This is a genomic window from Alteromonas sp. LOR, from assembly GCF_000753865.1.
GTDB lineage: Bacteria > Pseudomonadota > Gammaproteobacteria > Enterobacterales > Alteromonadaceae > Alteromonas.
Window position 1 is genome coordinate 1 of the sequence record NZ_JQFW01000056.1, and the last position, 57,671, is coordinate 57,671.

The 57,671-nt window shown below is 44.4% G+C and carries 48 protein-coding genes, 1 other RNA gene and 1 pseudogene (1 of these 50 running past the window's edge); 18 read left to right on the forward strand and 32 right to left on the reverse strand.

Annotated elements, in window-relative coordinates; all coding sequences use genetic code 11:
* Positions 1-321: pseudogene (locus JV36_RS0115495) on the reverse strand (serine hydrolase); the annotation flags it as partial.
* A 731-nt stretch (positions 322-1,052) separates the two neighbouring features.
* Between JV36_RS0115495 and JV36_RS0115500 the strand changes: the two are divergent.
* The gene (locus JV36_RS0115500) at positions 1,053-1,910 is read left to right on the forward strand and encodes a PA4780 family RIO1-like protein kinase (protein WP_032097545.1); all 858 of its coding nucleotides are present in this window, start codon (positions 1,053-1,055) and stop codon (positions 1,908-1,910) included.
* 115 nt (positions 1,911-2,025) lie between these two features.
* Here the strand turns inward: JV36_RS0115500 and JV36_RS0115505 are convergent, their stop codons facing one another.
* Together JV36_RS0115505 and JV36_RS0115510 are read right to left on the reverse strand one after the other, a co-directional pair.
* On the reverse strand, positions 2,026-2,472 hold the full coding sequence (locus JV36_RS0115505; protein WP_032097544.1) for a DUF3015 family protein: 447 nt from the start codon (positions 2,470-2,472) through the stop codon (positions 2,026-2,028).
* A gap of 43 nt (positions 2,473-2,515) precedes the next feature.
* Positions 2,516-4,345, reverse strand: a complete 1,830-nt coding sequence (locus JV36_RS0115510; protein ID WP_052010345.1) for an Lnb N-terminal periplasmic domain-containing protein — start codon at positions 4,343-4,345, stop codon at positions 2,516-2,518.
* Between the two features lie 417 nt (positions 4,346-4,762).
* Between JV36_RS0115510 and JV36_RS0115515 the strand changes: the two genes are divergently transcribed.
* Together JV36_RS0115515 and JV36_RS0115520 are read left to right on the forward strand one after the other, a co-directional pair.
* Positions 4,763-6,052: a hypothetical protein gene (locus JV36_RS0115515; protein WP_032097543.1), complete on the forward strand. Its 1,290-nt coding sequence runs from the start codon at positions 4,763-4,765 to the stop codon at positions 6,050-6,052.
* Positions 6,053-6,125: 73 nt separating this feature from the next.
* Complete coding sequence (locus JV36_RS0115520) at positions 6,126-6,671, forward strand: invasion associated locus B family protein (protein ID WP_052010344.1); 546 nt, start codon at positions 6,126-6,128, stop codon at positions 6,669-6,671.
* A 101-nt stretch (positions 6,672-6,772) separates the two neighbouring features.
* On the opposite strand, the gene JV36_RS0115525 is transcribed toward JV36_RS0115520, so the two are convergent.
* The 4 genes from JV36_RS0115525 to JV36_RS0115540 form a co-directional block, all read right to left on the reverse strand.
* Entirely contained in the window at positions 6,773-7,015 is a 243-nt protein-coding gene (locus tag JV36_RS0115525; RefSeq protein WP_052010343.1) for a hypothetical protein, read from the reverse strand.
* 211 nt (positions 7,016-7,226) lie between these two features.
* Positions 7,227-7,709, reverse strand: coding sequence for a GNAT family N-acetyltransferase (locus tag JV36_RS0115530; protein WP_032097542.1), 483 nt, complete (start codon positions 7,707-7,709; stop codon positions 7,227-7,229).
* A 193-nt stretch (positions 7,710-7,902) separates the two neighbouring features.
* Positions 7,903-9,108, reverse strand: coding sequence for a PQQ-dependent sugar dehydrogenase (locus JV36_RS0115535; protein ID WP_032097596.1), 1,206 nt, complete (start codon positions 9,106-9,108; stop codon positions 7,903-7,905).
* Between the two features lie 367 nt (positions 9,109-9,475).
* On the reverse strand, positions 9,476-9,865 hold the full coding sequence (locus tag JV36_RS0115540; RefSeq protein ID WP_032097541.1) for a PilZ domain-containing protein: 390 nt from the start codon (positions 9,863-9,865) through the stop codon (positions 9,476-9,478).
* 213 nt (positions 9,866-10,078) lie between these two features.
* Between JV36_RS0115540 and JV36_RS0115545 the strand changes: the two genes are divergently transcribed.
* Positions 10,079-11,326 carry a DEAD/DEAH box helicase gene (locus tag JV36_RS0115545; RefSeq protein ID WP_032097595.1) on the forward strand — a complete coding sequence of 416 codons (1,248 nt, stop codon included), beginning with the start codon at positions 10,079-10,081 and terminating at the stop codon, positions 11,324-11,326.
* Positions 11,327-11,563: 237 nt separating this feature from the next.
* Complete coding sequence (locus JV36_RS19295) at positions 11,564-12,328, forward strand: DUF6174 domain-containing protein (RefSeq protein ID WP_052010342.1); 765 nt, start codon at positions 11,564-11,566, stop codon at positions 12,326-12,328.
* 35 nt (positions 12,329-12,363) lie between these two features.
* Here JV36_RS19295 and JV36_RS0115555 read toward each other — a convergent pair whose 3' ends face one another.
* The 3 genes from JV36_RS0115555 to JV36_RS20025 all read right to left on the reverse strand — a co-directional run bounded on the left by JV36_RS0115555 (position 12,364) and on the right by JV36_RS20025 (position 15,518).
* Positions 12,364-12,696: a hypothetical protein gene (locus tag JV36_RS0115555; RefSeq protein WP_032097540.1), complete on the reverse strand. Its 333-nt coding sequence runs from the start codon at positions 12,694-12,696 to the stop codon at positions 12,364-12,366.
* Between the two features lie 64 nt (positions 12,697-12,760).
* The gene (locus JV36_RS19300) at positions 12,761-14,986 is read right to left on the reverse strand and encodes a putative bifunctional diguanylate cyclase/phosphodiesterase (protein WP_052010341.1); all 2,226 of its coding nucleotides are present in this window, start codon (positions 14,984-14,986) and stop codon (positions 12,761-12,763) included.
* Between the two features lie 37 nt (positions 14,987-15,023).
* On the reverse strand, positions 15,024-15,518 hold the full coding sequence (locus tag JV36_RS20025) for a type II secretion system protein (protein ID WP_326938232.1): 495 nt from the start codon (positions 15,516-15,518) through the stop codon (positions 15,024-15,026).
* A gap of 256 nt (positions 15,519-15,774) precedes the next feature.
* Between JV36_RS20025 and JV36_RS0115570 the strand changes: the two genes are divergently transcribed.
* Positions 15,775-15,993 carry a DUF2945 domain-containing protein gene (locus tag JV36_RS0115570; protein WP_032097538.1) on the forward strand — a complete coding sequence of 73 codons (219 nt, stop codon included), beginning with the start codon at positions 15,775-15,777 and terminating at the stop codon, positions 15,991-15,993.
* Between the two features lie 364 nt (positions 15,994-16,357).
* Positions 16,358-16,909 (forward strand): type 1 glutamine amidotransferase domain-containing protein, encoded by a 552-nt coding sequence (locus tag JV36_RS0115575; protein WP_032097537.1) that lies wholly within the window; start codon positions 16,358-16,360, stop codon positions 16,907-16,909.
* 194 nt (positions 16,910-17,103) lie between these two features.
* Here the strand turns inward: JV36_RS0115575 and JV36_RS0115580 are convergent, their stop codons facing one another.
* Complete coding sequence (locus JV36_RS0115580) at positions 17,104-20,661, reverse strand: ABC transporter permease/M1 family aminopeptidase (RefSeq protein ID WP_032097536.1); 3,558 nt, start codon at positions 20,659-20,661, stop codon at positions 17,104-17,106.
* Positions 20,662-20,672: 11 nt separating this feature from the next.
* Positions 20,673-21,554, reverse strand: coding sequence for an ABC transporter ATP-binding protein (locus JV36_RS0115585; protein WP_032097535.1), 882 nt, complete (start codon positions 21,552-21,554; stop codon positions 20,673-20,675).
* 372 nt (positions 21,555-21,926) lie between these two features.
* Between JV36_RS0115585 and JV36_RS19470 the strand changes: the two genes are divergently transcribed.
* Positions 21,927-22,091, forward strand: coding sequence for a DUF1328 domain-containing protein (locus JV36_RS19470; protein ID WP_032097534.1), 165 nt, complete (start codon positions 21,927-21,929; stop codon positions 22,089-22,091).
* A 148-nt stretch (positions 22,092-22,239) separates the two neighbouring features.
* Complete coding sequence (locus tag JV36_RS0115595) at positions 22,240-22,482, forward strand: DUF4235 domain-containing protein (protein WP_032097533.1); 243 nt, start codon at positions 22,240-22,242, stop codon at positions 22,480-22,482.
* Between the two features lie 19 nt (positions 22,483-22,501).
* Here the strand turns inward: JV36_RS0115595 and JV36_RS0115600 are convergent, their stop codons facing one another.
* From JV36_RS0115600 to JV36_RS0115615, 4 genes are all read right to left on the reverse strand, one after another.
* Positions 22,502-23,206 (reverse strand): DUF2490 domain-containing protein, encoded by a 705-nt coding sequence (locus tag JV36_RS0115600; RefSeq protein ID WP_052010340.1) that lies wholly within the window; start codon positions 23,204-23,206, stop codon positions 22,502-22,504.
* 85 nt (positions 23,207-23,291) lie between these two features.
* Positions 23,292-23,936 (reverse strand): phosphoribosyl-AMP cyclohydrolase, encoded by a 645-nt coding sequence (locus tag JV36_RS0115605; protein ID WP_032097532.1) that lies wholly within the window; start codon positions 23,934-23,936, stop codon positions 23,292-23,294.
* Between the two features lie 189 nt (positions 23,937-24,125).
* A complete protein-coding gene (locus JV36_RS0115610) occupies positions 24,126-24,308 on the reverse strand; it encodes a hypothetical protein (protein ID WP_032097531.1) in 183 nt (60 codons plus the stop codon).
* 186 nt (positions 24,309-24,494) lie between these two features.
* A complete protein-coding gene (locus tag JV36_RS0115615) occupies positions 24,495-25,484 on the reverse strand; it encodes a proline iminopeptidase-family hydrolase (protein ID WP_032097530.1) in 990 nt (329 codons plus the stop codon).
* Positions 25,485-25,663: 179 nt separating this feature from the next.
* Between JV36_RS0115615 and JV36_RS19925 the strand changes: the two genes are divergently transcribed.
* The 4 genes from JV36_RS19925 to JV36_RS0115635 all read left to right on the forward strand — a co-directional run bounded on the left by JV36_RS19925 (position 25,664) and on the right by JV36_RS0115635 (position 30,592).
* Positions 25,664-25,972, forward strand: a complete 309-nt coding sequence (locus JV36_RS19925) for a LysE/ArgO family amino acid transporter (RefSeq protein WP_268746610.1) — start codon at positions 25,664-25,666, stop codon at positions 25,970-25,972.
* A gap of 197 nt (positions 25,973-26,169) precedes the next feature.
* A complete protein-coding gene (locus JV36_RS0115625) occupies positions 26,170-27,708 on the forward strand; it encodes a hypothetical protein (protein WP_032097529.1) in 1,539 nt (512 codons plus the stop codon).
* 227 nt (positions 27,709-27,935) lie between these two features.
* Positions 27,936-29,108 carry an alpha/beta hydrolase-fold protein gene (locus JV36_RS0115630; protein WP_032097528.1) on the forward strand — a complete coding sequence of 391 codons (1,173 nt, stop codon included), beginning with the start codon at positions 27,936-27,938 and terminating at the stop codon, positions 29,106-29,108.
* A gap of 575 nt (positions 29,109-29,683) precedes the next feature.
* Positions 29,684-30,592 carry an alpha/beta fold hydrolase gene (locus JV36_RS0115635; protein ID WP_052010339.1) on the forward strand — a complete coding sequence of 303 codons (909 nt, stop codon included), beginning with the start codon at positions 29,684-29,686 and terminating at the stop codon, positions 30,590-30,592.
* 292 nt (positions 30,593-30,884) lie between these two features.
* On the opposite strand, the gene gcvP is transcribed toward JV36_RS0115635, so the two are convergent.
* The 10 genes from gcvP to JV36_RS0115690 all read right to left on the reverse strand — a co-directional run bounded on the left by gcvP (position 30,885) and on the right by JV36_RS0115690 (position 46,850).
* The gene (gene gcvP / locus JV36_RS0115640; protein WP_032097527.1) at positions 30,885-33,794 is read right to left on the reverse strand and encodes an aminomethyl-transferring glycine dehydrogenase; all 2,910 of its coding nucleotides are present in this window, start codon (positions 33,792-33,794) and stop codon (positions 30,885-30,887) included.
* A gap of 121 nt (positions 33,795-33,915) precedes the next feature.
* Positions 33,916-34,305 carry a glycine cleavage system protein GcvH gene (gene gcvH, locus JV36_RS0115645; protein WP_032097526.1) on the reverse strand — a complete coding sequence of 130 codons (390 nt, stop codon included), beginning with the start codon at positions 34,303-34,305 and terminating at the stop codon, positions 33,916-33,918.
* A 48-nt stretch (positions 34,306-34,353) separates the two neighbouring features.
* Entirely contained in the window at positions 34,354-35,433 is a 1,080-nt protein-coding gene (gene gcvT / locus JV36_RS0115650) for a glycine cleavage system aminomethyltransferase GcvT (RefSeq protein ID WP_032097525.1), read from the reverse strand.
* Positions 35,434-35,764: 331 nt separating this feature from the next.
* Positions 35,765-36,193, reverse strand: coding sequence for a DUF4168 domain-containing protein (locus tag JV36_RS0115655; protein ID WP_032097524.1), 429 nt, complete (start codon positions 36,191-36,193; stop codon positions 35,765-35,767).
* Positions 36,194-36,529: 336 nt separating this feature from the next.
* Positions 36,530-37,903: a sugar MFS transporter gene (locus JV36_RS0115665; protein WP_032097522.1), complete on the reverse strand. Its 1,374-nt coding sequence runs from the start codon at positions 37,901-37,903 to the stop codon at positions 36,530-36,532.
* Between the two features lies 1 nt (position 37,904).
* Positions 37,905-39,086 (reverse strand): N-acetylglucosamine-6-phosphate deacetylase, encoded by a 1,182-nt coding sequence (nagA, locus tag JV36_RS0115670; RefSeq protein WP_032097521.1) that lies wholly within the window; start codon positions 39,084-39,086, stop codon positions 37,905-37,907.
* The gene (gene nagB-II / locus JV36_RS0115675) at positions 39,083-40,129 is read right to left on the reverse strand and encodes a glucosamine-6-phosphate deaminase NagB-II (protein ID WP_032097520.1); all 1,047 of its coding nucleotides are present in this window, start codon (positions 40,127-40,129) and stop codon (positions 39,083-39,085) included. Before nagB-II ends, nagA begins: the two co-directional genes overlap by 4 nt.
* A complete protein-coding gene (locus JV36_RS0115680; protein WP_032097519.1) occupies positions 40,129-41,031 on the reverse strand; it encodes a BadF/BadG/BcrA/BcrD ATPase family protein in 903 nt (300 codons plus the stop codon). Before JV36_RS0115680 ends, nagB-II begins: the two co-directional genes overlap by 1 nt.
* Before the next feature lie 120 nt (positions 41,032-41,151).
* Positions 41,152-43,779: a family 20 glycosylhydrolase gene (locus JV36_RS0115685; RefSeq protein ID WP_235207866.1), complete on the reverse strand. Its 2,628-nt coding sequence runs from the start codon at positions 43,777-43,779 to the stop codon at positions 41,152-41,154.
* Between the two features lie 323 nt (positions 43,780-44,102).
* On the reverse strand, positions 44,103-46,850 hold the full coding sequence (locus tag JV36_RS0115690) for a TonB-dependent receptor (RefSeq protein WP_032097517.1): 2,748 nt from the start codon (positions 46,848-46,850) through the stop codon (positions 44,103-44,105).
* 217 nt (positions 46,851-47,067) lie between these two features.
* Here JV36_RS0115690 and JV36_RS0115695 point away from each other — a divergent pair, with 217 nt between their 5' ends.
* From JV36_RS0115695 to JV36_RS0115705, 3 genes are all read left to right on the forward strand, one after another.
* Positions 47,068-48,096, forward strand: coding sequence for a LacI family DNA-binding transcriptional regulator (locus JV36_RS0115695; protein ID WP_032097516.1), 1,029 nt, complete (start codon positions 47,068-47,070; stop codon positions 48,094-48,096).
* Positions 48,093-49,667 carry a tryptophan halogenase family protein gene (locus JV36_RS0115700; protein WP_032097515.1) on the forward strand — a complete coding sequence of 525 codons (1,575 nt, stop codon included), beginning with the start codon at positions 48,093-48,095 and terminating at the stop codon, positions 49,665-49,667. The genes JV36_RS0115695 and JV36_RS0115700 overlap by 4 nt, the downstream gene beginning before the upstream one ends.
* A 77-nt stretch (positions 49,668-49,744) precedes the next feature.
* A complete protein-coding gene (locus tag JV36_RS0115705) occupies positions 49,745-50,596 on the forward strand; it encodes a LysR family transcriptional regulator (RefSeq protein ID WP_032097514.1) in 852 nt (283 codons plus the stop codon).
* 147 nt (positions 50,597-50,743) lie between these two features.
* Here the strand turns inward: JV36_RS0115705 and JV36_RS0115710 are convergent, their stop codons facing one another.
* From JV36_RS0115710 to JV36_RS19620, 6 genes are all read right to left on the reverse strand, one after another.
* Positions 50,744-52,048, reverse strand: coding sequence for a M24 family metallopeptidase (locus JV36_RS0115710; RefSeq protein WP_032097513.1), 1,305 nt, complete (start codon positions 52,046-52,048; stop codon positions 50,744-50,746).
* Positions 52,049-52,138: 90 nt separating this feature from the next.
* Positions 52,139-53,311 carry an FAD-dependent monooxygenase gene (locus JV36_RS0115715; RefSeq protein WP_032097512.1) on the reverse strand — a complete coding sequence of 391 codons (1,173 nt, stop codon included), beginning with the start codon at positions 53,309-53,311 and terminating at the stop codon, positions 52,139-52,141.
* A 105-nt stretch (positions 53,312-53,416) separates the two neighbouring features.
* Positions 53,417-54,688, reverse strand: coding sequence for an FAD-dependent monooxygenase (locus JV36_RS0115720; RefSeq protein WP_032097511.1), 1,272 nt, complete (start codon positions 54,686-54,688; stop codon positions 53,417-53,419).
* Between the two features lie 54 nt (positions 54,689-54,742).
* Entirely contained in the window at positions 54,743-56,071 is a 1,329-nt protein-coding gene (pepP, locus tag JV36_RS0115725) for a Xaa-Pro aminopeptidase (protein WP_032097510.1), read from the reverse strand.
* 283 nt (positions 56,072-56,354) lie between these two features.
* Positions 56,355-56,921 (reverse strand): UPF0149 family protein, encoded by a 567-nt coding sequence (locus JV36_RS0115730; protein WP_032097509.1) that lies wholly within the window; start codon positions 56,919-56,921, stop codon positions 56,355-56,357.
* 206 nt (positions 56,922-57,127) lie between these two features.
* Positions 57,128-57,337, reverse strand: a complete 210-nt coding sequence (locus JV36_RS19620; protein ID WP_152561610.1) for a hypothetical protein — start codon at positions 57,335-57,337, stop codon at positions 57,128-57,130.
* 118 nt (positions 57,338-57,455) lie between these two features.
* On the opposite strand from JV36_RS19620, the gene ssrS reads away from it, so the two are divergent.
* A non-coding RNA gene (gene ssrS, locus JV36_RS19475) (6S RNA) lies at positions 57,456-57,638 on the forward strand.
* Positions 57,639-57,659: 21 nt separating this feature from the next.
* Positions 57,660-57,671, forward strand: partial view of a ribokinase gene (locus JV36_RS0115735; RefSeq protein ID WP_032097508.1) — the beginning only. Its footprint extends 885 nt past the window's final position; the window shows 12 of its 897 coding nt (coding positions 1-12); it begins with the start codon at positions 57,660-57,662; the stop codon falls past the right edge of the window.

The window sequence follows — 57,671 nt, forward strand, 5'->3', positions numbered from 1 at the left end:
GACAAGTTTGACGAGAGCGGACGCATCATAAAGCTTACCAATACTGGCTATTTTAAATAAGGCTTGAGGGGAAGCGGGAGTTTTAGTATCCCGCTCGTGAAAGCCTTCAGCATATAATTCACCCGCTTTGCCGTGTCTATCGACATATACGATTATACCATCGAGTCGTTCCTCTACGGCATTCGCCAGTTCCTGCTCTATGGTATTCGGAAGTGGCTTTAGATAGTAAAGTCCGAATTCCCATGGCGCAAACACGTAGATACTAGTAAAGGTGACAATAGCAGCGGCAATGCGAATTGCCGCTAATTTGCTTTTTTCCATTTGCTTAAGTTCCAAATTGTGATTCTATAGCTGAGTATAAAATACTTAACAGTGTAAGTTTTAATACCAATGCCACCGCGCAGCTAAATTATATTCAACCCAAACATATCTTTCACGCTATGAATAACAGTGTTGGTTCTGTTTCTTGAGATCTCTTCAAATAGCAGCGAAGTTCTGCTTCACGTACGAAGCAGACCTAGAACTACAGAGAAATTGTGATTCGCTTATGGCACAAAAAAGATAAACACTAAACAAGTTATTATGTCCGCTTTGTCGGATTAGCTGACGTTTGTAATCTACTTACCCTACGACTGCAATTCGCTCATAACTGCGACTTAATTTGCAATAAGTTAACGGCTGTTTTACGAACACAAAAGGCTGTCAGATTTAGTTTAGCTCTATATCTGAAAGTATCAGGCTCAGTTGTGACTAATCCAAATTAAAGCAAACTAAATCATTCACTTGGCTTTTTTCGCCAAGTAACCGCTTAAGAAATTTAACTTCTTCTAACGCATAAAACATACGATTTTCTCGCTTTTTCCATCCGTGCGCCTCACCGACGTACTCAACTTCTGTCTCTAATTGGTGCCCTTCATTAAGGATACGTATAAGTAATGGTCAACAATAATGCTCTTGATTTTCAAGACTGATATACTATGCCTGAATTTACTTAAATAAAGAGCAATGCTTTAAAACATGACTAAACACCTTCCCCATTTAGTAGGCACGCTGTGAAAATACCTAAACGCCTACAACCCCTTGTCGATGATGGTTTAATTGATGCAGTAATAAGCCGCTTAATGAGTGGCAAAGAAGCCGATGTGTTTATTGTTCGCTGTGGCGACCATATTCGCTGTGCAAAGGTTTACAAAGACGCGGTAAAACGCAGTTTCAAAAAAGCAGCTCAATACCAAGAAGGCAGAAAGGTACGGGGTGGTCGTCAAGCACGGGCTATGGGTAAGCGCTCAAGCTATGGCCGTCAGTTAGAAGAAGAGATTTGGCAGACTGCAGAAGTTGACGCCCTATCACGCCTTAATGAAGCCGGCGTGCGGGTACCTGATACCTATTGCTGCGTTGATGGTGTGCTGCTTATGGAGCTTGTGTCAGATGAGAGCGGCGATGTAGCTCCTCAGTTAGGCCATGTCTCAATGAGTGAAGATGAGGCGCTCAAGCAACACAAAGAGATGATGCACAACATAATGCTCATGCTTTGCGCCGGCATAATTCACGGCGATCTCTCAGAATTTAACGTTCTTGTCGACGGTAAAGGCCCTGTAATCATCGACTTGCCTCAAGCCGTTAATGCCTCGGCCAATAACAGCGCTGAAGCCATGTTTGCCCGTGACGTAAATAACATGCGTCGCTATTACGGTGAATTTGCTCCTCAGCTATTACATACGAATTATGCCAAAGAAATGTGGGCTTTGTTTGAAGAAGGTAATTTAACGCCTAATTCCACGCTGACTGGCGAATTTGAAGATGATGACGAAGATGCGGATGTGGGCGCCATTCTTGAAGAAATTCAAGCGGCTGAAGACGAAGAAAAAGAACGCTTAGCGCGTATCAACTTTTCGGATGATGCTGAGTAAACACTCTAAAAAGCCTCAACCATTTACAGGCGACATCAGCTAAAGACATAAGCTAAATTGGGGCAGCGGCACCTTTACCTAATTTTATAGGTACACAAGCCACTGCCCAGCAATATTAGATGTTTGCTACAACAGCGTTGTAGAAAGCTTCTGGGTTAGCTGCTTCGTTTGTTACAACTGATACTGCCATTTCAGCACGTACAGCAGTAACCACTTCTGCACGGTCCGCTTCGTTTACTTCTAGAATATCAAGCATTGCCGTTAAGTGTGCGCCAGAACCTTGGCTAGTTTCTTCAATGACGTTGTTGAAGTTGTTTTGAATGAAAATAGCTGCAGTCGCCATTTTGCCTTCACATGAATCAACAGATGAAATTTTTGAAGAAACCGCAGTAGTTCCTAAATCCCAAATGATGTTTGAAATAGCCGCTGCTGTGCCATTATCGTCAAAAATCATGGCTCCTATACCACAGTGTTTCCAGGCATTGATGTTGTCATCAGCTGCTACATTTCCAGCAAAAGCAGTAGTCGTTAAAAGCGCTGCAAGAGTTAATTTTTTAAACATTTTTTTATTCCTCTGATTTTCAAGTTTATTTTTTATTTAATTTTCAATAATAATGCGAAATAAGCACGCCAAAGTCAGTACCTTGCTTGTTATCAATATTAAGTCTCACATCCCAGCGCTGATTAATTAAATATCGTGCTGACACTGAGAGATAGTGCAGGTCCTTCGATGGTTGATTTACAAACCATTGTTGGCCCACTGCCAATGACATTGCTATTTCAGGCGTGACATGTGCCACGCCCCCTACTTCTGAACCTACAGCAATAAAGCCGCCGTTCAGATTAGAGCTGGTAATGGAAGTGCTAAGTGCCGCATACCCCACAAGGTTGTGGCGAAACACCCAAGACTTCCCTATAAAACTGTCTATGTAACCCGCGCCACAATCTACACAATTATTTGCTTGGTCGCGGTAACCAAAGGCTAACTTCCAAGCCCAATTGCTATCTAGTGGTAACCCAGATTCAGATGCATTGAGGTTAATAATACGTACCGGTGTAAACTCCTTAATCGAGACTCCCTCTCCCTCAAGATACCGAAGACGTAAATTAAACGTGGTAAGTTCAGAATAAGGAATTCGCCCCGGATTAAGCGTAAGTAAATCATAATAATTCGCGCGAAAATTTAGTTCACTGGCCATTCCACCCGCTGACGAATTGTAAAGCGCTAAGCCAATACGGGTAGTGTCCTGAGCCTCATGGGGAGGACGTCTTTTCACTATATCCCAATTTGGCTTAACAGGTGCCATAGAAAATCGCTTTATCATGGCCTGCCGCTTTTGCGCTTTTTGGATATCGGTAAGGTCGTCTTCTTTTTGCTCAATAAATGCAAAGTAATCGTAGAGGGTATCTATTACTCGTATCGCAGACGCATCCGTTAGCGATGCAAGCTGTTGATGCGTCTCTTGAGGTGCGCTTTCCAATATAGTTAGGAGTACTTGCTGTTCTCGAGGGTTTAGTTGTTGCCAGCGATCATACAGAGTCTGTTGACGTGAACCGTGGTAAATAACGTCACTAAACATGACTCGTTCGCCCTGATGACGCTGCATCATCACTACCAAATCAAACGGCATCACCCATATCTTGTTGGGAGCAATAAGCGGTTTATCGAACACTAAACCAAGCAACTTTGCCAGTTGGTAGGCACAGTTTTGCTCAAAAAAGTAATAGGTCATAGTGGCATTTTCTAGTTCCCACAAGTGAGCTAGCAAAAATTGAATATCGTCTTGGGTTAGGTTGAGCTTGTACTCCCACATGTCGCGCAGCTCTGTTTCGCTATACGTTAAATGGTGATGGTGGTACTTCTGATTTGAGAATTTGCCTTGGTAGCCGCCCAATATACCTTTAGTGATATACACCAGCTTATTTTCGTCAGTGGGAACCTTGGCGCCATAAGAAAACGTGTTATCTAAGAGTCCCTCTTCTGAGCCGCTATTAAACTTTAAGAAAACGTGACCAAACATAGACGCAGGGTTACCTAAATAACCCGAAGCAAATATAAGGCTTGCGCTTTGGGTTGAAAATGCATCTAAGTATTCTTGATACCGGGGACATTTAACGTCAGGGAAGCTCAACTCTGGCAGATGCTTGTTAATAAAGAGCTTACGCGCAGGAAACTGGCATTGGCTGGTTGGCTTGTTAGTAAAAGCGCTTATCGTTGCTTTGAGCTCTGCATGGGGATTCTTGAAGCCGTTTTCTGCTAAGTAAAAATTTTCATCACTAGCATTTAACGACACTGCTGTTTGCTCAGCATGCAGCAACTGTTTCCACACGCTTTGCGATGCGGCGCTATCTACATCATGAGTTACACCTGTGGCAGAAGCGAGAGGCACAATTGAAAGCAAGAAAATACAACAGCGAATGAAAAAGGAGTACAACAGAGATTCCTACAATAAATCCATTTAAGTTCACAATGTCAGGGCTGACAGTTAACGCTCTGAATGCAGAGAAGAAATAAATATGCCTGCAGCCATGCGCATATACAAGCTGTAATTTAAAAAATGATGAGGAATGAGAGGTTGAGAGGTTGAGAGGTTGAGAGGTTGGGAGTTAAGTAAAAAGTGGAACTATTGCAAAAAAACGCTGTTTCACCACGAAACAAATAACTGGTTAAATTTAGTACAATCAGTAACTTACGCTGTCAGCTTAACTTACACATTCAAAATCTATGTCTTAGGTTTAAAAAATTTCATTATAAAAATCAATACCTTAAAAAGTGGCTCGGATTTCGCTAAGTGTTCGCGCTCTACATTTTTAATAAGAATAAAATTCTCTCTATAAGGATATGATTTATAATGAAATTCAAGAATACGCTTCTTGCTGCGTCTCTCACTTTAGCCACCCTTTCTTTTCAGTCTAATGCAGACGTTATTATTTCGGGCTTTGGCGGAGACGCGGGGTATGGTAATGAGCGTTCGTATGCAGAGTCCGCCGAACAGTATGAACTGCCATTTGATATAAATATAAGCGGAAAAAACTTCAGTAGTTTTAAAGCACTTACAAACGGAAGTATCGATCTATATGAAGAAGCGCTACCAGATGTAGGACAAAGCCTTGCCGTGCTGACTCCTTTCCGTACGGATTCAAATAACCAATGCGTTACTTGCGGTGCAACTTATATTGGCGGCTTATCTGAAGACGTTGTTGCTGTTACTTGGTTAGACATTAGCCAGGATGAAGGGAGTACTTCTCACAATACGTTTCAAGCATTGATAATCGACCGCTCTGAAGATACGGGGCAAGCGGGCGATGTAGATATCGAGTTCAGATACGAAGAACTATCATATCGCGAGGAAGGAACTTTTCCTTCGATAGCAGGCGTGAGCTTACCTGTAGATGAACGTGAGGGGTTACCTGGAGGCGGAAACGTTCAGTTAATTGACAGCGAAACTCCGCAAATATCGATTGGAGATCCAATTTCAATACCTGAAAGTGCTAATCTTATTGCGCTTCCAGGCAGCGGTACAGCAGACATTTTAGATCTTGTTAATGCATCAAACGTTGGTGAAAATGGTATATGGTCGTACTCTGTTCGTGACGGCGAAGTAAGCTTAGCAGGCTCTCAGTCTGGGAGCGATGGTACTGGAACTCAAGCCGACCCATTTATGCCCTCAGGTGACGTAGACGGTAGTTGGGAATTTGAATTTACCATTTCATCAGATGATGACATTGTCTTTATCGACCCTGATGTAGCAATTGGCTACGATTACGCAGTGGAATCTGGCCCAGAAATAGCTTCAGTAATTTTACCAACTGGTTTCGATGCAGAATACGAATTATGGTTGATGGGTGCATCTGGCTGGGAGTTTATAGAAAGCCTAACGGCTGATGAAGAATACTTTTTCGACACCAGCGTGACTGAATTTCGTGTGTTGGGTATCGATACGAGCAACATGATTGATCCGGAAGACGCCATGGCGTTTGTGACTGGATTGTCTTTTACTGGTGCTGGCGATGTCGTTATGACTCAAACACCTATTACTGAATTTGTTGCACCGACATCAGTCAGCGAACCAAGAATGATTTTCTTAATGCTTACCGCGCTTGGTTTGTTCACTATTCGCTCTCGCAGAAAGAATAAATAGATTTTTCACTTATTGTAAATAGAATATCTTGGGGCCTTGCGGCCCCTTCTTTGTTTAAATTGGAATTCAAAAAATGCGTTATATTCTCTCGCAAATCAGCTTGGCTACATTGGCGTTCGCCTCTCTTTTCATATCTATAGCCACGGAGGCACAAACCTCAAAAAATACACTTGCTGCGCCCGCTAAAGCCTCTACTACCAAGCAAAAAACGGTATCCGAACGGTGGAGTTTTCAATGTGAGGCAGAGCACTGTTTTATAAGCCAAGTTCTAGTGGCTCGCAATAAAGAATTAGCCGGTGTTGTTGGCGCCGTTAACGTTGCTATCTCGGCAGAAAACCAACCTATTCTCACACTGCGACTGAGTCCTTATGCGAAACAAAAAGTCGGCCTAGGAATAAAAATTGATGAAAATAAACCGGTTCGCGTGAGTATTCAACATTGCGACACCAAGATCTGTGAGACCAATATTGTAATTGATGACACTATGATGAAAGAGCTCAACTCTGGCAAACGTTTCATGGTGGCTTTTATGAATACCAATGAACAGCAAACTACCCTGCCATTTTCTCTTGAAGGCTTCTCAAAAGCCTACGAGGAATTATTAGCTACCACTGATTAAGCACTGCGGGGTTTAGCACTGTCCGCAAAAGCTGACGTAAATAGCCTACTCATTTACGTCGTGTAGTTTTAAAAGGTATTACCTATATTGTAAAAATAAAATCAGGAATCAGACTCCGGCATGGCTTCTAATGTATCAACAATGTCACTGTTGCCACTTAGTTTCGCAAGGTCTATTAGGTAGTCCTTTTCCAGTGATTTAAGAGATTTACCGTCTAGCCTCGCTTTAACTTCATCAATGTCGCCATTGGCAATCGACGTTTTTATTGCTGCAAAGTCGCCTATTGATTGGTCGTTTTGATTACTATCATCATTTGGATTACTGTCTGAAGTATTAGAAGTCATATATTGTCCTTAACATGTTTATTGATTTAAGATGTTAATCCACCCTATTTATTTGAATACGGCTGTTGAAGTTGCCCTTTTGAACTCAGTCTTATAGCTAAGTCTTACAGCTAAGCCTTAAAACTAGGCCGTTAAATAAATTTTTGAAACCGAGTTGTAAACTCAAGTTTTAGACAGAGTAGAAATACATTACGGCGTTTGCCGTGCTGATTTAAAGCCACTTATACATTACCAATGCATCGACAAAGCCTTTCGCTGGATGATTGAACGCATTAGGTAGTTTCCCAACAGTGTCGTACCCTAACTTGTGCCATAAGCGGATGGCTCCCTCGTTAGTTGAAGCAACAAAGTTAAACTGCATTGCCTTGTAACCTAACTCTTTTGCCATGGTCTGAGAATGCTCACACATGGCCGTTGCTACTCCCTTCCCGCTTGCTGATGCCGCAACCATATAACCACAGTTACAAACATGGTCTCCCGGGCCGGCGTGATTAGTTTTAAGATAATACGTACCTACCACCTCACCGTCATCCAATGCTATGTAAGTTTTGCGGGGAGTATTGACCCAGATATTAAGTGCTTCTTCCTTTGAGGTGTCTGTGCGAAACGCATAGGTTTCGCCCGCTTTTGCTACCTCATGAAAAATAGGCCATATCAGATCAAAATCTTGAATAGAGGCTTCTTTTATTTCCATTAACGCACAACCTTTTGGCGACGTTAGGAAGCGGTTTACAAACCTACCTCCCTAACGCTATCTACATTATTTATAACAGTAACAAAAACTGCTTTACTAAGTACCGTTGTACCACAAATAATGTCGCCAATTGTTATGTCGCCATATAATTTGTCACTAAACGCTATGTCGTCACAGCGCTGGCCCTGCTCAATTAATTACCTTTTTGAAGCTTTATAAGACGTCCACCCTCTTTGTCTTCAAGTACGTATATGTTGCCCATACCATCTTGCTCAACTTCACGCACCCTTTTGCCCCATTCGTAACGCTCAGCTTCTTCAACATTCCACTTCCCTTTATCATCCTGATTAAAGCTAACCCGAACCAACGCTTGTGAAGACAGACCGCCGATAAAACCATCGCCTTGCCAATCTTTGTGTAAATCCCCTTTATAAATAATAAAGCCTGCAGGACTTATCGCTGGCACCCAGGCTTTTTCCGGCGACTTAAAAATAGGAATGTCTTCATGATTTGGTATTTTCACACCAGAATAATGATCGCCTTGGGACACCGTTGGATAACCATAGTTACGTGCCTTTTCGATGATATTTAATTCATCGCCATGGCGAGGCCCCATTTCGTGCGACCATAAATTACCTTGCGCATCAAAATCGATACCCAATGGATTGCGATGACCTAACGACCATATTTGCTCTGTCACTGCACCATTGCCATAAAAAGGATTGTCTTCTGGCACACTCCCATCTGCATTCAGGCGTACAATTTTACCTAAGTTCATCGCCATATTCTGGGCAGGTGTAAACTTTTGTCTTTCACCAGAACTGATAAATAAATAACCATCAGGCGAAAACGCCATGCGATGGGAATAGTGTCCGTTTCCAGTAACCTTAGGGGACTGACGCCAAATTAGCTCTCTGTTCGATAGACTCGCGCCTTTATCAGCAATAGTGAGCGTAGCGCGCTCGATAACGGCTCCACTAAAAGCGTCATCGTTAGCATCTCGCTCTACATAAGAAACATAGATAGTATTATTCGACGCAAAATCTGGGTGCACTATCACATCGCCTAGGCCGCCTTGCCCACGGGGTGTAACCTTAGGCACATTGTCGACTTTAGCGCGCTTTTGCTGGTTTTCATCAAGCAACCACATTGCGCCTGTCTTTTCTGTCACCAAGCTGTGGCCATCGGGTAAAAATGCCATGGCCCAAGGGTTATCAAATGATGTTATTGCGCTGCCCATTAGCACAGTACCTTCGCTGCCGGACATTTCCACCTGCGTTGGTGAGTTCGACTGAGCTAAGGCTCCGTATGAGGTGGCAACTAGCGTAACAATTAACGCTATTTTCCGTGGCAGAGTTTGAATATTGATTGAGCGCGTTTTAACAGATTGTCTTTGCATATTTCTCGTTTGCATAATAGCCGTCTCATCCTTATGTTGAATCTTAGTTAAAGCTCGTGAATTCACAGCATCAACGTCATATGCTATGTCTGCGCTATTTTGCTTTTTACTACGAGCCTGTTGAACTTCATACGCTTGCCACCTTACGCTTTCCATAAAAGACTGGTTACCGAAGACCGAATACAAACTAGGCACAAAAGACGAGACACAAAAGCTCATTACAAAAGGCTAGTGAAAAGGACATATGGCACGCAAATGATAATTATTAGTGATGCTTACGGATTTCAATGCGGTTAGGCTCAACTAAAGTCTATTTCGACTGAGCACATTCGGTAAGCCTGCTTATCTAGTTGTCTAAACCTTAGGTTTAATGTGGCACATCTACATGTTTAATACATTCAAACATAAAGGCATCAACCTCGTTTTCTTTGTGGTAGTCGGAGTAATGCAAACCAACTTCAGACTCTGTGTTGATATGACGAATTGCCCCTTTTATGGTGCAGCACATACCAGAACTAGGCAGCGTTAAAACAATCTTCACATTGCTACTTTTTGCGTTGCAGGCAGGAAGAAGCTCGGGCATTGCAGCATCTAACTTTATTCGAATGCCTGAGTAGCTCATATCGACCATGCTTCCCTTTAAGCAAATGCTGCTGTCATCTGCTGGGTTACTTATCATGATATTCGCATGCACACCTTTGAGACTAAACCGCGGATACTTCCGTTTATCCGGAGCAGTATGTTCATCAATGGTCATAGTATTTGCCTCATTTTTCTTAAGCTTAGCACCACGTAACTAAAACACCACGTTTAACGGGTCCCTTCGAATAAGCAGAAGAAATAAGTTGGCAAATAATCACGCATCATTGCGCGACAACACGTATCATATCGTTAATTTTCAAACGTCGTGAATGTATCCTTTATGCCCTCGTCCCAGTCTTCTTCTGCGTCTGCTTCCATATCGTCTCCAATGTCATTTGGCGAATTAGGTCTGTGTAGTGAATTGGTAAATACTGTTACTGAAAAGGGCTACGCAAATGCCTCTCCTATTCAGCAACAAGCTATTCCAGCAGTACTCAATGGTCGAGACGTCATTGCGATAGCACAAACGGGTACTGGCAAAACTGCAAGCTTTTCACTGCCAATTTTGCAGTTACTGGCAAATACTTCACCTGCGAAACCACATTGTGTAAAAGCGCTCATTGTTGCACCAACGCGAGAACTCGCAGCGCAGGTTGCTAAAAACGTTGAAAGCTATAGCGACGATATGAATATTCGCTCGACAGCCGTTTTTGGAGGTGTTCGCATTGAGCCTCAAAAATTTGAGCTTGCGCAAGGAGTAGACATTTTAATTGCCACTCCTGGCCGCTTAGTCGACTTATACAAACAAGGCGATATTAATTTTGAGCATATCGAAATGTTGGTGCTTGATGAGGCCGATCGCATGTTGGACTTGGGCTTTGTTGAGCATATTCACTTTATACAAAGTCTCTTGCCAAAGCAGCGTCAAACGCTGCTATTTTCAGCCACTTTCTCTAAAGAAATAAAGGCACTAGCTGCCACCATGCTCAACAACCCAATGACAATTGAGCTGGCAACGGCTCACGATCATATTGAAAATATCACGCAAATATTGCATCCGGTAGACAAAGGGCGAAAGCACGAGCTCGTCATTCATCTTCTCAAAAGTAATGACTGGTCTCAGGTATTGGTTTTTACCCGCACTAAACGCGGTGCAGATGAATTGAGAAACGAATTAGAAGCAATGGGTATTGCTGCAGAATCTATACATGCCAATAGAACGCAACACGCGCGCACGCAAGCGCTAGATGGCTTTAGAGATGGCAGCCTGAAAGTTTTAATAGGTACCGACCTTGCTGCAAGAGGCATCGATATTCAGCAACTGCCCTGCGTTATCAATGTTGATTTACCCTATGTGCCTGAAGACTACATTCATAGAATAGGCCGCACGGGCAGAGCATCAGTAAAGGGCCTAGCTATTTCACTGTATAGCGACGACGAAACGAAACAGCTAAGGTCAATTGAACGCCTTACTGGTAGGCAATTTAAAAAGACGTTTATTTCTGAATTTACACCAAAGCCGAAACCACCAGCGGTTAAAAAAGATAAAATAGAAGAAAATTTATACGGCAATTTCGAAGCTTTTGATAAGCCCTCAGGCAAGAAAAAATCGAAAGGACGTAAAAAGCGTCGATAAATGTTAGCAAGCCTTTTTGGGCAGCAGGAGTCACAGGCGGCAGGAGTTATTGGTAAAAGGCCGCGAGTGCAATATGCGCAAAAATGCCACATTCTATTGATTGGACGCTTGATATTTGCAATGCTGTTGATTAGTCATTATTCAACATTATTATTTTAAAACTAACTCAAAGCATCTCAGCACTAAATAAAAACTCATTCAAAGCAATCTCAGAGCCATCTCAAACTAAGGACAGTTATGAATAATTTAACTCGCTATATCGCTACTTTCACGACTACTTGCACTGCTATGCTTTTACTCGTTGGCTGCAACAGCGATTCAGATAATACGTTGGAAGACCTCAATGCAAACCGCGCAAAATGGGAAAGCGCGAACATCGACAACTACCAATTCGATTACAGCATTTCGTGTTTTTGTTTAGAAGATGCTACCCGCCCTCGCTTGGTGGTTGTAAATGCAAACCAGGTAGAATCGCAAACCATCATAGAAAATAGTGTCGCCCTGCCGCAAGATACCTTTAGTTCTCAAACCATAGCGGGCTTGTTCAACCGTATTGCATTAGAAGAGAGCCGTGCTGAATCGCTAAAGGTTGAATATCATCCCGAGCTTGGGTATCCAACGCGAATTCAAGTAGATGGTAATTCCCAAACTGCCGATGACGAATACACCATTGAAGTCAGTAATGTGATTGCAGCAGGCGACATTACCTGCACTACCAGTGTGGAAAATGGCTTGATAGTGTCGGTTACCGACCAATCTACAAGCACACCCATTGCTTGTGATACAGCGGTTACGGCAAGCGAAGAAGACTTTTCAGAAGCAGCCACTGGTGCATGTGACGGGGAGGAATCAATCGCTATGCTAGCTGAGCGCCCTGGCTTTTATTCAATTACCGTTGAAAAAGCAGGCTATCAGACGTTTCAAGTAGACGACTTTGGTATTGGCAAAGACTTATGCCATGTTTTACCAAGAGAGCTTGAGGTGGAATTAGTACCAGAGTAATTAAGCGAGATGGAAAAGTAGCTATATCTACTTTCTTACCGCTCAAAAAACACATCAATGAGGTCGGCTAGAGACTCCTCTAGCCCTTCTTCAAACACATCAATATCTATATCGAAGCTGTTCATGTATTTATCTGCATTCTCACGAGACACAATGCTATTTTTGAACTGAAACTCTAACTCTGGCAGCGATTTGTCGTAGCGGGGTTTAATTGCCCAGCGCAAACAATGGCCGTGATGATTTTTAAGCTTCTGCTTGGCAAAGACACAAAATTCTTCCACGTAATCTGGGCCTTGCGGCCCAAGGCAGCCAGGCTCTACGCGAAATGTCACCAGCAGCTTTTTGTATATTGGGAGCTTTGTTTCCATTGTCTCTTTTAATGGCTTAAAAATTTGAGTATGAGCACATTGCTCTAATATTACCAGTGTAGCGTTAACTCAATAACTTAGAAAAGTCGCTTTTCGTGAGTGGCTTTGCCAAGTGATAGCCTTGGAACTTATCTACATTCATTTCAATTAAGGCGTTAAAATGCGCCTCGGTTTCAATGCCCTCAGCCGTCACCTGTAAGCTCAGGCTTTTCGCCATTGAGTGTATGGCATGACAGAGGTTTTTGGCCTCGTGATCATCCACAATATCTTTAACGAAACTGCGGTCAATTTTCAAAATGTCAAAGTTTACACTACGCAAATAGCTCAAGCTGGAATAGGCGATGCCAAAATCGTCAATGGCCGTTTTCACCCCTAGCTCAGACAACATCCGCATATTTTCTCGAACCAGCGTTAAATCATCGGCAAAGACACGCTCGGTTAACTCAAGTATCAAGTTATCGCCTTTCAAGCCATGCTTATTTAAGCAGCGGCGAGTGACATCAACCAAAGCGCAGTCGGCAAGTTGTCGATAGGAAATATTCACCGACATACTGAGCGCAGAATGCCCCTTCTCCTGCCACTCTCGCAATACCTGACAAGCAGCATCTATAACCCAATCGCCAATTTGTAAAATTTGGCCACCATCTTCGGCTATTGGAATAAAATCATCCGGCGAAATAAAGCCCAGCTCGCTGTGTTTCCAACGCAACAAGGCTTCGGCGCCACAAAGCACTTTGTTTTTATCGAATATAGGTTGGAAAACCAACGACAATTCATTTTTATCCAATGCAAAATTCAAGTCGGTGTTAAGACGAAGTTTGCGCTGCAAATCAATGTCGTAATCTAGGTTGTAAAAAGCGAATGCGCCTTTCTCGTTAATTTTAGTGCGGTACATAGCAGCATCTGCTTTGCGAAGTAAGTCGTTAGCATCTTCACTATCAACTGGGTATTGCGCTATGCCCACGCTTGAGCCAATGTTGTGCTGTCTGTTTTGGTAATAAATGGGCTGTAATATCACCTTTTGCACACGCTGAACCAAGCGCACAATTTCATCTTTAGAGGTGTCGATTTCACTTAGCAATATAAATTCATCACCACCGAAGCGACCGATAAAGTCCCCTTCTCGTACACAGCGCTTTAAACGACGAGCAACTTCAACTAATACCGCATCGCCGGCTTCATGACCATGCATATCGTTAACGTCTTTAAACTTATCAAGGTCGATAAAAATAACAGCAAAGGACACATTAGCGTGGAGTTTGAGCAAGGAAGCAAGATGCTCTTGAAGCATCAGGCGATTTGGCATTTTGGTGAGATGATCATAATGAGCCAGGTGAGACAGCTCAGATTCATGCTTTTTACGATCGCTAATGTCTTCGATGGTGATCAAGCTGTGTCGATGTTCATTTTCATCTAAAACGCTAAGCGCTGAGTATTCAATCCAAACAATTCGGCCATCCTTGGTTTGTACCTGTATTTCTCGTGTCGGTTTGTCTACCGTATCTGCAGCAAAAAGTCGGTCGGCGTGTAAACACAGCGTATTCACTGATTGATGAATTAGCGTATTTTCAGCAAAGCCAAAAGTAGTATGAGCGGTGTAATTAGCGCGCTGTATAGTGCCTGTTTCATCTACCAACAACACACTTTGCGCTTTTGAATTAAACACCCCAGAAAACAAGTCACTTTCAAACGAGGCCAGTTTAAGGGCTTTACGCAAAAACAGCATTTTTTCGTTCAGCGTAAAGTAATAGGTGAGCATAATAAGGCTGAAAATTGTTAAACACATCAGACGCGTAGCCAGTGTGTAGCCCATATCTCCCTCGTAGGGAAGTGTGTCCATTTGCTCAGGCCACACATAGTAGTAAACGGTGCCAAGCACACTGATAAACCAAAAGAATATTTGCCCGCGCCATCCCATTGTTCCACCAGCAAGGATAGGAAAGATAAAGATCCACGCATAATGGACAGTATCAATACCCCCTGCAAAGGTGACGTTTGCCATGTGTATGGCAAACATACAAAACAGCATGATCGCTGCCGCTAGCGGTACATTATTGGTTTTCTTAAGCGCGACAACGTTCATCAAAATAACAAGCACACCAATGGCCTGAGTGATAACCACCCAATCTTCCATAAAGCTGTACAGGTCTTTAAACGTAAGCCCCAAAACGATGATGTAGATAAAGCTAGTGAAATTAACGATAGAAAACACGCCCGATGATCGAGCGCTTATAAAGAAGGCGCTAAAAGCCGATCTCGGTTGTTCAATAGTCATTTTTTCTGTTGTCATATTTTTCTATCGATACGCTTCGTTTCTAAGTTTCGGCCTAATTGCAATCGGTAACCGTGATTGTGGGCTTTTCACCTTGATTGGGATGACGATAAGTAAGTTTGCACACATCGCTTGCTGCAATCTCAGCGTTAGTTAAGTCTGCAGTTTGACGCTCTAACGTAAAGGTGACTTCAGGTGCAGAGCCACTTAATTTCCAATCGTCTTCTGAAAAATCAGCCACTTCTTTTAAGTTTGTTTGCGTTGCATAAGGATAGCCGTAACGCACACGAATGCCAGAAGTGAGGGTAGTATCGGCACTCCCCTGGGCCACTTCAATCAGCGCTTTTGCGTAAACAATTTCCGACGCGCCTAACAAAGCTGCGTTAAGCCCTTCAAGTGCCCCCGCTTGTGCATCTTTTTGCACGTTTAAAAATTTAGGTGCAGCAGTAACGGCCAGTATTCCTAAAACGACTATTACGATAATTAACTCAATTAGCGTAAAGCCTTTACTGTTGTGATATTTAGTCATAATCGGACAGAACTGCGTCATCTGTAATTGCTGCAAGTGTATAGTATAAATGGAAAATTCTGAAATAGACCTTAGAACATAGTGTTAAAGTAAACCTTAAGGTAGTTAGCTGTACCTTTTATGAACCTTTAATTCCTCCCTCCCGTTACAACTATGTTAGCCATTTAACGAGACTTTACTTCTACCCCGCTTTATTTGACAGGGCTTAGCTCCACAGGTTTTGCGAAGTATGGTTGAACCGTTTAATGAAGTCGCCACCACTACAAGGATTTTTGAGATGAAACATTATGCTATTAACACCGAGGTTGAATGGGAATGGGGCAACGGCAGTGCTTCGGGCAATATTCGAGAGAAGTTTACAAGCGAGGTTGAACGCACTATCAAAGGCTCATCGGTTAAACGAGATGCAAGCGAAACCGACCCTGCGTATATGATTGAACAGGACGATGGAAGCAAAGTATTAAAATCTCACAGCGAACTGAAGAAGACATCTTAAGGCAGACTTAGCTTTCAATAACAAAGCCATCGATCGGCTTCTAGTGAATTACATCGCTGTATCTTTGTAATTATACAGCAAGATACAGTTCATCTTTCACCTAGCAGGGCTTCATTTGTCTTTGCATTGTTCATGTAAATTATACGAACACCTTGCAAATCAAACAGCCCCGCAGTGCTTTTTTCGCTCAAAAAAAATTAACGCCCTTTTAAAAAACAGATACTTATGCGATTTTCACGGCTGGTTTACTTATTGCAGGTTACCTATTGAATGTTTTTAAAGACTGTAAGTGGGATTAACAATATTTGTTGATGCCGCATCGGCGCAAAAACAACTTTATTGAATTAAAAAGGAGTGTTTAATTATGAGTAAAAATCAAAACCTAAAGGGTAAAAAAATTGCTATTTTAGCGACCAATGGATTTGAGCAAAGTGAATTAGTTCAACCAAAGAATGAACTCATTAAACAAGGTGCTCATGTAGACATTTTGTCTATTGATAATCAAACCACCATTACAGCGTGGGATGAAGATAACTGGGGCGATAAGGTTAATGTAGATGCTCAAGTATCTTCTGTAAATTCTAGTGACTACGACGCGCTTATTTTACCTGGCGGCCAAATAAACCCAGACATTTTACGCACAAATGACGCCGCGGTCTCTTTCATCAAAAGCGCTTATTCAGAACAAAATATTAAAGCGATTGGTGCCATTTGTCACGGCCCATGGTTGCTTGTAGAAGCGGGTATCGTTAAAGATAAACAGCTTACAAGTTTCCCTAGTATCAAAACTGATTTAATTAATGCCGGGGCAAATTGGAAAGATGAAGAAGTGATACAAGATGGGAAGTTGGTTACCAGTAGAAATCCAAACGATATTCCTGCCTTTGTAGAGGCGATAGCGAAACTCGTTGCATAACGTGCAACTCTCAATTATTAACGGAAATTGATTATTCATAGCTTGAAGTTACTGCTGGTGCCTTTTCTCAGTACGGTTGGGCAACTTCGATAAACGTAAATGCAGGCCTCGCTAGCTATAAAATAAAAAACGGAGCAGAGTAAGTTTCAAGTTATGAAACATACTCTGCTCCGCTTCACGTTTACTGATAAAAATTACAGCTTAATTACGTTATCTCCGCTATCTCTATCAATCATTTTCACAAAGGGGTCAACTCCCACGTAGGCGGGCTTTTCATCCACCGTCACGGTTATTGTATTTTCCCCGCTAATTAATTTGTGCTTTTGGTTATAAAGCACCTGAGTGTTTTCAGACACGTCTTCAGGGTCGCCAGTAAATAGTGCAATATCAATATACTCATCAACACTACCTTCTGTTTCGCGTCCATCGCCATTAGCCTCAAACTTGCCCGCCGATACTGTCATGGTTACGGCAAACTTACCGTCGCTAGTTTCTTCAACCTCAGCTGACAGCATTTTTAAGTCGTATAGGGTTATGCGCTCAAACAAGTCTGCGATAAACTGCTGCTCCTCTTTTGTCGCCTCAGCATTAAGGGCAGCCTGCAAATCTAACGTAGTTGGGTACGGGTCGTTTTTAAACTTATACGCCTCTAGGAAGTTTTTCAGTGCCGTATTAACACGCTTCTCCCCTAACCTATCTAGAATTGCCATCATGACTACTGAGCCTTTACGGTAATGAATATACTGCTGTTCTTCGCTGCGCATAAACGGCATTTCTTCAATCAGCTCGCTACCGCGATCGCGAAGATAGCGATCCAGTTCATACTTGAGGAAGCGTCGCATCTTCTCTTCGCCAAAGCGTTCACGCAACACCATAATGGCACTGTACTGAGACAAACTTTCAATAATGATTGATTGGCCCTGAACATTGGCAGCGCCTACCTGATGCCCCCACCACTGGTGAGCTACCTCGTGGGCGGTAACATAGTACACATAGTCTATATCTTCAGGGTCACGCAGGTCGGCAATAAACCCAATTTCCTCAGAGTAAGGCACCGTATTGGCAAAACTCTGCGCAAACGATCGATACCCTGGAAACTCAATAATGCGCATCTGCTTGTGCTGGTAAGGGCCAAAGGCGTTGGTGAAGTAATCAAGAGAATCTTTCACACTTTGCACCATTACATCTACATTCCAATGGTGTTCAGGGTGATAGTACACCTCAATATTCACGCCTTTATGCTCGTCTCTAGTAACGTCGTGGCGCGCAGAAAGGTAGGAGAAAAAATTGACTATTGGCGCATCCATTTTGTAATGAAAATAGTTACGTCCGTTCTCCTGCCACTCTTTTTGCAGGTAACCCGGCGCAATAGCAATTTGGTCGCCGCTGGTCGACACCGTAGTTTCAAAGTCGATAAATGTGACTCCCTTACCAAACCCACTTTCAGCATAACGTGAGGTATCTTCCAGTTTATAGGCCCGAGGGCGCTCTGGCAGATCCCGCTTACGTCGCTCGTGTCGGTCTGAAATTACATAACGCCCGTTAAACCCAAAAGATGGAAAAAGCGAGAAATTATCGATAAATGTGCCATTTTCGGCTACCTGCAAGTCGAAGCCGCCATCTTTGAACCCCTTATGCTCGCGCAGTGCTGACAGGGTTCCTTTTCTGGTTTCACCCGGCATTAGTGGTTTGTCAAAGGTTAGCCACGCCGCAGACAGGTTGTCGAAGCGCTCGGTAATTTGCGCGCCAGGTATCACCACATCCCATGTAGTCGTAAACCGTGGTATCGACAGCAAGGTGCGGGAAATTGGCTCATCAAACGGGTTGCTGATGGTCATATCTGCCGACACTTCTACACGGCGGGCCTCTGGGTAAATATCAACGTTCGCATTCACTTCGGTTACCACAGGAATTAAGTCGTGTTCGTACTGGCCAAACTGACTTTCGTATTCAGCTTGAAGCTCGAAGGTCTCATCTTGGGTAAGGTAAGTGTTGACCACCTTGGTGTTGTAGTGAATGTAGCCACCCGTAAGTACGAACACGAGTAGGCTTGCTGCTAACACGGCCTTTCCAGACGCCCCCAACTGATAGCCAAGCAGCTTAAAACGGTGTTTAAGTGATACTTCTGGCCCGCGCTGCCACAATGCATAACCAATGGTGAATAGAGCTAACGACAGTGCGCCCCAGTAAACCATATACCAAGCGAAAGGCGCTAAGAACCAGCCCCAGCTGTTCAGGTCGGAATACAGCACTCTTGGCGCGTCGCTAAAGCTGTACATGTTGTGCTCTAAACCCAGCTCAGCAAATACTAAGCTAACAATGAAGTACGCCACAAACAGCAGCATACCCACAAATTTATTCGGGCTTAGCACCTGAATAAAAAATGCCAGAACCGCCAATAGCGCCCACGGAACCCATGATACAAAATAGATCCCAATGAAATACGTACCAAAATCAAAGTCGAAATACCCTTGGGTAGCCTGATAGATAACGGTAAAAACAATACCAATGGCAAATAGCACAGCGGTTACCGCCCACATCGCAAGCAGCTTAGATACCCAAAAAATTAGATTAAAAGCAGGTGTTGAATCGACAATATCGCCCATACCAGAGCCACGCTCACGCCAAACAATTTCGCCACTGTAATAGGTGATAACAATAAGCATCATCAACCCAAAACTTTCGCGAATAAACTCAACCATTTTATAGGTAAGCGGCCAGTCTGGCGTACCGTATAAACCGCCAATAGGCACAAAGTACAGGGCAGACAGGTTGAACAGCGTAAAAATCATCAACACAAGAAGGGCTGGACTAAACATAACTTGACGCATTTCAAAGCCAATGCGAGTTAGTAACTTACCAAACTGCCCACCCGCCTTCGCTTTAATAGTAAGGTTAAGGGTTTTAGGTGGAGCCACACTAGAGGCTTTACTTGGCTTTTCTTTACGGCTTTTTTGCTGCCAGCGCATTTGATAAATACTGCCAACAGTGGCCAGTATAAATGCGCCAATGCCAAGCCATATCAAACGGTTTTGCAGTAACACACCTTCTATTGACACAACGGTGGTGTTTTTATCAAACACTGTCCAATAACGGGTTATCTCGGAGTAGGTACGAAGACCAAAGGGGTCTAACAATGCGCCAATGGTGCGGTATTCCGGCTCAGAAGTGACCACGCCGCTAATGAGATAGAAAATGAATATACCCATTGCGACCAAGTATGCGGCCATTATTGAGCGAAGGCGCTGGGCAACGGCATAAAAAATCATACCGAGTGCTAGCATGCTGGGCACTGAGAAGTAGAAGAAGGTAGTTAGATAGAAACCAATATTAGTGGGCCCTATTCGCTCTTGATCTATCCAAGGCATTAACGAGCCTAATAAAATAGCAATAGGCACCATGGCAAACACGCAAATACTGACCAAATAGGCACCTAAAAAGCGGCCCAAATGGTACGACAGCGGCGTAATAGGCCGAGTGTATATTAGCTCGCCCATATTGCTGGAGTGGTTTCGTGTGGCAGTACCAGAAACAAAGTTAACCAATAAAAACAGTGCAAAAATACCCATAATAAGCGCGGTTTGCGTAATAGCAAACGAGCCGTTGTACAGCACGTTTCCACCGCCACCAATACGAACATTATCGGTAGTGGTTGCCAAAAAAGGCAATAAGAAAAACGCCAGCATGGTGACGTAAAAGGAAGGTTGGCGAAGGTAATATCGCCATTCAAACGTAAGGCTATTTAAAAACATGGTTATTCCCCTTACGCAGCAGTTGCAGCGCGGCTATTGTGCAAGGTGGAAAAATACACGTCTTCTAAATTAGCTGGCGCTTGTTCGAATCCTTCTGGCGGCGTGTCGGCCATTACATGAATAACGTGCTTACCGGCAATTAAACGGGCAGAAATGATATTCAGGCTCTGCTCAAGTTCGCGGTACTCATCTTGACTAACCTGCTTGCGCCAAATGCGTCCCGCCAGCTCTGTGGTGAGACTAATAGGGTTACCTTCTAATAAAATTTCTCCCTGCCCTAGCACGGCCATTTTCGGGCAAAGTTCTGATACATCATCAACAATGTGTGTAGAGAGTATAATAACCTTCTCTTCACCTAAGCTTACTAACAAGTTGTGAAAGCGATTGCGCTCTTCGGGGTCGAGTCCAGCGGTAGGCTCATCCACAATAATAAGATCGGGGTCGCCCAATAATGCCTGCGCAATACCAAAGCGCTGACGCATACCACCGGAATAACCACTTACTGCTTTGTCTCTGTGCTGCCACAAATTGGTGTGAACCAACAAGCTTTCCACCGCGTCTTTACGCTCAGACTTGCTGCTAATTCCCTTTAACACGGCTAGATGGTCTAGCAGCTTTTCTGCACTAATGCGCGGGTACACCCCAAAGTCTTGCGGTAAGTAACCAAGACATTGTCGCAACCCATTAGGATCGGCCAGCACATCAATACCATTAAATTGAATAGAACCTGTATCAGGTGTTTGAAGGGTAGCGATTGTGCGCATTAAAGAGGATTTGCCGGCTCCGTTAGGGCCAAGTAACCCAAACATTCCCTTGGGGATTGATAGGTTGATGCCGTTAAGGGCTTTAACTCCATTGGGGTACGTTTTGGTGAGACCGCTAATATTGAGCATGATCATTCCTTTGTAGTAATTGTTAGTGAAGCGTTCTTTTTATTTATTGTTCAAATTCTAAACTACGCCTAAATGATTCGCGTGTTAATGCGAAACTTGTAACAAAGTGAGAAAAGAATGAATTTGGCCATGCAACATTGGTAAAATTGCAAATTAAAAATAAGAAATATTTACAGCTTTATTGGGAAAAATACTCACCATCGACCTGTGCTAGTTTTGCAATAGCATAAAAAGATGGACTTCCTTTTTCTTACACCACCGCTCTACAGGCCAGGCTGCGGCTACATTTCATACAATAATTTAAGCAACTTTTTAAAGTAGGCCTATGCTTTGCATCTTTAATTGTGAACTCACAAAATGAAGGGATACATTATGTTACGTTGGGCATTAATATTTTTAGTTGTTGCAATAGTTGCTGCCGTTTTAGGATTTGGTGGAATTGCAGGTTCTGCGGCCGGTATAGCCAAAATTATATTTGGTGTTTTCTTAATCTTATTGGTTGTATCACTAGTGATGAACATGGTGAGAGGCAAGTAGACAACCGCAAGCTGAGCGATGGGTTTAATTACCCATCGCAGCTTGCGATAGCTATTTCTCACAGAATTTCTACATCTCATATCTCACCAGTAAGTTTCACTACAAAGTTTTCACCAAAACTTTTCACTACCAATTTAAGGAGAATACTATGAGTGACAAATTAATTACGACCGTAGGCATTGGCCTTGCCGCTGCATCAGCAGGCATGCTGGCCAGAAAAACACTTCAAAAATCGTGGGAAAAGGTGACTAACGAACCTGCTCCTAAAGATAAAGGAAGTGAAAATACCGATCTTCAAGAAGCCGTCACGTGGGCTGTGGTATCAGGCATTGGTGCAGGCGCCGCAAGAATGGCGGTTCAATACGCGTTGGATAAACGCAACTCCAAGTAGCTCTGCTTTTTGTTCATCCTTAAAACCACGATCCGAAAAACGTAAGAGAAAGGTTGTGGTTAATTTGAGCCTCAGCTGAAGAAGCACCGGGCGAATGAATGTAGTTATTCATATATCCCATTTCAACGCGCCATGTGTTGTTAAGTTGATAAGCTGGGCCCGCATAGAATCGATTTTGATCAAACCCACTTGCTTGCCCCCATTGAGTATCATTAAGCGTAACGAATAACTCATCCCACACAACAAAAGACCACTTGTCGCCTAGCGGCTTTTCCCAACGAACAAATTGTCTAATTCTATGTCCTAAGTCGTCACCTTGGTCGTTGCGATAGCGCTGCTCAAGACGAGTTCGTGCAGACACGTTGCCGCCTAAAAATGGCCGAAGCGAGTAGGTTGCTTGCTGCCAAAGGCGGTCTTCTTCTACAGTACCGGCCTCTGAATCTATCGCGATTCTAGCTACACCTAACCACAGTGTGAGGTCGTCAGACATACGATAGCCTACACCAGGGCGAAAAATTGACACACCCAGTTTAGAGGCATCGTCTTTAAATCGCAGGTGCCCATCAAACCAGAATTGTAGGTCGCCCGCTTTATCAGCGTTACCGGCAAGAGCCACAGCATTCCAAGATTGAAAGTCGTTTGTTGTGGCATGCGATTCAGCGGTGCACATCAGCAGTAGTAATAATGCGGTAATAGTGGTTATTGTATTTTTTATCGTGCGCATAGAAACCTCGGTGTGATGAGCTTTATGGTGCTTAAATGAGAGGTAGCGCGATATGAAGAATTTCATATCGCGCTAATAGCGAGGTTTAATTTGATGATGGGTTATAAGGAAGTGACGACTGATGAGCGACAATACGCAAATCACCTTCGCTGTCTTTCACGTAAGCAAATGTATATTCCACTTTGGTTTCGCCACCTGTGGTGTCAGTGAAATAATAATTACCCATTGCAACAGCCATACGACAGCTATTGTTGATAATTCCCACGTTGTCGAACTTCACTTTGGTATACGGTTTTATGGCAAAACCCTTATCTTCTTCGTAGGCATCGTTACCACCTACGAAGTACGACAGTGCAGCATCAAAGCTCGATCTGAACTGATCGTTGGCCGCTAGCGTGGGCTTAAATAAAACGCTGCTTAAATCATAGCCGTACATTTCCTGAATAAAATCAGCGGCTTCGTTTGAGTAATCACCTTTCTTAGAAAATACGCTGCCAATTCTAACAATGCCATCACCCCACATTTTTTGTGCATTCACTACCTCTCGTTCAGTAATGCATTGGTTTGAATACAAAAGCACATCATCCGCGCTTTGAGCCTTCATAGCAGCCGCGCTTTTGGTTGTATCGTTACTCATTTGGGGTTTTGCTACAGCGGCGCAGCCAGACGCGATAATCACTGAAGCAGTTAAAAGAGTAGCTTTCATTATTGATTGAGGACGTATTTTCATGAGTAAACTCCCACCTAAATAGCATTGAATAATACAAGGCAAGTCGCTTTGTATTTGATGCTATTAAGCATATACATCTATGGTTAAGAGTACTTTTACTGAACATTAAAAGCAGATTAACAGCAGGTGGGAATTAAACGGTTTGCTTTAAAGGAAGTGAAAGCGAAAGAAGCCAAAAACGAGATACATTTATAAAAGCTTATTCATGGTTCTTTCTAATAATCTTTGCATTTTTTTACCGGCAGCAGGAAGCAAACTTTCATCTGCATTAGGCACAGATACCTGCGCGCTAACAGTGAACTCTCGACCGCCTTGGTAATACGGCACACACACATGTGCAAGCACTATTGGCAAACAAAGTAGCGAGTGCATTTGAGTTGTCTATCGAGGTGCCAAAAGCTTCATAAGTATTTATAGAGGTGATCATATCAGCAACGTAGGTGCTGCCAATTTGTGCCTGCGCTCCTAAGCCCTGTTCACGTAATTTTGCAACTGCGCCAGTAAAGGCAAATACCTTCGATGAACTCCACGGCTCATAAAGAGTACATATCGACCAAACTAGTCAGCATCTTTTCGCCTTAACCAACTTCGCAGCAACGCCAATGTTACCAAAGGCCTGTCGTCGTAAATTCCATGAGCACCACCTGGTACAACGGCCAATTCGGCGCCGGGCGTCAACGCGAGATAATTTTGAACGGTATCAATGCGTGCGGAATCGTATTGACCAATCATAAAAAGTGTTCTGTTAGGGTCGATATCGGCCAATAAATGCGTGGCGTCGTAGTGTTTTAATACGCCGGTTGACGAGAATTCACTTGGCCCCCACATGGCATTGTAAATCACTGGATTAAAACCACTTCCCCCTATGTTTTCTTCGTAAGCGATAATCGCTTCATCGATTTTGCTTGGCGAATAATGTGCAGAATATAATTTGCTATATGCAGCACTGCATACAGACGCTTCTGGCGGTTGAGATGATTCACACTGTTTAAGTGTGTCTTGTACTGTTTGAGGAGCAGCGTTTATCAACAACTTTGCATCCATGACCCAGTGGGGCGTAGAAATAAATGTACCGCCTAGCACAGTGGATACCGTGTGCTGTGGATATTTTGCAGTGTACTCCAAGGCAATGGCAGACCCCCAACTTTGCCCTACCAGATGCCATTTCTCTACTTTTAAATGCTTGCGAATAGTATCTAAGGACTCAACAAAACGAGCAACGCGCCAGTTTGCTGGGTCGTTTGGCCGCGCAGATTTTCCGCTATCGAGTTGGTCATACAAGATCACCATGCGCTCATCGGCCAAGTCTGTAATACCTACAAAGCCGTTGTGTGTTCCACCAGGACCACCGTGAATAAAAACTACCGGAATGGCGTCTGTGTGTTTCACGCCATTAAGCCTGACATACACTTTCCCGCCATCAACCGGCACCATGAGCTCTTTATCTGGATAAATTTCTAAATATTTGGCGTTTGCACCCAATGCCAACACCGATAAGCATGCAATACTTAGTAAGCGAGACATAAAATAGCAGAAAGTTTTGTGCATGTTTGGATCCCTGTATACGACTCAAGCACAATATTCATTCTGGTAGTATGCTTCGATGAAATTTTAATAACAAACGAAACATACATAAACCATTTCAAAGCTACACCAAATTCACTTACCTAAAAGCGCTTATTTACTTTTTAGCATGCCTGTTATGTTTAGCTGCTATAGATTGTGCTTTGCAGGCGCAAGGAAAAAAAGTAGGAAGTCTTTTAGCAGCTACAATGACATGCCTTACTTTCACTTGGATTAATCCGCATGTGTACCTCGACACTTTTGTGTTACTAAGCTCAATATCTACGCAATATGAAGGGCAGCAAGTTGCGTTCGGTTTGGACGCAATTTTCGGCTCGTTTGTGTTCTTCTTTTCACTCGGATACGGCGCAAAATTATTAATTCCTGTTTTCAAAAAACCTAAAGCCTGGAAGGTACTCGAGTTTATAATAGGGATTGTAATGGCCGCGCTTGGGGTAAGTTTTCTAGTGTAGTTAACTGAAAAGTGTGGTGAGCAATATTTTGCAGCCCTAAACTATCAACAAAAACTTACGCTAAATAGCTGTTTTGTAAAGATGCTTAATTATGTGTGCCTCGTAAAAAAACCTGTTAGGCTTAGCACTTAGTAGCTAAGGAGGGCTGTCTATTCAATTGTGTCTCTCTGCTATATTAATCATCTTCGAGAGGTCACATGAAAGCAAGTTATTGGATAATTCTCATCATTGTCACATCCGCGTTAGCCTTTGCGGTTGGTCGTAATACTGCGCAACAAGCAACACCAAATTCAGATAGAGTTATTGACTCAAAAAGCACGTCCAACGATAAAGAATCGTCACTAGAGGCAAAAAACACGCTTAGTGTTAATCACAATGCCGCAGATAAATTATTGTCGAATCTGTCCGAAAGCTCCCCTAGTTCAATGGAAGATATTGTTGCTGAAGTGGGCGAACTATTAGCTGCGATAGAAAAAAACCCTAGACAAGCAAAGCCAATTCTAAAACTGGTCGCATTACTAGAAGCATTATCTACCGAAGAACTATTAGCGTTAGCTCCGTTGTTCGAAAATAGCGACGAATTCCAACGAAATCAGCTCTATCAGATTATGACTGCGCAATTGATAGAAAAAGCCCCTGAACAAGCATTAGCTTTCGCACAACGTTACAACCCAATGCCAGACTTTCCAAATTACTCAGTATTCATTAAGGCACAAATTGCTGAAAAAAGACCTGACCTAGGCTTTGAGTATTTAAACCAAATGCTTGAGTTTGCTCACGAAGACATCGATTTAAGCGCAAACTCCACTTTGTTAAATGTGCTAGCTAAAGCCGATTTACCGCAGTTAATAGATACCCTCGAAATGTTTAAAGATATGGGAGTCAGCCTTAAAAATAGTTTGACTTCGATAGGCTTTGAATTGGAAACAAGCGAAGAACATCTAAACCTATTTAATGAACTAAGGCGCTTAGATGATATGTCGATATTAAAGTCGGCGATTATTGATTGGGTGAAAATAGACCCTACCGCTTTATTTGAACGCTTAAATCAGATTGAAGATATCGCTGAGCGCGAAAATTTGGAACAAACCGCTTTTTACTTTTGGATGAGCGATTCACCGGAAGATGCCGCAAACCATTTTTTAGCAAATGCTTCAAATGAAGTTAAGACGCTAAAAGATATTATGCGAGCATGGCCAAACAAAAGAGCCGATGATGCCTTAGCGTGGATATCCGAACAAAGTAATATTGATACTAATCGCTTTAAAATTGATTTCTTAAAAAAACTGAGCTATTCCGAGCCGGAAGTTGTGCAATCCCACCTAGCTGATATCAACTTAAATGACGACGAAAAAATAGATTTCTATCGTAATCTATACAATAGCTTTAAGAGCAAAAGTAGCAAAGAGGCGGAGCAGTTTCTAAATACCCTTTCATTTAAGGATGAAATACTCGATGTAGCGGCAGAGAACGAAAACTCTGGTAATAACCGAATCGCTAAAATTAATCAGGCTTTTAACAAATATTTTGACTTCAAATATAAGAAGGCTTTTGCGCTTGCCTTAGGGGACAATGGAGCCTACGCATACTTCTATGTGGTTAATAAACCCTCCCAACATGAAGCCAACCAGCTAGCACTTAGTCAATGTGAACAGTACCGGTATAAACATAACGTTAGTAATAAATGTGAGATTTATGCTGAAGGCGATGTGAGAATGTTTAATTTGGTGCCATAAAGTCCAGAGGTAAAAAAGTTAAGTCGGAACTTTTTTATAACCTAATAAACAAATCTACAGCTGCCGCGACATCCATTGCAGTAACTATGACATGGCCCCTTCCGCTATGATAGAAAACGCATCAATCACTCGGCATTTTTTTGACAACTTTAGACATCTGTGACAGCTTAAGTTTTTGATTTTAAATAACAGAACCTGTCCCCATCACCGTGAAAAAGGAATTTCAAATGAATAAAAAGCTCTCCAGCATTTTGATTGGCATAGTATTGAGCCTTAGCTTTCACGTAAATGCTAAAGTACGAGGCAATGCGGAAGTTATAACGATAACCTCAGAAGTACTGAATGAGTCACGAGATTTGCTTATTCACCTACCCAACAATTATGCACGCTATAAAGACACCACTTACCCTGTTTTATATTTGCTGGACGGTCAGCGCAACTTCGCACATACCGTTGGTACGCTAGACCTGCTGAATCAGTCTGGTATGGCGCAGGAAATGATTGTTATAGGCATTACAAACACTGAACGAGCAAGAGATTTCACACCTACTTATGATGAAAGCTATAACGAGTGGGGAGTATCAGGTGGCGCAGACAACTTTTTAGATTTTCTAGAACAAGAGCTAAAGCCTTATGTTGCATCGAACTATCGTACCAACAACTACGCAATTATTGCTGGGCATTCGTTAAGCGCTTTATTCACTGTGTACGCTTTGCATGAACGGCCCGAAATGTTTCAAGCCTACTTCGCTTTTAGCCCAAGTTTGTGGTGGCACGACAAAGTGATATTTCCAAAAGCAGAAAAGTTTTTCAATGCCGATAGCGATCTCAATAAATACCTTTATGTAAATATGGGCAGCGAAGGTGGGCATATGCTTAGTACATTTGAACGGTATTCTGAGCTATTGAAAAACAGCACGCGGAATGGATTTACCTTTGATGCTGAATTAGATACGTCTGAAAGCCACAATACAACGGCCCTTGCAGGTATGAGCTTGGCCCTTCAAAAGCAATTGAACTCGCTACGCCCTTCAGGCTCACTAATACAAAAAGGCCTTCCTGCGATACAGCAGTACTACAAAGACCTTTCTCAAAAATATAACTTTCAAGCAAAACCAGAATATAAAGCGGTAAATCACGCTGGCTATGCCGCGCTGAAGCAGCAAGACTTTGAATCTGCCATTGCGATTTTCAAGAAAAACGTATCAAGTTTTCCAAACAAAGCAGATGCCTACGACAGCTTGGCAGATGGATATGAGGCAAAAGGCGATTTAGCTATTGCGCTCAAAATGAGAGAGAAAGCTTTGACAATGAGCTATAAAGAGAATGTTGAAAATAGTGCCTATAAGACGCGGTTAATTAATTTACGCAAGAAGATTGAGAGCGGTGAAGAGGAATAAGTAGTTTTGGCTATTTGTTTCTTATTTTAACGACTATTGCGAGCGTAAAACGGACGTAAGCTAAAACAGCCTTTATAGTTCTCTAAAGAAAAACAACGGACATTCAAGACTCTCTGCTCTTGATTCCGATATTTGCCAGAAGTGGTCATTACACATTGTTTGATTGTTACTTCGGCTCCACGCCCAAAGCGGACTCAATAACTTTTCTGTTTGAACGGTAAACTTGGTGGCAAATAATACGTTTCAGCGAACCTGTCCTCAGCAGGTTTCATCACGAATAATTTAACTTCGTTCTGACCCCGATTGTAATTGCTGTTAATTTTCATCATCTAAACAGTCGTGGACTATAGACCGAGGCTCTTGGACAAGAGAGAAGGAGTAGCAGTTCAACTTATTGTTTCGCTACTTCAAGTAAAATTAAATATTTAAAATCATAGATATGCAGTAAGTTTTCTACGCTGATTTTGTTACTGAAAGGAAGCTGAGCTGTCGACTGTAATTTGGGCGACAGTTTGTATATTTCCTTTGCAATATACTGCTGTAATCATTAGCAACTGATTTAGAGTCATAAAACAGTGATTGAACAAAACATTGGCTTAAAACCGATCAATTATGCCGATATAAAGGAATTGAATCTAAATGGTGCTAAATATTGCTATTTGGAGGCGGGCAATGGGCCGTTGGTCATCTTAGTTCACGGATACCCTGACAATGCATATAGCTGGGAGCACCAGATTCGATTTCTGAGTCAGAATGGTTATCGGGTAGTAGCCCCCTTTACCCGAGGTTATGCGCCAACTCAAGTGAGTGCAAACAGTTTCTTTGACAGAGCAACGCTGGCTCTAGACATACTCACATTGGCAGATTCACTAGATGATGGTCAAGACACCTTCTTGATAGGACAAGACTGGGGAGCTGCAATCAGTTACGGCTTACTAGGTGCATTTCCTGAAAGATTTAAGAGAGCTATGATTATGGCTGTCCCCCATCCATCGGAAATTAAACGCACTCTCAGAAAACATCCTAAACATTGTATTCGTTCTTTTCATTGGTTTTTGTTTCAGTTACCCGTGATACCTGAACTTATCATTCGGTCGACCAAGGGTTGGTTCCTAAAGTTTTTGTGGCGACTTTGGTCCCCAGATTTTAAAGACAGAGAGCATGTTGATCAGGTTGTGGAAAGCATGCGTTGGGGACAATCATTTGAACATACTTTGGCCTATTACCGTTCAGCGATTCAGAAAAAGTATCGCGACCCAAATCTGGCCAAACTGTTTGAAAAGCTAGATAACCCAATTCTTACCCCTACCAAGGTGCTATGCGGAGAGTGTGATATGCGCAAAGAGATGCTTCCGCGAGCAAAGGAGTTTTTCACCAATGAAGCAGACTATCAGTGGGAGTTAATACCAAACTCTGGCCATTTCCTGCATAGAGAAGAGCCAGAGCTGGTAAACCAGAAAATACTAGATTGGATAAGCCGTTAACATTTTTGAGACAGAAAATTGGAACTAAAAGGGGTTAGAGTTAATTTATGTGAACCACTTTTACCGTTTTGAATTCGTCAACGACCTTCTGCTATGCCGATACAGCGAGTCAATAAACTAGCATCTCGAAGGTCTTTAAGTCGTGAGTCAACGTTGTAAAAGAACATAATAGGTCTGCCCTTAACACAGTTCAAAATATGAACGACCACTATCCGTCACATACCTTTGTGATACAAAAAAGGCGAACCAAACGGTTCGCCTCTCAAATCAGTATCAGTACTTCGACACCTACCTACCCCTCAATATAACTCTCTATACTTGGGCAAGAACAAATTAAGTTACGGTCGCCGTATACGTCATCAATACGGTTTACCGTTGGCCAGAATTTGTTTCTGTGTACTTCTGGTGCTGGGTACGCCGCTAGCATGCGGTCGTAGCTGCGGTTCCAGTCGCTGTCACAGATGTCAGCTAGCGTGTGCGGTGCATTGTGCAGTGGGTTATCTGTTGCATCCCATTCGCCGCTTTCCACTTTCGCTATTTCTTGGCGAATACTAATCATGGCGTTAATGAAGCGGTCTAGCTCGTACTTCGCTTCAGACTCGGTAGGCTCTACCATTAATGTGCCTGCCACTGGGAAGCTCATTGTGGGTGAGTGGAAACCGTAGTCGTTTAAGCGCTTAGCAATGTCTAGCTCGGTTACGCCACTGGCTTCTTTTAATGGACGAAGGTCAATAATACATTCGTGGGCTACACGGTCGTTGTTGCCTTTGTAAAGTATTTCAAAGTGCCCTTCTAGCTTCTTAGCCACGTAGTTCGCGTTAAGAATGGCCACTTCAGTTGCACGGCGTAAGCCTTCGCTACCCATCATTTTGATGTACATGTAGCTGATAGGCAAAATAGACGCACTACCCCATGGTGCACCGCTTACCGCGCCGCAGTCTTTACCCGCTGTTTCTACGTTAATCACGGTGTGATTAGGTAAAAACGGTGCAAGGTGCGATTTAACGCCAATAGGCCCCATACCTGGGCCGCCGCCACCGTGTGGAATGCAGAACGTTTTGTGCAAGTTAAGGTGCGATACGTCTGAGCCAATGAAGCCTGGTGAGGTAATACCCACCTGCGCGTTCATGTTAGCGCCGTCCATGTAAACTTGGCCGCCGTGCTCGTGAACGATGTCGCATATTTCTTTCACCGTTTCTTCATATACACCGTGGGTAGACGGGTATGTGATCATTGCGCACGATAGGTTGTCGCCCACTTCTTCCGCTTTTTTGCGAAGGTCGTTAAGGTCTACGTTACCGTTTGAATCACACGCTACTACCACTACTTTTAAGCTAACCATTTGCGCCGAAGCTGGGTTAGTACCGTGGGCAGAGCTTGGAATTAAGCATACGTTTCTGTGGCTGTCGCCGCGGCTTTCATGGTAACGCTGAATAGCCAATAGGCCAGCATATTCGCCCTGTGCACCTGAGTTAGGCTGCATTGAAAGTGCGTCGTACCCCGTTACATCAATGAGCCACTCAGCTAATTCTGCAATCATTTCTTGATAGCCTACGGCTTGATCAAGTGGCGCAAACGGGTGCAATTGCCCAAATTCGGCCCAGGTTACGGGTATCATTTCTGCCGTCGCGTTTAGCTTCATGGTGCAAGAGCCCAATGAAATCATTGAATGGTTTAATGCCAAATCTTTGTTTTCAAGGCTTTTGATATAACGCAGCATTTCAGTTTCAGAGTGATACTTATTGAACACTTCGTGAGTCAAAATGTCGCTAGTACGCACTAACTCTTCTGGAATAGACTTAACGCCTTGTGTAGTTACTTCTGCGTCTAGGTCTTCAACACTTAAACCGTGATCATCACCTAAAATAACGTTGAATAACGCAAGAATGTCTTCGCGAGTAGTAGTTTCATCTAACGCTACGCCTACTGCACCGTCTAAATCTGAACGTAAGTTCATGCCATTGGCATAGGCTTTTGCGAGTACGTCTTCTTTGTTTTCAACCATTACAGTGAGTGTATCGAAGTACGTGCTGTGCTTAAGGGCTACGCCTTTGCTAGCGCCTTTTTGTGTAAGGCCGGTAGCAAGTATGTCAGCAAAACGGTGAATGCGCTCGGCGATGGTTTTTAAGCCCTGCGGGCCGTGGTATACGGCGTAAAAACTTGCCATGTTGGCAAGTAATACCTGCGCGGTACAAATGTTTGAGTTCGCTTTTTCGCGGCGAATGTGTTGCTCGCGAGTTTGCAGTGCCATACGCAGTGCTGGGCGATTGCGTGTGTCTTTACTTACACCAATAATACGCCCTGGCAATGAACGCTTGTAGCTTTCACGGGTGGCGAAGAAAGCAGCATGAGGACCGCCATAGCCCATTGGTACACCAAAGCGCTGCGCACTACCTAGTGCAACGTCTGCGCCTAGTTCGCCAGGCGACTTAAGCATAACTAAGCTCATTAAGTCTGCCGCTACTGCCACAATCCCTTTTTTCGCTTGTACGGCGGCAATAATGTCAGAAATATCTTTAATTTCGCCCGTGCTAGTTGGGTATTGTAAAAGCGCACCGAACACATCGTGCTCTGCGGCTTCTTCTGCAGGGCCAGTCACAATTTCAAAACCAAACATTTCTGCGCGAGTTTGCACAACGTCTAGTGTTTGTGGGTGCACATCGTCAGACACAAAAAAGATATTCGCTTTTTTGTTTTTCGATACACGCTTGGCAAGGCCCATCGCCTCGGCTGCTGCTGTGCTTTCATCTAGTAATGATGCAGAAGCTAGCTCTAGGCCTGTTAAATCGATGGTTACTTGCTGGAAGTTCAAAATAGCTTCTAAACGCCCCTGCGCAATCTCTGGCTGATAAGGCGTGTACGCCGTGTACCAACCTGGATTTTCTAGCACGTTACGCAAAATTACGTTCGGTACGTGGGTATCATAGTAACCCATTCCGATAAACGAACGGTTAATTTTGTTTTTCGCCGCAACCGCTTTTAATTCACTTAATGCTTCAACTTCTGTCGCACCTTCACCGCATTTTAACGGTTCTGGTAGCGCAATACCTGCCGGTACGGTTTGCTCAATTAAATCATCTAATGAGCTAGCACCAATGGCAGACAGCATTTCTTCAATTTCGCCTTTACCCGGGCCAATATGACGGCGGATAAACGTATCTTTTTGCTCTAATTGAGCCAATGTAGGAGAAGTATTCGACATAACGTTGTTAAGCACTCTTAATGGTTGCCGCAAGGGCGTCGTTAAATCTAAAAGTTAAAAAGGGGCTGAATGTTATTCATGCCCCTTTTTCAACTGTGTATCTTTCTATCAGCGTAACGAATTACTCTTCGTCAATGCTGTTTTCATAACCTTCTGCGTCAAGCAAGCTTTCTACTTCTGCAGGGTCTTCAGCTTTAATTTTAAACATCCAGCCTTCGCCGTATGGGTCAGAGTTTACTAGCTCTGGTGAGTCTTCTAGGTCTGCATTAACTTCTATTACTTCACCCGTAATTGGCGTGTAAACATCAGAAGCCGCTTTAACCGACTCAGCAACACACACGTCGTCGCCAGTGGTTACCGCGTCACCCACATCAGGTAGCTCAACGAAAACCATGTCGCCAAGTAAACCTTGTGCGTGCTCAGAAATACCTACAGTAAAAACACCGTCGCCTTCAGAGCGAACCCATTCGTGGGTAGCGGCATAACGTAAATCAGTTGGGATGTTGCTCATAATCGTTCCTATTAATCTTTGTCAATTTTACAAACTTGAGACGTAAACTTATAAAACACTTTTTCCGTTGCGAACAAAGGAGGGCTTAACCACTTTTACTGTAACCCACTTTTTGCGCATTTCCACTTCTACTGTGTCACCCACATTGCTAGGTACTCGTGCCATGGCGATAGAGTGGCCTAATGTAGGTGAAAACGTACCTGAAGTGATAACCCCTTCGCCGCTGTCTGTTTTTACTTTTAGGCCGTGGCGCAGTACGCCTTTTTCAGTCATTACCAAGCCAACAAGCTTGTCGGTACCCGACTCACGCTGCGCTTCTAATGCTTCTCGACCCATAAACTGTCTGTCTGCTGGCTCCCAGGTAATTGTCCAGCCCATGTTAGCGGCAAGTGGCGATATAGTTTCATCCATATCTTGGCCGTAAAGGTTCATGCCAGCCTCTAAACGCAATGTATCTCGTGCGCCTAGGCCGCAAGGCTTAACGCCTGCGTCTAGCAAGCTTTGCCAAAAGCTTGCCGCTTGCGCCGTTGGCACCATAATTTCGTAGCCCGCTTCACCGGTATAGCCTGTTGTTGCAATGAAAAGGTCTTCAGCTTGTACGCCAAAGAATGGCTTCATGCCGGCTACTGCTTCTTTTTGCGCCGCGCTGAAAAGCGTTCCCGCTTTTTCTTTTGCATTCGGGCCTTGTACTGCAATCATCGCGAACTCAGAACGTTCGTTAATGGTTACGTCAAAACCTTCCGCTTTGCTCAACAGCCAGTTCATATCTTTTTCGCGAGTGGCTGAGTTAACCACTAAGCGGTAATTGGTTTCGTCAAAGTGATACACGATAAGGTCATCAACAACCCCACCCTCTTCATTCAACATACCGCTGTAAAGGGCTTTGCCTTTGTCTTTCAGCTTGGCAACGTCGTTTGCCAATAGGTATTGAAGATACGCTTTTGCCTGCGGGCCTTTCGCGTCAACAATGGTCATGTGAGACACATCAAACATACCAGCGTCTTGGCGCACGGCGTGATGTTCTTCAATTTGAGAACCATAGTTAATCGGCATATCCCAGCCGAAAAAGTTGACCATTTTGGCACCAGCTTCTAGGTGCTTCGCATGTAGGGCGGTGGTGTTAGACATTCCACTTTACTCTTGTTGAAAGATAGAAAACGACTATGAGTATAGATAGGTAACAATCGCGCAACAAATTGATAATTCTTATCACTACATTTGAAAACCTGATGTGGTTACTTAAGAACATTAGGAAACGTTATATTCATAAGAGGGGTTGATAAGGGATTTAGAATAGCTGTAAAAGGGCTTTAGAAGAGCCTTCAAGGAGAACCTGTTAAGCAAGATTAGAGAAAGTTTACAGAGCAGGTTTGACAATAGAGAAAAATAGATAGCGCAAAATAAAAAACGCTACATATTGATGCAGCGTTTTATTGAGAATGCGTGAATACGATGCGACTTAACTGTCGACGTTTTGGGCCTGCTGGCGCGACTCTAGCTCTACGGTAAGCTTTTCGGAAATGCGGCCTCGTAATGCCTCGTCTTGATTAGCGGCAAGAGAAATTTCACGGTATTTCTGCATGGCTATACCGCTGTCGGAAATCGCGGTTTGCATTTTTTCTCTGGCTTCTTGCTGGAGATCTTTGGCTTTTGCCTGATCGCCAGCGGCCTGAATTTCTGCCTGATACTTCTGCCCTATTAACTGAACTGTTAAATAGGCATCAACAAACTGATCTACCTGCTTTTCAGAAATTTGCACCTGTTGTGTGGCGCTCTGCTGTTCTTGAGCTTTTACGGCTTGTGTATTTGTTTCCTGTGCAATGGCTGCACCTGCACTTAGTCCTGCGGTTAAGGCGGCGGTGAGCAATGTTGTCGTAATAAGCTTCATTAAAGCTCCTTGTCATTTCGTGAATGTCAATTAACCCGATGAGCTGTACCCTTTAAAAAATAAAGCCATAAACATATTGTTTAAATACAAGCCACCTAGCCAATTGTTGGTAACTGTGGTTTTGCCAGTTGCAGTTTTTGACAGTTACAATACGTCGGGCAATAGTGAGTTTCAAAAGTTCAAATACTAAGGGCAAAGTTTTCGATACTTTTTTGGCCACGCACATTCGCCACTCGTTCTCACCACCGCCCTTTCGCTTAACAAATTGCCACTCAACAAGACAGCCACCTAGCAAGACTGCCACTTAACAAAACTGCGCCTCACCAAGCTAGCCGCTTACCAAGTTTGCTTTTTACTTCCCCAAATAGCGTAGTAGCCAATAAAGCAGTAGCAAGGCAACATAATAGCGTAGGCATGCTGCCCGCCTACCCACTCACTTGCACCGCCATATACCATTGGCAATATGGCGCCACCGGCTATTCCCATAATAAGTAGCGCAGAGCCTTGCGCGGTATATTTACCTAAATTATTGAGAGCCAGCGGCCAAATAGCAGGCCACACTAATGCGTTAGCAAAACCCAGCAGAGCGATAAGCGCTACGCTGTTTGGCAATACCTGAATTCCAGCCCAGCCCCATAAGGTATCTGAAATTGAAGTACTTCTATCTGATGCAAACAGAATGGCGCAGGTGAATAGCACACCAGTAACAGCAGAGCCAAGCAGCGCCGCCTGCTGAGAGAATAACCGAGGAATACACACCAAACCAATGGCATACCCAATTACCATAGCTACCATTGTGTACGAGGTTAACGTCGTCGCGTTATCAACACCAAGGGATGAACCGTACAAACCTATTGTGTCGCCAGCCACTACCTCTACCCCTACGTAAAAGAATAGACTGACTGCGCCCAACACCAAGTGAGGGAACTGCAAAATACGTTTGTCAGCTTGCGGGGTATTAAGGCTACTGTCTGCATTGCCACTCTGGTCAGAGTGTTGTTCAGAGTTTTTTTCAGAATTGCCTTCCCCAATGGCGGGTAAATTAATTTTTGTAAAACCTAGCGCCAGCACTGCAAGCGCAATAGCCATTCCTATGTAAGGCTGTATAAGAGACACCGACATATCGTTAATTAACGCCGCACGATCTTGCTCTGCCATTGCAGATAGCATTTCCTGATTCACATCAGGTAAGCCATTTAGCACTAGCGCGGTAAATATAATGGGTGCTAATACGCCAGCGGCTTTGTTTAAAAGCCCCATAAACGCTATTCGCGCAGCCGCGCTTTCTTCACTGCCTAATCGCACGATGAAAGGGTTAGAAGCGGTTTGCAGTATGGTTAAGCCACTGCCCACAACAAATTGCGCGAGTAAAAATATGGGAAACCATGCGCTTAGGGCAGCAGGTACAAACAGCGCACACCCAAGAGCAATAATACCCAACCCTAAACTCATGCCCTTTTGATAGCCTGTTTTCTCAAGTATTTTCGCCATTGGTAGCGCCATCACCACGTAGGCAATGTAAAAACAAAAGGCAATAAGCAAGGCTTGAATTTCAGTGAGTTCGCACACCATTTGTAAAAATGGAATAAGCGCACCGTTAAGCCAGGTGATAAAACCAAATATAAAAAACAGTAGCCCAATACTTACTATTGGGGTGTAGCGCGCTAGGCCGCTTGGCGGCGCCACGCTTGTTTGGGCATGTAGGGTCATATTATGCTCTCTTTAAGATATTGCCGTGCTGCCACACTTGTTTAAGGTGAAGCTGCTCATCAAGTACAACAAAATTAGCGGCAGCCCCTGTTACTAACTGCCCAATGTTACGCTGAGTGCGAGTGAAGCAAGACGCCGTGGTACTTGCCATTACACTGGCACTTTTTAGCGTGATGCCTAAATCATTAACGCAATGACGTAGCGCCGAGTGCATATCTAAACAGCTGCCGGCTAATGTGCCATCGGGTGTGGTTAACTTCTCCCCCGTTCGAGTGATCTCAGTATCAAAGAAGGCAACGGTGTCTTGTGCTCCCCCAACATGAGCCATGGCATCGGTGACAAGCATAATGCCCTCTTCCCCTTTTACTTTGCAGGCGAGTTCTGCCGACTTTTTATGAAGGTGTTGATGGTCAACAATCAGCCCGCAAACGGCATCAGATAAAAGTGCAGCACCTACCATGCCTGGCTCTCTAGAGGTTAATGGCGACATGGCATTAAATAAGTGGGTGAACCCAGTAGCACCAGCATCAAGGGCTTGCTGTACCACCTCATATGGCGCATTTGAATGGCCTAGCGCAACAATCACATTCTCTTTAACTAGGATTTGAACGACCTCAGGCGACACATTTTCGGGCGCCACGGTAACAATAACTTGGCCAATGTCTTTTCGCGTGTACACCGCCAACTCTTCATCAGAAATTGATCTGATATGAGCCGCTTTATGAACCCCTTTTTTCGCTACCGACAAATGCGGCCCTTCAAAATGAACGCCCATGATGGAGGGGTGATTTAAGCGTATAGCCTGCGATATAGCGTCGGCAGCGCTGCAAATGGTGGCAAAGTCATCGGTGATAAGCGTGGGAAACAAACTCGTAGTGCCAAATTGCGCATGGGCATCAGCGATAATATTTAAGCTTTCCAGTGTGGGGGCATGATTGAACATAACGCCGCCACCGCCATTCACTTGGGTATCTACGTAGCCAGGTATAACCGTTCCTTCAATACGCTCGTCAACATTCACCATGCTAGCGAGGTGTTTACTGTTTGCAGTCATTTCGCTGCCGGTAGCGAATTTAGCAGCATCGACAATGTCAGAAATAGTGCCGTCTTCAACAATCATCACTTGCTGAGTTTTCCATTCAGCGTTGACTAAGAGTGAATCGACATAGATAGTTTTTTTCATTGTGTTTTCGTTACCTTATTAAGCCCTGGCGGCGTGTCTGGGTTAAGCCCCATCTCCACCGCAATATGTTCAATATCTAAGTAGAAACGCTGCATTATTAGCAAGGGTAGCAAACGAGGGTGAAGGCCACTATCTGTAATCGCTCTAGCAGTAGTAATCGCTCTGGCAGTAGTAATCGCGCTACCTGCGTTTATTTCAGTACATTGAGCGCCGCGGCCTATTACATCTCCAATAATGGCCCTGTGCAGTGCTTCACTTTCATCGTTAACAAGTAACGAAATTACCTTGAGTTGCTGTTCTACCAATGTAACCGGGCCGTGGATAAACTCTGCGCTACTAAAGGCCTCAGCATGAATGCCTAACACTTCTTTTAGTTTAAGCGCCACTTCACGACCAATAGCATAGCCAAAGCCGCGCCCCAGTATAATGGTGTTTCGCGTTGCCCTTAGAAACTCAGTGGTTAGCTGCATGGGGGCACTCACCACTGAATCTAAGCTAGCTGGCAATTGCTGTAGCGATGAAAGTAGTTCATCGTTTTTACCCCAGTGTCCGCACAAGTGTAACAGCGCAGACAGCGTCGCTAGATAGCTTTTAGTTGCGGCTACGGCTTTTTCTTCGCCAGCAGAGATGGGGATAACCGCATCGACCAAATGGGCTAGCGGCGACGTTTCATCGTTCACAATAGCAATAGTAAACGCACCGCCCTTTTTGGCAGATTCGGCTTGCCTTAAAATGTCTGGGCTTCTTCCCGACTGTGATATTACAAAAGCCACTGCGTTGTTTAGGTTTAATTGCTTATTAAATACCCCAGCAATACTAAGGGCTGCGCTACATACGGGTATACCCAGCTCAGTTTCAAATAAATATTTACCAAATACCCCAGCGTGATCCGAGGAACCGCGCCCAATAATGTAGATGAGTTGAGGGTTAATACTGCGAAGCTTATCGGCAATTCGCTTTACGTTGTCATCGTTGCTAGACAACTGATGCTGTATTACCAAAGGAGCTTCTCTGGCTTCTGTAGCCATTACTGAAGAATTCATTATTCACCTGTTAAGTGTGAGGATTGAAGATCGGAAAATCGAGTTTTAGCGAAAAATAGTGCGCCTTGCTGGGGCGATGACTTGCTCGATACAGTGCGCTCCTGTATATCGCTAGAAAGATGCTGAGAGTAGATGGTGCTTAATCCGCCAATCATGGCAAGCGAGCATTCGTTATTCGCTAGCAGCACGTTCGCCACGCGCTCAAGGTAGCTTGCCCCCTCTTTAAAAAGACTCACCACACTGTCTACCGACATATAAAGAAGTGGCAGCATCTGCTCTACCAGCGCGGCAAAGTGATGGGTATTGAAGGTGGCACATACGCTAACAATATCGTTTGCATTTTGCGTGTGAAGCGCCTTACAAATTGTTGCCGACAGTTGGTCTTCTGGGCGTAAACCATCTAAACAGAGCAAAGTATGCTGCACGGCTTTTAAGCCAAGCCATGCCCCGCTTGCCACATCGCCAATGGGGAATCCATGGCCGCCAATGTCGGTAAACACACCGTTGTTCCAACATGTAGCCGACGACCCTGTTCCCGTAATAATTGCTCCGCCAGCTTGCCCGTTGTGCGCCCCTAAACAGGCAGCGTGCAGGTCGCTAAGTACATGCATTTGATGAAAAGGGTGTGACCAACAACTAAACTGTTCAGCCGCTTGCGCAATGTTAGCACCGGCAAGACCAGCGCCGACCACACACTGCTCTTTACCAATAGAGAGCCTTGATGCAGCAATCGCTTTTTCAATAGCCTCAACCATTGAGCGCTGTGCCAGGACACTATCGCGCATAATATTGGCAGGCCCGCTGATACCTTCGCCAATTAGCATGCCATTGCTGTCTTCTAGACGAGCTCGGCACTTTGTACCGCCACCGTCTATTCCAATAAAAAATAAGTCAGATTTCATTCACATTTTCTCATGCGGGAATATGTCCCTAATTTTTAAAACAGCGCCTTCGATAATGACAGCACTGTCATTTTTAACTAATAAAAACAACAAGTTAGAACTAAAACTCACAACACAAACTCACAACACTAAAGCTCGGCTATACGATTGTGTGCCTGCCACTTTTGTGCGCACGTGCACGCTGCTGTTAACAGGAAGAGGAAACGGCTGAGTAAATTCCCGCCATGTTTGCCCGTCGATACTGTACTCATTGACTAAACCAGGAAGCTGTTTCATTACAAGGTGTTGCTCTTTAATTGCTGCAGCAGGCGTAGGTACCCGCAGGTTAATGCCTTGCTTAACCAGTGCTGGAATATGCTGCGTGTAAAGCGCGTTTCGAAAATTTATCCAAGCTTTGTGGCGCTGGGTGTCTTTTTCATTAGCGTTGTCGGTGTTAAGCACGCTGCTCTGAGGGCGTTCGCTTTGCTGCAACTTGCTTTGCTGCCAGGCACTTTGATGCCAGGCTCGCTCGGCTAACGCCAGCAGTCGCGGAAACAGCATGTATTCCACTGCGTCTTGATTAACAGTGACTTCGCTCCAAAGCTGTCCCTGAATACCTATTACCGACGCGGTATTATTGTTGTCGGATGTTTCATAATCGTTGCCCATTCTGTTTTGCCAAATACTGCTGTGTTGCGGCAAATTTTCAGGCATAAAAGAAAAGATCTTTTCACTCGATGTCGCCTTTGAACCCCAATAGTAGCCAGGCTCATGGGGATGACTGGCGTAGGGAAAATCAAAATACAGCACATCTGGAAATGACAGCACTACCGGAATGTCTTCATTGGCAAAGTGGGCAACGGTATCGTTTCCACCAGCCGCTAAAAGATGCCACACATTAGTGTATGCGCTTTCGTTATCTAGGGTAGAGGCGGCTTTTTCCATGCCATCACTCCAGCCCCCTATTTCTAGCCCTGCCTTTGTGGCTAGTTGCTGCACTCGGGTGACAAACGCAGGCAGTATAGTGTCTGTATTTACTCCATTGGCCTGACATACCGGTGATTGTGTCCATGCGCCTGCCGTTTCATCCGCACCAATATGGAAGCGTTTAAGAGGCACATCTGCTGCTATATGTAGCGCCTTAATCTCTCGCATTACCGTATCGATAAACGTAAACGTGCTGTCTAAACACGGGTTTACCGTGTTGTCGGTATAAAACTGAACGCTTTCGTAGCGGGTGGTGTCGTCTTTATCTACCAAGAGATATTGTGCTGCGGCTTCTTTTTTACCGTCTTTCATTAAACGATGATATCGCGCGTTCATTGACACAATGGCAGCTCTGGCATGCCCCGGCATATCAAGAGAGGGAATAATTTCGATGCCGCGCTGATGGGCATAACGCACTAACTCAATGTAATCCTCTTTAGAGAGGTAACCATTTCCAACGGCACTTCTGTGCGGACCACTTCCTAACTGCGGCAGCAGACATTGTGTTTCTGACAAATCGTGACAGCGGTATGCACCAATATTGGTTAGTTCAGGCAGCGATTCTATTTCAATACGCCAGCCCTCATCATCGCTAAGGTGCAAGTGCAGAGTATTCAACTTGTAGGTGAACATTTGCGTGATAACATTTTTTACTGCTTGCTTACCGGGAAAATGGCGCGCCACGTCCATATGCATGCCTCGAAAATCATATCGCGGTGAGTCTTTAATATAAGTGGCTGGAAATTCGTTATCACGGTGATTATAAAGCTGCATTAGTGTGAGCAGGGCGTAGTTTGCAGCAATGGTGTTATCTGCGGTTATCTCAATGCCGGTTTCGCTTACGACCAACTCATAGCCGTTATCTGCGTATTTTGCTTGTTCGGCAGTGCGAAGCCCAGATTGGCCATTAATTAACACCGACACCATCAAGCCCTCTGCATGCTGTTGTAGACCAAAAAATGCCATTTGTGCACGAGCAGGCGCCAGCAGTTCAGCATCCTTATCAGAAAATTGAATACCTGGTGTGGTTATGGCGTTGCCCGTATTATCTTGTACCAATACATTTGGAATAACGCGCTGCGACACATTAGGTGGTGTGTTAACTTTTTCTGAGTAAGCGCTTGCCAATAACGCTTCGCTTTGCAGCTTCTCATACGCATACTCGCTATCCATAAGCGGCATATTATCGATGGTGGCTCGCTTGTATTGCTCTTCATTTAGCCAAGCCCCCGTGTGCTGGTTGATAAGCAGCCCACTGCCTGGCTCTTTTACTCGAGTGGTAGCCGCAACAACGACAGGAGATAGCTCCCCTAATGTAAGGTAGTAATTCGCCATAGCGTCTGAACGAGATGCATGCCAAAACGGGGCAGCAACATCAACGCTAACAGACGTATTTGGAGGTACAGCTTTATTAAATGTTAACCGATGGAGGTCGCCATTTAAGTGTTCAATCGCGATATCGCTTGTGGAGGAGAAACCTCGAATTGGTGCGATATGGCTAAAATAAAGTGAGGTGGTTGCTGCAATGGTCTGCGCTTTAGCACGTAACTGGATGCGCGACGAGAAACAATCACCTTTTTGAATATAAGATTTACAAAATGTATCGTCGAGATTGCTCAGCACGTTGTAACTTACTTCAAGATGCTCTCCCAACGCATTTAACGCAGCTTGTTCGGGTTCGGATTTAGGGGCAGGATTTGCCTTCCCCATCTTTACTGCTGCGTTGGCATTAAGTGTATAACTTGCCAATAGCAACAATGATAAACCTAAGACACGTTTCACTATGTAATTCCTTGTTGTTTCGTTTGCTCTTTCAAGCCGCTCTTTGCACCTGCGTTCTCAAGCTGTTTTATAAACCGCTACATCGACAATTGCAGGGAAAAACTGTTGGGGCAAGACAGATGCCCTGCCCCTCATTTGTATCGAACTCTTCTTAATGTTTTGTTCGGTAAAGTACTAATTCAAAAAGTACAAGCTCGCTAAAGTTCTAATAAGCTAGTGTTCTAGTTCGCTAGAGCTCTATTTCCCAAAAGTTCTCGTGTGCGGTGGGCATAACATACTGCACAGCGCACACTGAACTCTTGACCTATTAGAACCTTGAGCTATCAAAACCTCATGCTAGCGCCAACAAAGAAACGACGTCCATTAGCACTTTGCGTTCCACCCAGTCGCTTGCCATCACTTGAGCGAACATAATAGTTCTCCCAAATCTCATTGGTTAAGTTTAGGGCTTCAGCTTTAAGCGTAATGGTTTCGGTTATGTTCCAGCTAAACTGCGCATCAAGCTGCGATTGCTCGTCTCGGAATTGATCGCCAATTTCGGCTTGAGCAATAAAGTACTGTGAGCGATAGTTGTAGTTCAGACGTGCACTGTACAAGTCAGTTTCGTAGAACACCCCTACGTTAAACGAGTCTTTAGACGTATTTGGAAAGCTCACTGTGCGCGAGGCTAACGTGGCCCCCGTTATGTTGCCGTCGGCATCAGTCACTGGCACAGCTTCGTCAACCTGTGCATCTGCTACGTCGGTGTAAGTGTAGTTAGCATAGCCACCAAACCCATTTTCAAACACGTGCTGCACTTGTACTTCAACACCGTCAATGCTGGTAGAGCCACCATTTTCAGGCGTTCTTAGCTGATTAATCTGCTGGCCATCAATTTCGCGAGACACGGTTTTAGTAAAGATAAAGTCATTAATATCTTTCTTAAATACCGTAATTGCTGCAATTGACGACTCGCTAAAGTACCACTCGGCACCTACTTCAAACTGATTGGCTGTTAGCGGATCTAACTGTGGGTTACCGGCAGAACCTGAGCTAGTTTCAGGTGTTAGGTTAACCGCTGGAGCGAGTTGGAACGGCGCCGGGCGGGTTAGCACTCGTGATGCCGCCATTCTTACTAATACGTCATCCGCTAAATCGTAAGATAGGTTAATGCTTGGCAGCCATTCGTTGTATCCGCCGTCAAACGAAACCGCTTCACCAGAATTTAAGTCGAAGCCATTAGACGTTGAGTCGGTCTCAACATAGCGTAAACCCATGTTACCTCTAAAGCCTTCACCGCTAAATTTAGCCATTACGTAAAGTGCAGTAATGTCTTCTTCTACATCAAAAGAAGCTTCAGGCAAGAATCGGTCGGTAGTGCGGCACAACGTTGTTGCATCACCACTACATTCAGCAACGTTATAGAACGCGTTGTACATGCTGTCTTTATCTGGGAAGAAATAGCTTGCTGATACCGCATTGGTCTCGCTGTGAGAAACGTTAAGCATATCGCCAGTCCAAAAGTCTGACGCAGGCCCTAAACTTCCCTCGCCTACTGGCGCTAAATTGGCCAAATCAGTTCTGTAACGCGACTGTGAAAAACTTCTATCACGGCGTTTTACACCAGTTTTCACTTCGGTGATCGCGCCCCAATCTACCGAGTGCTCGTAATCAAACTGTACGTAGTTTTCAGTATCTTCTGTGCTATTGAATTGATCGAATATACCGCCCAGCCACATTTCGTCAGTTGGGTTAGCTAGCCACGGACTTGCTGTTGTGAAGTCGATGTAAGGCGAATCACCGCCTGGATTATAAAAGTCGAACGCAGCACGAGGGTCGTTAGCATCTGCCCAGAACTCAGTGAAGAAATCGCGGTTTTCACCCTCACCCGTCGTGGTACCAATTTGGAAGTGCAGCACGCCGTTGTCGGTAAGGTAGTTACCTTCAATATCGATAATTTCAGTAGACATTTCTGAACCGTCGCGGAAAATATTATCATAAGCGATAAATCGAGCCCACGCTGGACGCTGCGGTAAGCCAGTGACATTAAGCGACTCTACAACGCCGTCGCTAACCGTCCCCTCGTTTGTATCGGTTCCCATGTAGGCAATACCGCGAAATGGAATACCGATAAGGTTTGAGTTAACGTTGTCTGCTTTAAGGGTGGAAGATAGATAGTGCACCGACATATCGAAGTTATCGGTTGGTGCCCATTGAGCGGTTACATCAAAACCAACGCGTTCGCGGTTTTGTTTAAATAAGGCAGACCCCATTCCCCACGGCAGTGCGCCTTTTTCCTGCGCTCCGCTTGGGGCTTCTATAAGGGGGTCGATACGCGCAATGCTAGGCCCAAACCAACCAAAGTCTTCGTTGGTTTCACGCTCTACGGTACGTTCTTGGTATGAGCCTGAAAACAAGATACCAAACGTTTCTTCTTCATTTTTCCAGCTGTATAAGCCCGACACTGATGGGTCTAACGCATCGGCAATATCACCGTATTGCCCTTCGATAGATAATTGACCAGAGTTCGCGTCTAGGTCAAATGGCTTTCGAGTTTTAAGTATTACCGTTCCGCCTAATGCCCCCTCATCAATATCGGCTTGAGACGACTTGTATACTTCAAGCCCTGCAATCATTTCAGAAGCTAGAATTTCAAAGTTAAAATTACGAGTGGCATCGGATAGTACAAACCACTGCCCTGTCCCTACTGCTTGACCATTCACTAAGGTCAAGTTTTGATCAGGCTGTACACCACGAATTGTAACGCCCTGACCTTCACCAAAATCTCTGTCGATAGTAATACCTGGCACACGTGCTAGGGTTTCTGCCACGTTTTTATCGGGAAACTTGCCAATGTCTTCGGCTGTTATTGCATCGACAATCGCGTTTGAAAAACGCTTGGCGTTGATGTTTGCTTTTTGGCTGCCGCGAATACCCGTCACTTCTATTACTTCAGTTTGATTCTTTTTAGCTTGCTGTTGGTCGTCTTGCTGCTGAGCTAATGCAACCGGCATTGTCATACCGGTTAATGCGCCCATTGTAATGGCGAGGCGAATGCTTCTCGTGAGTTTGCTTTGTTGATTTTTGTACATGGTTTTAACCTTCTCTCAGCCAAAATGACAACGCTGTCATTTATTATAATAATAAAATGACAGGCGCTGTTTTCTGCATATATTTAAAGATGACAACGCTGTCATTAGGTGTTAAGTTACATGACTAGATGTGAACGCGCAATTAAAAATTTAACAAATTAGTAATAAATGGAACTTATTTGTTGAAATTTAAAGCAATTTTTTGGTGAGGTGAAAATTGGCTGCAACAATTAAAAGTGTCGCTGAGTTGGCCGGTGTCTCTATTAAAACGGTGTCTCGTGTAGTTAATAAAGAAGGCACGGTTAAGCCCGACACATTGCAACGGGTAGAACAGGCAATTGCCGAGCTAAAGTACACGCCAAATAAGGCCGCGCGGGACCTTGCGAGTAACGCGACCTCGGTACTCGGCTACGTTTACGACAACCCCAATGCGTACTACATCATTGATATGCAAAAAGGTATTTTAGATGTTTGTCGCAAGAATAACTTCGAGCTTCTTATTCATCCCTGCGATGCTAGCTCTGAGAATATTGCACAAGAATTAGTGGATATGGTGGATTCTGCTCAGCTTGCTGGGCTAGTCCTTTCCCCTCCCTTGTCTGAAATGCCCGATGTACTGCACCATCTTAATGAGAAAAACATTAGCTACGTGCGTATTTTGTCTGGCGATAGCGAATTTAGTTCTACCCTGCCCTACGTGTTGGTAAACGATTTCAAGGCCGCCTTTCACATTACCGAGCATTTAATTGCCCAGGGCCACAAACATATCGCGTTTATCGCTGGTGAAGTCATCCACAAATCGACCACCGAGCGCTTAAATGGCTACAAAGCCGCATTAAAAAAAGCCTCAATACCGTTTGATGAGTCTTTAGTTATAGAAGGCACCTATTCATTTGAAACCGGGGTAAAAAGTGCTGATGTTTTGCTGTCTATGCAGGCACGCCCCACCGCAGTATTTGCCTGTAACGATGAAATAGCCGCGGGAACTCTGTTTGGCGCAAGAATGAAAGGGGTTGATGTACCCAAAGATTTAGCCATTGCGGGGTTTGAGGATAGCCCATTCTCCCGACAAACTTTTCCGCCGCTAACAACCGCGTCTCAGCCCACAAATGAAATTGCCCAATCGGCAACCTCGTCGCTTATCCAATATTTACGGGCTAAAAAGACAAAATCACATTTCGATAATTTAACCCAAACCTTTATTCCGCAATTAGTGGTGAGATCCTCCACTAAGGTTTCGCTATGAAAGCATTGCCCAATAACATTGTCATTGTTGGTGGAGGCAGCGCAGGCTGGATGACAGCCTGTTATCTTGCAAGGGCCTCCGAGTTATCTGGTTCTCTCTCTTCCACGTCACAAAAGCAGCATGAACAAAAAGGGCACCACTCTGTGTCATCTTGCAGTTTGACGCTGCTGGAGTCATCCTCAATTCCCACAGTAGGCGTGGGTGAAGGTTCTACCCCCTATTTACGACATTTCTTTGCCTATTTAGGGGTAGAAGAAAGCACTTGGATGGAGGCCTGTAATGCGACTTACAAAATGGGCATTAACTTTGAAACGTGGAATAAAAGCGATGACTCCTGCGCATCTAGTGCGACCTCGTATTTTCATCCTTTTTTCTCCGCACTTGATGTGCCTACTGCCGAGCATTACTTTAATGCAGTGAACAAACGGCGGCATGGACAGCTTGGTAATATTTCTGAGTCGCATTATTTTACCGCCGCTGAAATGGTAAAACAGAACATAGCGCCCAACACCATAGTAGATAGTGCCAATGTTGACTATGCCTATCATTTTGATGCTGGCTTGTTGGGGGAATTTTTAAAGCGCTATGCCACTAGCAAAGGGGTTGTTCACAAAGTAGGCAATGTAGTCGATGTACACGCTCATGGTAATAACATCGAAGCGATCCAAACAGATTCACACGGTGTGCTGCACGCTGATTTATTTATCGACTGCTCTGGCTTTCGCGGCATTTTAGGTAAAAAAGCACTGAATAGGCCGGTTACATCTTATGCCGATACTCTTTTTAACGATGCTGCTGTAGCCATACCCACTAAACGCAGTGACACCATAAAATATCAAACACGTTCAATAGCCCTAAAATATGGCTGGCAGTGGAATATTCCCCTTACCGCTCGCACGGGCAATGGCTACGTGTATAGCTCTCGCTTTTGTACATCGGTGCAAGCAGAACAAGAGCTTAGAAGCGTATTAGGTGCAGAAAATACTCCTAACAATAGCGCGTCTGGCAGCCCTGCCCGTCATTTGAAGATGGAGGTAGGCCGTTTAAATACCCATTGGGCAGGAAACTGTTTAAGTGTTGGTCTGTCTCAAGGCTTTATTGAGCCGTTAGAAGCTACCGCTTTGATGTTAGTGCAATACGCGCTTCATCACTTTATCGACTGCTGGCAGCAGCCAATACCAGATACCCGTAAACACGCCATATACAATAATGAAATGAACCGCATGTTTGATGGCATTAGAGATTACATTGCTGCACATTATTATCTTAATACACGCACCGACACTCCTTATTGGGTGGCGTGTAGAAACGAAATGAAGGTGCCAGATACCCTTGCCTACTTGCTAAAAGAGTGGGACAGCGGCGCAAATTTTGAAGACGCATTAAACGAAGTAGATGCCAATTTAGTGTATTTACGCCCCTCTTGGTATTGCATCTTTGCTGGCATGAAACGCTTTTCCCCACTTAAGCACGATAGTGCACGTAATAAAGTAGCAGCGACGATTAACCCACAGCAAATGGTGAAAGATATGCTGCTCAAAATGCAAAAACCGAATACGAGAACTTATTGATTGAGTAATAGCGGTTTTCAATATTAACATTTACAAATATAATGTTGAGCGGGTAGGTAATTAGAAATACTTATATAATGAAACAGCTTTCGTTAGATAACTTGCGTACATTTGTGAGTGTTATTGAGCTTGGTGGGTACGCTAAAGCCGGCGACTTTCTTGGTCGTTCTCAGCCAGCTATCAGCTTGCAAATTAAGAAGCTGGAATCTCAGCTAGACCGCAAGCTGTTTATCAAGCTAGGCCAACGACATGTGCCAAGTGCAGATGGCAATTGGCTTTACGCAAAAGCTAAAGAGTTACTTGAACTCAACGACAGCATATTTCGAAGTTTAACCCCTGCCCCGCTTAGCGGCCGCCTTCGATTGGGCATTCCCAATGAGTTTGCCTCTACCCTTTTGCCAGGGTTAATTGGCGAATTTTCAAAGCGCTACCCCGATGTATCATTAGAAGTCACTTCATCGCTCAGCCGAGACTTGCTGCACCCTAGCCAGCGCGATCATTTTGACCTTATTTTGGCCTTGGTTAACCCCGATGAAGACACCGAAGGCGAAGTGGTGTTAGAAGATGATGTGGTGTGGGTAGGAGATAGTGCACATCCTCTGGTGGGTAGCACCATTCCCCTTGTACTGGCCCCAGATGGTTGTATGTATAGAAGCCGGGTAATAGAGCAACTCAAGCAGCAAACCTTTGCTTGGAAAATCACGTATACCAACGCCGATTTAGGGGGCATAACTGCGGCTATTCAGCAGGGCTTGGGCGTTACCGCGTTGGCAAAATCAAGCCTACCTGCCAACCTGACTTTGCTTAAACACCCTCACCTACCGAAATTGGGCAAGGTGAATATTTGCTTGTTCAACCAAGATACCCAGCACCCTGTTATTAGTAAGACCTTAGCGGAGTTTTTTACTACACGACTTAAAAATAACTAACGGGTGAAAGTGGTCTTTGAAGGTGGCCTTTGAAGGTGGTTTTTGAGGTCGTTTTTGAGAGTGTGCTTTGAAGGTCTTGAATAAGCGCGCATAAGCAATGCGCGCCCTTTTACAACATAAGTTAAATTAACCATGCTTATTTGAAAATCACGAGGCACGAGGTACTAGGCGACCTAGCGGCTCTTCTAGCGATGCAGGTGGCTCAGTAAAGTATCGTGGGCCTTTGTCTGTCATATACAAACAGTCTTCTAATCGCACGCCAAACTCACCAGGAATGTATAAGCCTGGCTCGTTAGAAAAACACATACCCTTTTTAAGCGGTGCTGTTTCACCGCGCACAAAGTTCACGCTTTCGTGACCTTCCATGCCAATGCCATGTCCTGTGCGATGACTGAGCCCAGGTAGTGCATAGTCTTTGTCGTAACCTTGAGTTACGTAATAAGCGCGCACGGCGTCATCTACCTTACCGGCAGGTGTGCCCACTTTGGCTGCATCAAACGCGACATTTTGACCCTCTCGCACAGTATTCCATACGTCTGTCACTTTTTGTGATGGCTTACCGAACACAAGAGTACGGCTGATATCGCTTTGATACCCATGCACACTGCATCCGCTATCAAGCAACACTACTGAACCTTGCTGAATAACCTGCTTTGCATTGGTTCCGTGCGGATACGCACTGGCGTCATTAAATAAGGCAAGACACCACGTATTGCTGCCACCTAGCTGTTGCTGTGCTTTGTGCATTAAGGCCTTCACTTCAGCTTGGGTCATACCTAGCTGAAGGTGCTTAAACACAACGTCGTATGCTGCAAGAGTAACTTCATTTGCCTTGTGCATCAGCGTTAACTCGGCGGCCGTTTTATACATTCTGCAGCCACGGGTAATGGGCTCTGCAGGCACAATATCCATATTAGGCATGGCATTACTCACACCGTTCACAACAAAGTAGCGAACGCTATTTTCTACACCTAACTTGCCGCTGGTAACGCCTCTTGATTTTAGAATGTCAGCAACAACGTCAAAGGGGCTTTCGTGCTCTTGCCATACGCGAACGTCATCGCCTACTTTAAGAGACTCCAATACGCTCGGCTTTTCAAAAAACGGGGTAACAACAGCAATATCCCCTTTTTGAGGAATAATAAGCGCCGTTAGTCGTTCGCTGCGCCACCACTGAATACCAGAAAAGTAGTCCATTGCTGCGCCCGGCTCTATTAGAATGGCCGCTATGCCTTGTGCTTTCATCAAAGACTGTGCGTTTTCTATTCTTGCTTTTCTTTCTGTTAGGTTAATGGGCTTTGCGTTTTCAGTGAGCGGTTTTAGTGATGATAGCGATGGCATAGAAGCAGTGCCGCTGCCCTCAGCACTGGAAGAGGCACTTGCCGCCACCGAAAGTGCCGGTGAGAGTGCGAGCCCAGCGCCTGCAAACTTTAAAAAATGTCGTTTATCCATGAAATTCACCTGTCGTTTATATTATTATTTTTTAAATGGTTTCTTTAAACTACGTTCTTATTACCGCTTTTTTAAAATGCACAAGGCGGTTTATAACCCCATCGCATGACTGACGAAGGCCTGCTTAATCGCCCCCACTTTATCAGTTGCCGCTAAGCCCACGCCGCGGATAAGCTTTTTAAGCGGGTCGTCACCGTCAAATAGCAACTTAAAACCGTCCATGGCTGCAATCATCTTCATCGCTTCAGTTTTACGACTGCGCTCGTAAGGTCGTAGGTTTTTGTGTAACCCAATATCGCTGCCCTCGTTCGACAGCTGTATCAATAATTCAGCCAGTGCTAGCGCGTCCTGCATTCCTAAGTTTGCGCCTTGTCCAGCAAGAGGATGAATGGTGTGAGCGGCATCTCCCACTAACGCGATGCCGTCTTTAGCCCATTCTCTGGCGTAGCGCATGGTTAATGGAAATGCTGAACGCTGAGTTTCTAGAGCGGTTATGCCAAGAATGCTGTTACTTGCGGCGGTGAGGGCATTGCAGAAGTCACTGTCGCTCATTGCGGTAAGCTTAGCAGCAGCGTCAGGTGTTTGTGACCACACGATAGAACAGACGTTGGGTTCTGCCATAGGCAATAGCGCAAGAGGCCCTGTTGGAGTAAACGCTTGTCTTGCAACGTTTTCATGGGGCAGCGCCGTTTTGATATTGGCAACAATGGCCGTATGTTCGTAGTCTTTAAAGGTGATTGGAAAACCTGCCTGCTGACGAACAAAGGAGTTAGCACCATCTGCGCCAATGAGCAGTCGGCAGCTAAGGGCGTCGTTATTGTCAAACATCACCATATTTTGATTTGGCCCTGATAGCACCCGCTCTATGCCAGATTCAAACACCTGAACGTTAGCCTGACTTTCCACACTCTGAGCCAGCGCATTAATTAACGCCTGGTTTTCAACAATAACGCCCAGGGCATCGCTGCCCATTTCTTCGCAGCTAAAATGGATATCGCCAAAGCTGTCTTTATCCCACACATGCATGGCCACGTAGGCATTGGCGCGATCTTTTTGCAGGTGTTGCCATGCGTCTAACGACTGCAAGGCAGCAATATTGGCCTGATTAATAGCACTGACTCGAGCGGTAGGCTTCTCGCCTAGGGCTGTTGATAAAGGGTGCTTATCAATTATCGCAACAGACAGCGAACTTTCTTTTAGCGCAGCGGCTAGCGTTAAGCCAACAATTCCGCCACCCACTATTCCAATATCAACGTGTTGCATAACTCTCTCTTATTTTTTTCGTACAAACTCGGTTAACGCTCGTTAGAGCCTTAGTTTGAATTCGTTTAAAAACTGGTTAACTTCAGCTATGTGCGTGGCAATGGCTCACTTAGCGCCAAGGCCGTATCCAGTGGTTTGCTTAACAAACTGCTTTTTGGCAGCGGGCAACATTCCAAGCGCAAGTAGCGATAAATTTCGCCCTACAACAAGGGGAAAGTGACGGTTAGAAAATGTATGTACCAAGGTGTCGGTGAGCGCCACCGTGGCTTTTCTGTCTTTGCTTCTCTTGTTTGCGTATTCATGTAAAACAGAGAAATCGCCCGGGTCAGAGGGTGATATCGTGTTGCGAGTAAGCACCGATATCAAGGTGTGGATATCTCTAAGGCCCAGGTTAAAGCCCTGTCCCGCTATGGGATGAAGCGCCTGTGCAGCATTACCCACAATCACTGTTCGGTGAGCCATTACGTCACTGGCAAGTTTTAGTGAAAGTGGATAGCTGCTTTTATCGCTTACCTTTTCTATTTTACCTTGGCGATAGCCAAACGCGCCTTGTAAAGCGTTAGCAAACTCATTGGCCGACATGGCTAATAGGTGAGCGGCTTTGTCAGATTTTACTGTCCACACCACTGAAAACCCATTGTTTGATGACTTTTCACCGTCTATTTCGTTATCAAAGGGTAAAAACGCTAATGGGCCAGAGTCGGTGAAACGTTCGTATGCCTTATTGCCGTGAGATAGCTGGGTGTGAACGTTAAACACAATGGCGGTTTGACCGTAGTCGCTTTCACTTCTGCCTATGCCCACCTGCTCAGCCAGTGGAGAGCGACCGCCATCGGCCAGCACCAACAGCTTAGCCCGATAACTTTCGCCGTTATCTAAGGTAACGTCGGTGTGTGCAACATGCTGCTTTACACTCACTACCTTTGCAGGCGCTACATGCTCGTAACTGTCATTAGAGTCTGCAACAAGCTTAGTCAATGCACTTAACGAGACCACCTGCCCAAACGAGGAAATGTGGAAGTCTTTTGCTGCTAAATTCACTAACCCTAGGTGGCCACTGTCGCTTACTTCAATAGCATTAATGGTCGGCGGTAATTCGCCAAAGCTGTATTCTGCCAGTTTATCTAACTGTACGTTGAGTGCGGTAAGCTCTTGTACCGTGCGGCGAGCAAGGGCGATAACACGGGTATCGGTAAATGGATTGAAGTCGTTGGTGACAGGTGTGTTTGTTGGTGCTTTTGTTTTCAGCGAGCTTGATGAAACTGGCGCTGCCGAATCAATCAGAGCTACTTTCAGCCCTGAGCCCTGGGACAGCCCTTTTGCGAGAACGCAACCGACAATTCCGCCGCCAACAACAACTACATCAACACTCTTCACTCAGTACGTTCCTTCTAGGTGCATTTGTTTAGCCCAGTCTTATTTAAGGCTAAATTACGCCATTAGTGCCTCAATTTCATCAATCTCTTTTGGCACGTCTTTAGTGAGTATCTCAACGCCAGTAGCGGTAATAGCTACATCGTCTTCTATTCTCACGCCAATACCTTTGAAACGATCTGGCACATCGCAATCGCTACTAATATAGATCCCAGGCTCTACGGTAATGACCATGCCAGGGCTGAGCGCTCGGTCATCGCCATCGTGCTTGTAGTCGCCAACATCGTGCACGTCTAGGCCTAAAAAGTGCCCTAAACCGTGCATATAAAATTGTCGCCAGGTTTGATTATCTAAGTTTTCCGCAATACTGCCGGTTAATATGCCCAGCTCAATTAAACCTTCGGTGATCACTTCTGCGCTGTGAGTCATTGCCTGGGGTAAAGTAACGCCCGGTGCCAGCATATCTAAAACGCTTTTTTGCGCTTTTAAGACCAAACTGTATATGGCGCGTTGCGCGTCGCTAAACTTACCGTTCACTGGAAACGTGCGCGTAATATCGGCAGCGTACCCTTGATACTCGGCACCCGCATCAATAAGCACTAAATCGCCGTTGTTAACCTGAGCGCTGTTTTGCGTGTAGTGCAGTATGCATGCATTTTCCCCGCTACCCACTATGGTACCGTAAGCCGGACTTCGTGCGCCCGCCATGGCAAATTCATGATGAAGTTCAGCTTCTAACTGATATTCAAAGCACCCTGGGTACGCAAACTGCATGGCGCGCTTGTGGGCACGAGCACTTATTTCACAGGCCGCTTTCATAACCGCAACTTCACTTGCCGACTTATACACGCGCATCTCGTGTAGCAAAGGCTGTATATCGTGTAGCAAAGGCTGTATATCGTGCACAGTAGCAGGTGCAAGAGACTGTTTCGGGGCCTCTTTCAACGTCTTTAAGGCGTTAACAATTAACTGATCGTGCTGCTCGTTTACACCAAGAGCCACATAAAGATGTTGCTGTCCCTGCATTGCTTCAAGAATGGCTTCTTCTAACTCTTGCTCTTCAAATGCCTCGTCTAGGCTAAATCGAGACAATGCCGCCTCAGCGCCTAATCGTTTTCCTTGCCACACTTCCGCTTGTTTGTCTTTAGCTTGCACTACCATTGCGCGGTAGCTTTCACCATAGCGGGGATGATTTGAAATGATTAACCATGCGTTTGGCTCTTCAAAACCCGTTAAATACCAAAAGTCGCTGTCTTGTCTAAATAGATATTCCGTATCTCGACTTCGGGTAACTAAAGACGCTGCGGGAACAATGCATACACTGTTTGGTTGGCACTGTGCTAATAATCTATCTTGCCTAGAAATAAACTCTTGCGCGCTAATCATAAATTCACAAACCCTGTCGGCATTATTTTTAGAAAACGGTGTTTTTGCAGCATTTTTTTATTACTTTTACTTACTCAACCTATGAGCAGTTTGTTTATAAGTGGTTTATATTTAAGAAACCTGCTTATAAAAATCGTTCTTAGAATTTAAGTGTTAAATTTCAGGATTCAAAGCTCATTTCTAAAGCTCAAGCACTCGTGCTCACGTATTAGAGCCTAAGAATTAGCGCCCACTTTTAAAGCCCAGTTTTAAAACCCAGCTCTAAAAAATGGGCTCTTCGTAATTAATGTATTGAAGGCTTTTCTTTTTGGTCGTCCAGCAATGACTGCCCCAACTCGCTGAAGCATAGAATCGCTGAAATCTTTACATACTCTTCTACTTCAAAAAGTGCTTTCTCAGACTCTTCGTCTGCATCCATTGGCTCTTCCATTCGAGAAATGTCAGAAAAGTCTTCAAGTGCTTCTTTTACATCATCACTGCACTTCACTAAATCTTGCTGGTGTAATCCAAACCCAAGCATAAACCCTTGCACCCAATTAATAAGGGCAGCGCCGCGATCGTTTATTGGGGCATGGTCTTCTGGAAGTAGCAAAGTAAGTGCAAACTCAGGCTCTAACAACTGCTGGCAAGTTTGGTTAAATAACGTCGTTAACGTAAAAACAACCGGCTCACTAAAGCTTTCGTCCTGATTCACCGTTTCGCTTAACGCTTCTAACCATTTTTGATCGGTAAGAGACATACCACCGCACAACATGCCGCAGAGGATGCCGTGTATTTCGGCGCCGTCTACTATTACGCCATGTTGTGACAATTTATTGGTAACGCTGTCGTAATCAAGCTGCTTTTCCACTGGTAACTCTCTTTATGTTTGAAATTTGATGTAATGCATGGAAATTATTCTCTTTGCCTTTATCCGCTTTTTTAGGCTTGAGCACACCCGCTTAGGTGTGAGTGAACCACGCGAAGTAAAACAACGTCAAAAAGATAACCGCCGTGCTTATACTATGGGTTTATAGTAGCAAAATCGGGATATAAAACCTACTTTTGCCAATTTGATTACTCACTGTTCAAACGAGTGAGCAAAAGCAGCAAAACCTTTAACTTCTCTGGTAACCCACGTGTATTTCTACTACCATTAAGACGTGGACAAGGACTTCCCTTTGCAACAGGGAGAAAGCGCTGGCGTAAAGAGAGAATGCGGTTTTCTTGAGCTTGTCGCATTTGCGTGTATACTTGCTGACCAACAGGTGCTGACCAAATGGTCAAGAATAAAACATTCTTTAAGCAGCTATACTCAACAACGCAAAGTTTTGCTACGCATAAGAGTGATCTCCTTCACTAGTACATGCGTTTCATATACCCTGTTGCGTTAATACAACAACAATGTTTCCTGGGATGTTTGCTAGTTCATTCATGTCCCTGGCCGATGCTATAAACCTAGGAAGTTGAAACTGTAACTATTGTGCAAGCTCGGCTCGTATCGAGAAGCCTACGGTCATAGTGATTCTTCCGCCCTGAACATTTCGGTTCACGGGCGAAAATGGACACGCGGCATTCTGGGAGACGCCCTCTTTCGACGGAAGAAGAAATGGCAATAATA

Bases quoted from the DNA above. Each gene is read 5' to 3' on its own strand.
- JV36_RS0115505 (WP_032097544.1), bottom strand. From the start codon at position 2,472: ATGTTTAAAAAATTAACTCTTGCAGCGCTTTTAACGACTACTGCTTTT.
- JV36_RS0115515 (WP_032097543.1), top strand. From the start codon at position 4,763: ATGAAATTCAAGAATACGCTTCTTGCTGCGTCTCTCACTTTAGCCACC.
- JV36_RS0115520 (WP_052010344.1), top strand. From the start codon at position 6,126: ATGCGTTATATTCTCTCGCAAATCAGCTTGGCTACATTGGCGTTCGCC.
- JV36_RS0115525 (WP_052010343.1), bottom strand. From the start codon at position 7,015: ATGACTTCTAATACTTCAGACAGTAATCCAAATGATGATAGTAATCAA.
- JV36_RS0115530 (WP_032097542.1), bottom strand. From the start codon at position 7,709: ATGGAAATAAAAGAAGCCTCTATTCAAGATTTTGATCTGATATGGCCT.
- JV36_RS0115535 (WP_032097596.1), bottom strand. From the start codon at position 9,108: ATGCAAAGACAATCTGTTAAAACGCGCTCAATCAATATTCAAACTCTG.
- JV36_RS0115540 (WP_032097541.1), bottom strand. From the start codon at position 9,865: ATGACCATTGATGAACATACTGCTCCGGATAAACGGAAGTATCCGCGG.
- JV36_RS0115545 (WP_032097595.1), top strand. From the start codon at position 10,079: ATGTCATTTGGCGAATTAGGTCTGTGTAGTGAATTGGTAAATACTGTT.
- JV36_RS19295 (WP_052010342.1), top strand. From the start codon at position 11,564: ATGAATAATTTAACTCGCTATATCGCTACTTTCACGACTACTTGCACT.
- JV36_RS0115555 (WP_032097540.1), bottom strand. From the start codon at position 12,696: ATGGAAACAAAGCTCCCAATATACAAAAAGCTGCTGGTGACATTTCGC.
- JV36_RS19300 (WP_052010341.1), bottom strand. From the start codon at position 14,986: ATGACAACAGAAAAAATGACTATTGAACAACCGAGATCGGCTTTTAGC.
- JV36_RS20025 (WP_326938232.1), bottom strand. From the start codon at position 15,518: ATGACGCAGTTCTGTCCGATTATGACTAAATATCACAACAGTAAAGGC.
- JV36_RS0115570 (WP_032097538.1), top strand. From the start codon at position 15,775: ATGAAACATTATGCTATTAACACCGAGGTTGAATGGGAATGGGGCAAC.
- JV36_RS0115575 (WP_032097537.1), top strand. From the start codon at position 16,358: ATGAGTAAAAATCAAAACCTAAAGGGTAAAAAAATTGCTATTTTAGCG.
- JV36_RS0115580 (WP_032097536.1), bottom strand. From the start codon at position 20,661: ATGTTTTTAAATAGCCTTACGTTTGAATGGCGATATTACCTTCGCCAA.
- JV36_RS0115585 (WP_032097535.1), bottom strand. From the start codon at position 21,554: ATGCTCAATATTAGCGGTCTCACCAAAACGTACCCCAATGGAGTTAAA.
- JV36_RS19470 (WP_032097534.1), top strand. From the start codon at position 21,927: ATGTTACGTTGGGCATTAATATTTTTAGTTGTTGCAATAGTTGCTGCC.
- JV36_RS0115595 (WP_032097533.1), top strand. From the start codon at position 22,240: ATGAGTGACAAATTAATTACGACCGTAGGCATTGGCCTTGCCGCTGCA.
- JV36_RS0115600 (WP_052010340.1), bottom strand. From the start codon at position 23,206: ATGCGCACGATAAAAAATACAATAACCACTATTACCGCATTATTACTA.
- JV36_RS0115605 (WP_032097532.1), bottom strand. From the start codon at position 23,936: ATGAAAATACGTCCTCAATCAATAATGAAAGCTACTCTTTTAACTGCT.
- JV36_RS0115610 (WP_032097531.1), bottom strand. From the start codon at position 24,308: ATGCACTCGCTACTTTGTTTGCCAATAGTGCTTGCACATGTGTGTGTG.
- JV36_RS0115615 (WP_032097530.1), bottom strand. From the start codon at position 25,484: ATGCACAAAACTTTCTGCTATTTTATGTCTCGCTTACTAAGTATTGCA.
- JV36_RS0115625 (WP_032097529.1), top strand. From the start codon at position 26,170: ATGAAAGCAAGTTATTGGATAATTCTCATCATTGTCACATCCGCGTTA.
- JV36_RS0115630 (WP_032097528.1), top strand. From the start codon at position 27,936: ATGAATAAAAAGCTCTCCAGCATTTTGATTGGCATAGTATTGAGCCTT.
- gcvP (WP_032097527.1), bottom strand. From the start codon at position 33,794: ATGTCGAATACTTCTCCTACATTGGCTCAATTAGAGCAAAAAGATACG.
- gcvH (WP_032097526.1), bottom strand. From the start codon at position 34,305: ATGAGCAACATCCCAACTGATTTACGTTATGCCGCTACCCACGAATGG.
- gcvT (WP_032097525.1), bottom strand. From the start codon at position 35,433: ATGTCTAACACCACCGCCCTACATGCGAAGCACCTAGAAGCTGGTGCC.
- JV36_RS0115655 (WP_032097524.1), bottom strand. From the start codon at position 36,193: ATGAAGCTTATTACGACAACATTGCTCACCGCCGCCTTAACCGCAGGA.
- JV36_RS0115665 (WP_032097522.1), bottom strand. From the start codon at position 37,903: ATGACCCTACATGCCCAAACAAGCGTGGCGCCGCCAAGCGGCCTAGCG.
- nagA (WP_032097521.1), bottom strand. From the start codon at position 39,086: ATGAAAAAAACTATCTATGTCGATTCACTCTTAGTCAACGCTGAATGG.
- nagB-II (WP_032097520.1), bottom strand. From the start codon at position 40,129: ATGAATTCTTCAGTAATGGCTACAGAAGCCAGAGAAGCTCCTTTGGTA.
- JV36_RS0115680 (WP_032097519.1), bottom strand. From the start codon at position 41,031: ATGAAATCTGACTTATTTTTTATTGGAATAGACGGTGGCGGTACAAAG.
- JV36_RS0115690 (WP_032097517.1), bottom strand. From the start codon at position 46,850: ATGTACAAAAATCAACAAAGCAAACTCACGAGAAGCATTCGCCTCGCC.
- JV36_RS0115700 (WP_032097515.1), top strand. From the start codon at position 48,093: ATGAAAGCATTGCCCAATAACATTGTCATTGTTGGTGGAGGCAGCGCA.
- JV36_RS0115705 (WP_032097514.1), top strand. From the start codon at position 49,745: ATGAAACAGCTTTCGTTAGATAACTTGCGTACATTTGTGAGTGTTATT.
- JV36_RS0115710 (WP_032097513.1), bottom strand. From the start codon at position 52,048: ATGGATAAACGACATTTTTTAAAGTTTGCAGGCGCTGGGCTCGCACTC.
- JV36_RS0115715 (WP_032097512.1), bottom strand. From the start codon at position 53,311: ATGCAACACGTTGATATTGGAATAGTGGGTGGCGGAATTGTTGGCTTA.
- pepP (WP_032097510.1), bottom strand. From the start codon at position 56,071: ATGATTAGCGCGCAAGAGTTTATTTCTAGGCAAGATAGATTATTAGCA.